The following is a 57,671-nucleotide window of genomic DNA, read 5'->3' as shown; positions in this document are numbered from 1 at the left end:
ACTCTACGACGCCGCCGAGAATTCCGTCGCACTCATCGCGAAGATCGTAGCACTTCTCTATCGGGAGGCAAACGACGAAGATCCTATCGGCGAAGGCTGCATGAGCCTTGAAAATCTGCACTATGCCATCCGGAAGGAGCTTTCCCCTCGCCGATCGCAAATGATTGTGAACGAGGCTCTGACGTTTCTTGCAAGCAGTCTCGTGAAGGCCGTGGCCGCGAACGGCGAGAAATGCAAGCTTGTGGACTCCCCTTCAAATATACGGCGCCGGCTTTTGCGGCCTCGGCTTCGGCCTCGATAAAATCGACGTCGAGGGTTCTGACGCATGACGGCCCGCTGCGGTTGTCGCGCTTGTCGACGCTCCGCGACTGGCGGCCAGCAGCGGGTCGTGCGGCAACCGGACACCGCCGGTTGTACAGCCATTCGTACAGCCCAGCCCCCGGACACCGGTGGACGAGCGTGGACGCCGATGGACACGGGCAGGGCTGTGACCAGGCTCGGCGGACGACTGTGGACGTCCATGGACTACGCGGGACGATCTCGTAGTCGGGCGGTTGGCGGGCCGGGCCGTGTAGCACTCCGTGAAGCAAGGACTCACGACGGTGGCGAACGGTATGGCGGAGCGCCGGACCAGGAGTGGGTCGGCGGTCGGGCCTCCACCCGTGCGTGCCCGCAGCAACGGTCGTTATTTGGATCCAAGTGTTCGACCGTCGGCGCTGCGAGACAATCAAGCCGTTTGCTCGCGGGGTGAGGTGCCCGCCGTTACATGCTGTCCTGCATCATCCGATGGAGGCGGGCGAGGACCGGGCGGCGCATACCAGCGGCGGCTTGGGATGAGGGTGGGCTGATCGGTTCCGGAGTCTCCGGGGCGACCTGCGGGAGATTCTTGCGGATCCAGGCGATTTCTGCTTCGTCGCGTCGGTGCCAGTGGTCGACGATGAGGGTGCGGGCGTGGGTGAGCGCGTCGGGGCGGGTCTGGGCGTGCTGGCCGAGGTAGTTCAGCGCGAGTTCGACGGTCAGGGTTTCCGGTCGGGACCGGCGCGCTGCGTCGATGGACAGCCGTTTCAAGACCGCGTCGACGGCGTCCGGGCCGCCGATGGTGACGAGCGCCGTCAGGGCCGCGTCCCGGGTTGGTATGTCGGAGCGGTCGATTGCCGCGGCGAGTTTCCCGGTGCAGGTGCCGTCGCCGCGGACCGCGAGGGTCCCGAGCGTGCCCAGGCGGACGTGCTGGTTGGGGTGGTTGGCGTAGCTGGCGACCGTGGCGACGTCGAGCGGCCCGTTGCCGGATGCGAGTTGGCCGAGCGAGATGGCCAGTAGATAGCCGCGGAGCCGGCCCAGCGTCGCGAGCAGCGCACGTTCCCCGGAAGGGCCGGCGAGCACGAGCAGGTGCGCGGCTTCCTGGCACACGTCCGTGTGTGGGACCGCGACCAGCCTCGTCAGCATGTCGAGCGGGCAGTCCCGGCAGCCCACCTCGATCATCGTCTTCAGTAGGATGACCCGCCGGGTGTCGGACTCCTCCACTGCCAGCCATCGGTACAGCAGCCGGCAGGCCCACGGTGCACCCCTCCGCGCATGCAGCCCGACCTGGCCCACCAGCCCAGCGAACTGCGGGTTCGACAGCGACCCCGAATGCTGACGTTCGAACACGTCTTCCGCCGGTGCCACGTACTCGCCGCCCGTCACCCCGCGCGGCACCTTACCTTCCACGACCGACGCGCAGCCCGCTTCAAGCCTCCGCGCGGGATCGTAGTCGTCGCATGGGACCAAATACCGGCGGACGGCGCTAACTGCGGCGCCCCTGAGGCGAGACGCAGTACATCCCCGGGCCAAACCGTGACCGCCTGGAGTGACAGCCAAGCTGACAGCCGAGCCGGCGGACGAGCGCGGAGACTGGCGGACGTCGGCGGACGGCGCCTCCCTGCTCACCGGACACGGCGAACATCCACGGACGTCCCCGGAAGATCCGGATCAAGCTACGGATCTGATTCCCGGCCTGCACCAGGTCGCGACGTGTGGCGGTTGGCGGCCGGCCGCAGCTCGGCCTCGATACGAAGGTGGCTACCCTTCGTCCCGTGGGCAGCCTGAAGCGCATAGCGCCGATCTTCCCCGTCCGCGACCTGGCCACCACCTTGGCGCACTACCAACGACTTGGCTTCACGACTCGGCGGTACGAGGGCGGCGGCTATGGCTACGCCACGCGCGACGGCGTCGAAATCCACCTCGGCGTCGTCACAGATCACCATCCGGAATTTCGCGGCAGCGCGTACCTGTTCGTCGACGACGCCGACGACCTGGCCGCCGAGTGGCGCTCCGCCGGAGTCGAGATCCATTCCCCGGAGGACACCGACTGGGGCCAACGCGAAGGCGCCGTCATCGACCCTGAAGGGAACGTCCTCCGCTTCGGCTCCCCCATCCGAACCTAGAAAGGATCGCCGCGCGGATCCCTGCCCTCCGGATGTCACCGTAGGTAGCCCGAGGCACGGGGTCGAGAAGTACGGCAGTTGTACCGCAACGGGGGTGGACGTCAGTGGACGACGGTGGACGTCGCCGAGCCCGTCACCTGCACCGATGGACACCGATGGACGCTCGTGGACGGCCCGCCGAGGTCTACGGATCGGGTGCCTCCTCAACGACTTCCTGACCGCCAACGTCACCGTCTGACCGAGCCGGCGCGCCAGGGTCGACTCCCTGGGAGCGAGAGCCTGGCTGAAGCAGATCGGAGCCCGAGCCACGGCCTACCGCTCGGGGCTTCGACGCATCGATCAGCCCTATGGTGTGAGCGTGGACAGCTCCGTAGGCGAGCCGCTGATCTTCCTTGATGTGGACGGGCCACTCATTCCCTTCGGCGCCCCGGCGGGCGCCTATCCGAACCACGGACCCGGCTGCGGATCAGCGTCATCGGAGGCGAACCCGCTGCTTGCGAGGATCAACTCCGGCCACGGGTCCCGGCTGGCAGCCCTGCCGGGTGAGCTTGTCTGGGCCACCACGTGGATGGCCGACGCCAACGACTACGTCGCGCCGCGGCTCGGACTGCCTGAACTGGCCGTCGTGACCTGGCCAGAACCCTCCGAATTCGACGCATGGGATGAACGCCACGGCCTGCACTGGAAAACCCGCGCCCTGGTCACCTGGGCTGCAGGCCGCCCGTTCGCCTGGGTCGACGATGAGATCACCTCCCCCGACCGGACGTGGGTCATGGCACACCATCGAGGACCGGCCCTGCTCCACCGAGTCGACCCCCGCCACGGCCTGACCGACGCCGACTTCAGCACCCTCCACCGATGGCTCACCTGGGTAGCGGCAGCACTCGCGCAGGCCCCGGATCTACATCATGAGAGCGGGCGCTAGGGGCCCATCGGCGGTCGCGGCACTCGAGCAAGGAGAAGTGGGCGGCTCGCCGAGGACTTCGGACCGGATGCTTCGGGGCCGCCGTGGGAGCTCGTCGGATGAGTGGCAACTTCACACCCGGTGGGCCTGAGCTGTAACGCAGGCCTTTCGCATGCCTGGTCAGTCGAGCCAGGCCAGTACCGCGTGGCCGGCCGCGGCTGCGCCTTGGAAGAAGGCCGTCAGGGGAATGAAATAGTCACGCCCCCATTCTAGGGAGTCTGCGGAGTTCGCGCTTTTTGGGTAAATGTCGGCATCGGCAATTTCTGAGGGGGTGACCGTCCGAATCAGCTGGTCATAGGTGGTCTGCTGCAGGATCTCTGCCGCTAGCCTGACCCGCTCTACTGGCAGATACCGTGGAGGTCCATAACCCCAGTCTTCATCTTCGGCGAAACATTCCTCGCCGTGGATGATATCTACGGGGAAAGATGATCGCCGCAACAAAAATGCGAGCAGATCCCATGTCTTGTAGGTACTGAAATGTAGTGCCTCAGCTGGCGTTGGCTTGCTCTCGTCCTGTGAATCGCGAATCGTTTCGGCGAGATCGAGTGCCCATTCGGGATCCTTGACGGCCTGGTCCAGCTGGCTCGGTGTGACTCGCAGGTACTCCCCGATCATGCTCACGGCGACAGGGTACGGGACGGTCGGATCGGCTCTACATGCCCCTGGCGAGTCCCAGCTTCTGTGAGGCTCCTGGACGATCGGCTGATACAGCCAAGCCCGCGGGCACCGACGGACGAGCGTCGCCGCCGGCGGACGTGGGCAGGACCGTGACCAGGTATGGCGGACGACTGCCGACGATGATCTGGAACAGCTCGGCCTTGAGGTGAAGGCCCTCGACGCCGCTGACGTCGCGTACCTGCTCCACGTCGAGGTGGGATGGCACGCGTCTGGGGGCGCGCTGACCTGTGATGTACCGCCTCCAGGTCAGGCTGTGGCCGTCGAGTATCAGAACGCCGTATTGCCAGCGGCGCGGGAGGGCGCTCGCGGTGCCGCGGAGGTAACAGGAGACCGCGACGGGCTGTGTGGCGAGCCGGCCGGCGTCCATCTCGTCGATGAGCTTGGTCACGGCGTCCGGGTCAGGTCGTCGAAACCCGCTGCGCAGCACGTCCAGGACGGTCTGCGTTCCCGGGGACCGCCGCGTACGGGGCATAGGCGCCATGATGACCGACACCCGGTGGCAACCATGATGGGACCGGGTGGCCGTTGTCCAGGTGCTCGCCCAGGTGCTGGGTTCCGGACCTGTCGCGCGCCGGTGCGGATGGACCTCCTGCGATTCGAGACGTTCTGCTGAACCAGAGGCGTGCCACGCCGAGATGGCCAGCTGGTGCATCCATCCGTACAGCCAAGCCCACGGACACCGGCCGACGGGAGCGGACGGCGGTGGACGCGGCATGGCTGTGAGCAGGACCGACGGACGAGCGTGGACATCAACGGACCGTCCGGACCGATCTTGTAATCGGGGGGCTGGTCGCGGTCCGCCCTGCCGTCAGCCGAGGGCAATTGCGTCGAGCGATGGCTCGTGCGCGGAGAGGTCGGTTCACTCCGGAGTATCCACTCGATCATCGTGTGCATTCAGCGGTAGCCGTACGGACAGGGGTCGTGCTCAGATGGTTAGGTTGCCAGGCTGTAGATGACGATGGCGGCGACGACGGCGGCCAGGAAGAGGACCCAGACGACGAGAAGGTTTCGGGTCAGGTCCACGAAGTGCTGGTCGGCCGCCTTTCGGTCCTGGCGGATGGCGACGTCGTTTCTGGGGTGAGCACGTAGCCAGGTCCGCCAGTCGGAGACGGCCTCGACGCCGCTGGCTGCCAACTGGTGGAGAGCGTCTGGGCTCGTGACGCATAGCAGCGCACCGTCGATCGTTACCCCATTCTCGGCTCGTGACGAGATGTAACCGAACGGTAGCGACACCCGGGTGTACTCGAGCTTGCGCAGTGGCGGGACCCGTGCCGGCGTGGCGAAGACGAGCATCAGGTTCGGCGGCCTGATGCCCGGGATGTCGCGAAGCAGCGTTGTGAAGCGAGTGAACAGGTAGGGGATAGACAGCCCGTCCTCGGTGATTCCCTGATCCGCGATGATCGAGGGCTTCTCGGAGGACAGGTATACCGGCGTGACCGCCACCTGGTCGAGCGGGACCTCGATGGCCTTGCGGCCGAAGTAGATCGGGAGGATCAGGCGGAGGCGATCCGCGTAGAGGTCGATCCGGGGAGCGCGGCCCCACAGGTACTGGAGCGGGATCGTCCGGGTTGGCCGGCGACGCTTGTCTGAGCCCTCGGGGCGGTTCGTCACGTCCTGCGAGGTTAGACGCAGCGGCGTTTCGGTGCCGCTGAAGCTTGGACGGATCGCCGACGGATGATCGAACGAGCCGACCTCCGCCGCCCACTGGCGTTCAGCCCGATGTAGCAACGACTGCGGACGTTGTGGACGGTGGGGGAGCGTCGGGTCGGTGGGATGGCCCGGCCTCTCCGACCACGCCAAGGGCGCAGCGGCAGCCACGGTGGCAGCTAAGCCCGCGGACGACAGTGGACGACTACGAACGTCTAAGGACGCCGCCGAGCGCGTGACCTGCAGCGAGGGACGTCCACGGACGTCGGCGGACGAGCCCTGGATGATCTCATGATCCCCGGGTCGCCCGACCGGCCGGCGGGAGGTGCATGTGTAGCCACCGTGTCGCTGAGCCGGCGGACTGGGGCGGATGGCGCGGGACTCCGCCGGAACCGGTGGCCGCGTCGGACGACGGTCACGGACGAGCCCGGACATCGACGGACAGGCGAGAGTGACTTTGCAAGGCAGCATCGTCCGCAACTCCACGAACCTTCCGCGTCTGTGGGACGCTCGCGTTATGAGAGGCCGCGGACGCCGTACCCACAATCGTGCGAGTTTCACGGAACCTCCCGCGGGTCGGCATCGCGAGCAACGAGGGCGTCGGACGCCTGTCGGATGGCTTAGAGATGACCTAAAGAAGGCGATAGGGCCTCGTACAATGCTGCGGCTTCTTCGGGCTCACCCGGCACTCATTCTTCGCTGGGTGCTCTACCTCGTCGTAGCCTACGGAGCTGTCGCTCTATTTCTCTGGCCCTTCGGAGAGCTGAGGCTTCTAGAACGCTATTTCGTGCTGCCGAGCATTTTCGTGAGTTCGGCGATTGGGCAACAACTGCATCGCCTAAAGGTCCAGGAAACAAAGGCGGATGTGCGATCCGATGAAAGCACTTCCCCAGTAGGGGACCAACCGCGTCCAACAGGCCGGCACGGCGACTAGGAAGAGCTCACGGACCGCCGTGGTCAGTACGGTGCCGGCAGCCAGGCCGGCGAACGACGGCGGACGAAGGTGGACGTCCGTGGACGCCGCCAGCCGCGCGACCTGGACCAGCCGACGGCCACGGACATACGCGGACGGACCACGAATGATCTCATGATCTCCGTGTCGGCCGGGCGTCCGGGACGGTCGCCGATCGTGCCGAGCGTGAGGGAACGACGTTGGCCAGGGCGGGTGCCAGTGCACCCAACGGTGTACCCGAGCCGGCGGACGGCGCCGGACGGTGGTGGACGCCGTCGGTATCGATCAGCTGAGCGAGCGGGCGGCACGGGCCGGTGTGAACGTCGGTGGACCGGTTGCCCTCTCCTCTCAGGGTCCGTCCGTCCCGCCGGAGCGGTTGCTACTTGGACGTCGGTCTTGGGACGCCGTGTCGGCCGGGTAGGCGCGTCGGTCTGCGACGGCACTCCCGAGCCGTCATGGGCGCCGAGGTCGTCAGTGTCGATCTCCGCGTCGTGGTTCCGCCTGGCAGCGCGGGCGAAGATCGTCGAGCGAAGATCGCTGTCGTAGAAAGTCCTTTCAGGTTTTTAAATCCTTTCAGGTTCAAGGGCGGCCTTCGGCCGCCGCGTCGGTCCGCCACGCGCGCCACGCACGGGCGGGGCCCCGTCAGTCCCGCTGCGCCCCGGGGCCCCGGCGCGTCGGGACTGCCACCCCACCCGCGCGCGTCGGGGCGTCGGCCCGACGCTCGACCTGGAGTGTGGACGTCGGCGACCTGAGTGGTCCGACCGTGCACCTTTGGGGGTCAGAGCGAAGGGGTTGCGGTGAACCGATTGTGGCTCACGCGGGAGATGGGGTAGACAAGGCCGTCGCGCTTCCTGGGGGTGTCGACCGCGACGTAGCCCAGAACGGTCCCGTCAGCGCTTGCTACCCGCCACGACGTCATGGCGTCGCCGCTGGCCGCGCATGCGGCGTCGACCCCGACTCGCTCGCCTGGCGCCAGCGGCATCGACCCTTGATCGGATCTGCAATAGCCGCCCTGGCAGTCGTCGACGACGACCAACCGCGGGGTGTCGTTGGCGAGAAACACCGCGCTGTAGTTGCCTGGGTCCGTCGGATCGACCGCGCCGCAGCCAGCTCGATCCATCCTTACCTGGGCCGCGATCAGGAACCCGACAAACACAACCACTCCGAGGATGAGCGCTCCCGCTACCAGGCCCCGCACTGTCGCTCGTGGGCGGTGACCGGAACGCCGCCGCCCAGGTCGATGATGTGCCGACTGCACCCACCGCCGCGTCATCCGCCCATCCTGCCGGTACCACCTCAGACAGTCACGGTCCCTACCGAACAAGGCGCACGACATAAGGAGTAGTGCCTACTACGCACCGGGGCGCTGCCCCGGACCCCGGCCAGCCACCAGAGGAGGGGAGGGCAGCGGGAGTCCGCGAGACATGCTCAAGACCTGTGGATCGAGCTCGGGAAGCGTGCGAAGGGCGTACCTTCCCGAGTGATCGACTGATGGTCATCGAGTAGGCCGGTGTTCGCAGCACCGGTCGGGAAGGCACGTCCGTGCTCAGCGTAGTCAACGACGACGGCACCATGCCGAACAGCTCCCTGATAGACGAGATCGTTCGGGAGGGCGCCCGGCGGATGCTCGCGGCGGCCCTGGAAGCCGAAGTCAACGCCTACATAGCCGAGTTGGCCGACCAGCAAGACGGCAAAGGTCGGCGGCTGGTGGTGCGCAACGGCTACCACCAGCCCCGGAAGGTCACTACCGCGGCCGGGGCGGTCGAGGTGAAGGCGCCGCGGGTGAACGACAAGCGGGTCGACGAGACCACGGGCGAGCGCAAGCGATTCTCCTCGGCGATCCTGCCGCCGTGGTGCCGCAAGTCCCCGAAGGTCAGCGAGGTGCTGCCGCTGCTCTACCTGCACGGGCTGTCCTCCGGGGACTTCGTCCCGGCGCTGGAGCAGTTCCTCGGCTCGGCGGCCGGGCTCTCACCGGCCACGGTCACCCGGCTCACCCAGCAGTGGCAGGCCGATCACGTCGCGTTCATGAACCGTGACCTTTCCCAGGCCGACTACGTGTACGTGTGGGCCGACGGCATCCACCTCAACATCCGTCTGGAGGAGGCCAAAGGCTGCGTTCTGGTCCTCGTCGGGGTCCGCACCGACGGCTCCAAAGAACTGGTCGCCCTCGCCGACGGCTACCGCGAATCCGCCGAATCCTGGGCCGACATGATGCGCGACTGCGCCCGCCGGGGCATGCGTGCCCCCGTCCTCGCGGTTGGTGACGGCGCGCTCGGTTTCTGGAAGGCTCTGGCCGACGTGTTCCTCACCACCCGCGAGCAGAGGTGCTGGGTTCACAAAACGGCCAACGTCCTCGACTCCCTGCCGAAGTCCGCGCAGCCCGGAGCGAAGAAAGCGATCCAGGACATCTACAACGCCGAGGACCGCGACCGCTCCGAGGCGGCGATCAAGACGTTCGCCCAGCTCTACGGCGTGAAGTTCCCCAAAGCCGTCAAGAAGATCACCGCCGACCAGGACCAGCTGCTGGCGTTCTACGACTTCCCCGCCGAGCACTGGATCCACCTGCGCACCACGAACCCCATAGAGTCCACCTTCTCCACCGTGAGGCTGCGGACCAAGGTCACCCGCGGGGCCGGCTCCCGCACCGCCGCCCTGGCCATGGTCTTCAAGCTGGTGGAGTCCGCCCAGCAGCGGTGGCGGGCCGTGAACGCGCCCCACCTCGTCGCCCTCGTCCGCGCCGGAGCGCGCTTCGAACGGGGTCGCCTCGTAGAACGCGATGAGGTGATCGCCGCGTGAGCCGACCGGCGGCCACTGAGGCACCCTGGATGGTTCTGGTCGGTCCGGCCGGCGCTGGGAAAACCACCCTCGGCCGAGAGCTTGCAGCGAGGACGCACAAACCGTTCGTCGATCTGGACGCCACCGCGGACGGGTACTACGCGGAGGTGGGATGGAGCATCGCCAAACTCCGCGAGCGCATCGCCGCGGTCGGACGCCTTGCGGCCGAAGTGGAATGGGAACCGGCCCGAGCACATGCCGTGGCCCGTGCTGCCGCAGATCATCCCGACGCCGTCATTGCACTGGGCGCAGGCCACACTAGCTACACCGATCACCGGCACCTGGTCACGGTCCGCACCGCACTGAGCCGTTGCCGAGATGTGGTCCGTCTCCTTCCCTCCCCTGAGCGCAAGGGCTCACTGACCGTGCTACGGCGACGCTGCACAGCGAGCAAAGGCCGATCCTGGATCGTCGACGGGCACGACTTCCTCGCCCACTGGCTCGACGACCGCGGCACCGAGCTGGTCGCGACACGGACGATCTACACCCGCAACGAGACTCCCGCCCAGACCGCCGCACGGCTGCTCCGAAGTAACTGATTGGCAAACGACGAGCACGCCAGATCCACAGGTATTGACGATGGCTCCTCACAGGGAGGGTCGGAGGTTGCGACGGGCGGTCGTGCTTGTCGCTGGTCGATGGGGAGGGGAACTCCCGGCATTGGTTGGCAACCAGTCAGGAGACCGCCGGACGTCACCGCGGTCGCCATAATCAGAAAACCGATGGCCTGATGGCGTCGACGGTGCTCGCCCGACGGGGCACCACCTGTCACGGTGACGGAGTCATGGCGGTCGTCGAATGTTCGCGATGTTTGACGTGTCTCCGAAGGGAAATCTGACAGGGACTACTCAGGTGTAACCGGCGCAGCGGAGCGTAGTGGTAACCGCAGGCTGTGGAAAACATCCGCTATCCGCGCGTGTTCCCCGCAGGTCCGCCCAACTGGTGAAATCTTGAGGTGTCGCGCCATGGTCACCATGCCGGTTTCCGGCCGCGGCGGCGACTCGGGCGGTTCAGGGGTTGGGATAGGGATATCGCCGCGGCCGCAGCGGCTCAGACCGTCGGTGCGGCAAGCTCGGCCAGGTGGTGCAGCGAGTTGGTGAGATGTTCGGGGCCGAACGGCGGGAATTGGAGGTACTCCCGGATGAACCGCGGCACCGCTGACCAGTCGTAGGTGAGCGTGACCTCGGTCTCGGACGGGCCGAGTGACGCCAGGTCGTAACGCCAGATCCAGCCGCCGAAGTCCAGGTGACCGTCGCCCTTCTCCGTCCCCGGCAGCCAGCCAATGGCGCGCGGCGGGTCGAGCACCTGGACCTTGTTGACCACCCGGTAGTCACCGTCTGGATGGTCGGCGTGATACATGCCCATCCGGAAGATCTGCCCCACCTCGGTCAGCGGCGCCTGGTCGGCGGCTTCCTGAACCCAGCCGGTGCCGTCGATCGCGGAATGGGTCGTCGGGTCCGCCAGCACCGCGAACACCCTCGCGGCGGGCACGGCGACAGTCAGGGTGGCGCTCACGTTCTCCTCGGCCATGGTGTGCACGCTCCTGTCGTCTCAGCTCGGGACTCTCGCAGGCGCGGAATGGGACGTTCCCACCATGCAGACGACGCGACGAGGCGGAACTCATCGGTCGCGTCGGCGGACCCCGCCCGACGACGAGCCGGTCGAGCGTCGTTCTGTTGGCGGCGTTCTACACCCTGTGGGGAGGACGCCAGCGGTGCCGCGGTGCCCAGCCCAGCAGGGCGCGGGCGCCGGACGCGTCGACCAGTGCCCGGAACGGGTCGGTCTCGTATTCCGGCCCGCCCCGCCACTCGACGTCGGGGAGCAGCCGTTCGGCCAAGGTGCGGGCGTGGTCGTTCGACGAGGAGATGTCCGCCGCGCACAGCAGCAGCCGGTGATGGCCGGCAAGCGGCGCGGTCAGCGCCCGTTCCACCGCGGACGCGAGATCCCGCACGTCGAGGAAGGCGCCGTACTCCCAGTACGGGGACCACTCGAAGTCGGGATGGTCGCGTCTGGCCCGCCGTATCCCGGCGTAGATCTCCTCGGTGAACACCCCTGGTGGGCGCAGGCACACCGTGCACACACCGGTCGCGGCGGTGGCCGCCGCGCACATCCGCTCCGCGAGCCACTTCGACATCCCGTACGCCCCCGCCGGGCGGGTGGGATGCCGGTCGTCGAGCGGAAGGTAGTCGGGCCTGCCTCGGCCGCCGAAGCACCCCAGCACGTCCACGCTGCTCAGGACGACCACCCGGGGGACACCCCGCCGCTCGGCGGCCCGCAGCACATTGCCGGTCCCGAGCGCGTTGGTCTCGAACACCACCGCGTCCGTTCCGGTGGTGGCGGGCCCGAACTCCGCCAGATCCGGATCGTCGACCGGCTCGTCGACGGCGGCCAGGTGGACGATCCCGTCGCAGCCCGCGGCCATCCGCTCGAGATCCGCCGCGTCGCGCACGTCATGACCGTCCGCCAGGTCGAAACCCACTGTCCGGTGCCCAGCCGCCGTCAACGCGGCCGTCACCACCGTGCCCACCAGCCCCCGGTCCCCGGTCACCAGAACCCGCACAGCGGACAGCCAACCAGTCCACGCCCACTGCGACGAGTCGTTTACGGGGGGCGCGGCGACAGCGCCCGCGAGCCGGGCAGAAACGCGGCGGGCCGGCCGTTCGCCGTCGCGGGCCGTGCCATCAGGTTCCGGTCGCCACCGCGGCGGCACCCCGGAGGCCGGTAGCGGGCGTAAAGCTCTGACGCGCGCCAACGTTCACCCAAGGGCTTTGCGACGCAGACGGACAGGCCGAGGCCGGCTCGGTATTGTCCAGATTGAGGCGCTTGGTCGTGACCTTGGCCGTCGAGCCCGCTGGGCGCGGCACCCAGGCTGCCGGCCCGCCGAGGAGCGGCCCCCTCCCGGCCGCCCCGTGACAGGGCCGGCCACCTGGACGGCCCTACTGGAACGGACATCTCCCAGGGCGGCGGACCATCGTGGACGACGGCAGGCAGGGCGGCGTCGACGACGCGAGCCTTTCCGACAGCCACGTCCCGTCACCCACCGTCCCGGCGCCGACGATCCGTCCGCTGACGACCAACCCGACGCCGCCCGGGCCGCACGCGCCGCCGATGGCGAAGGGGCCGGTGGGACGCCGGTGACGACCGTGACCGCCGGCGCGGCGCTGTTCGGCCCGGCCGGGCTGTTCACCACCCACCGGCACGCGATCCTTGTCGGCCTGACCGTCGCGGTGGCGGTCGTGCTGGCGCTGGTCGGAGCCCAGGCATTCTCCAGGGCGGTCGGCTGGAAGCGGGCCGTCGCCTGGCTCGCCCGCTCGCTGCGCGGCGCCGTCGTCGGCCTCGCTGCCGCGGCCTGGCGGCCGGCACGCTACTGGCTGCGGGTACGGTTCGCCGCGGCCGCGCTGCTCGACGCCGAGGTGCCTGCGCTGCGGGATCGTTCTTTCGCCGCGGTGGCCGGCGCGCGGACGCCTGGCCGGGCGTATCTGCTGGCCGCCGGTCCGGCGCAGGTGACTGTCGGCGCGACGCTGCGGCCCGCCCGGCCTGGTCCGGGCGCAGCGGCGCGAGGCCACGATGACCCGTCCTCGCGGGATGCCAGGCGTGGCCTGGGCTCGCCCTGGCGCCCGGCCGGCCCCGGTCGATGGACGGCCGGCCGCGCAGAGCTGCTGGCTACTGGCCGCGGCGTGCCGGACGAGCCCGCGCCGGGCGTCCTGGTCGCCGTCGGCGTGTCCGGGCGGGGCAGGCAGCGGGCGCTCGTCCTGCTCGACCTCGCCGCGCTTCCCGCTGTCGGTGCCATCGAGGGTCCGCCCGAGGCCGGCCGGCGCCTCGCCGCGATGATCGCCGCGCAGCTCGCCGCCGGCCTGCCGGCCACCGGCCGCCCGGCGCGGCTGGTCGTCACCGATGACGTGCTGCCCGGCTACGGCGGTCCGACGCTCGCCGTGGCGCTCGGCGAGCTCCCGAGCACATCGACCGGTGCCGGCCCGCGGCCGGAGACGGACACTCCCAGCCGTTCCTCGCTCATCGTGCTGGTCTGCGCCCGGCCCGACGACGCCGAGGCCGGCCTGCTCGCCGCCGCGGCCCGGCGGGACCCGGCGGTGCGGGTGCTGGTCGCCGGCGCCTGGTCCGGCGCCGGCTTCCGGCTGGTGCTTGACGACGTGGGGGGGCTGACCGCACCGGAGTTCGGCATCACCGTGGACTCGGCGCCGCTCGAGCGCGCGGTCGCGCGGGTGCTACGCCCCGCGGCCGTGCGCCGGCGAGCGATGACCACGGCCGCGCCGGCGCGGAAGACCACGACGGAACCAGGCCCCGCGCCCCTTGGCCAGGTCCCTCCGGGCTCCTGGACGCCGCCCGCGGGGGAGCAGGCCCCCGCCGCGCCCCTGCACGCGCCGTCGCCGCCCGCCTGGGCCGGGCCGGTTCCCGCGCCTTCGGTTCCACACTCCTGGCCGGCGCCGACGGGAAGCCCGGTGCCCATGCCGCCGTTGCCGATGCCTCCGTTCCCCGGGCCACCGCAGGCTCCCGCGGCGGGGCGCGCTCCGGGGGCGTGGCCGGCTCCCGTACCGGCGCCTTCCGCGCCGCCGGGCCCCTTCCACGCGCCGCCACCCATGTCACGGCCGGCCGCCGCTGCCCCGGCCGTGCCAGCGGCTCCGGCCGCGCCGCCGGTCCCGCCGGGACCGTTCCGCGCGCCGTCCCCGTCCACGTCACCGCCGCCCGTCGCTGCTCCGGCCGTGCCGGCGGCTCCGGCCGTGCCGGCGGCGACGCCGGATCCGCGCCACTACGCGCCGCCGGGCTCCGGTACGGCCAGGCCCGGACGAGACCGTGGGGTGGCCGTCCCGGTCGACGCGTCCGACTTCGCCGAACCCGACGCGACACCGGACGCCGCCGACCCGGCCATCACGACGGCGACAGCGGCGTCGGCGACGCCGCCGGTGAGGGAGGCGGCGCGATGACGACGTCGTCTGTGGGCTCGGTGCCGCTGACCGTCACCCTCCCGTCCGGCGCCGAGCTCGACGTGGCGCTGGCGGCCCGGCCGTCGAGCACCATCGCGACGGTCGCCGCCGGGCTCGCCCGGGACCTCGGCGACGATCTCGCCGCGGGCCCGCCGCCCCCGCCAGCCGACGATGCCTTTCCGGATCGCTGGTCTCTGGATGAGGCCACTTCGGACACGGCCCGTCCGGAGCCGACAGCTCAGGACCGCGCCACTCCGAGTCAGGCCGCCCCAGACCACCAGGCCGTCCCGGGCGCCACGGCGGGCCCTCGCGGGCTTGACCTCTACCTTGACGGTGCGCCACTCGATCCGCGGGCGACCCTGCGCGAGTCCGGTCTGGCCGGTGGCGCCCGGCTCGGCGTCGGCGGCCCGGCCCGGCCCGTCGGGCCCGCGCCGCCGTGGCGGGACGCCGCGCGCCCCGCTGCGGGCGGCGAGCCGCTCGCGGCCTCCGACGCGCACTGGTACGAGGTGCGCGCGGTCGGCGGTCCGTACGCCGGCCAGGTGTGGGCCGTGGGTCCGGGCGTGCATGGCATCGGCTCGGCGGCCGACTGCGCGATCCGGCTCGACGGGCTGCCCGAGCGGGGGCCGACGCTGCACGTCGGCCACACCGGCGACACCTGGGTGAGCTGGCTGGCTCCCGACGGCCCACCGGCCCCGGCCCCAACCCCGGCTTCGGCCGGTGACTCTCGCCGGCACGCCACGCGGCTCGCCCGGCCGTTCGCGCCACCGGTCCGCCGGACCGACGAGCACCACCTCGCGACGAACGTCAACCACCACGGCGACCCCCGCCGCAAGCCCGGGCGCTCGGCCGGCCGGGCCGGCTCAGCGGCCGCGCCCGACGGCGTCACCACCGCCGCGAGCGAGCACAGTCCGGGCGTCAAGACCGCCGGCCGAGCGACCGCCCGTCGGGGCGGCGCCGGTCGCCCGTCGTCCTCGTCGCCGTGGCCGGTCGGCATGGACCTCGCCGTGGGTGACACCCTGCTGCGGCTCGTCGACCCGTTCGAGCCGGACGCCGCCGTGACCCCCTCGCTCGACGTCGTGGGGCGTGACTTCAACCGGCCGCCGCGGATCGTGCCGCCGCTGCTCTACTCCCGGCAGCGCTACCCGTCGCCGCCGTCGACGCCGACGCGCCGGCCGATCCCGATGGTGATGATGCTGTCGCCACTGGTGATGGGCGTGGCGTTCGTCTGGCTCTTCGGGTCGACGTACTTCCTGATCATCATGGCGATGGCGCCTCTCATGGGCGTGGCGAACTGGTACACCGACCGGCGCGGCGGGCGCCGCCAGTTCCGCGTCGCGGCCGCCCGCTACCGCGCCCGACGGGCCGAGGTGGACCGCGAACTCGCCGCGGCCGTCGCCGCCGAGCAGCAGGCCAGGGGCCTGGCGGCGCCCGACCCGGCGACCGCGTGGCTCACGGCGACCGGGCCGGGCGGGCGGCTGTGGGAACGCCGCCGCGCCGACCCGGACCATCTGGTGCTCCGGGTCGGGACCGCCGACCAGCCGTCCCTGATCGAGGTCGATGACCCGACGGTCGACGGCTACTCCCGCGAGGTGCGCTGGACCGTCCCCGACGTCCCCGTGCTCGTTGACCTGGCGGGCCGGGGGGTCATCGGCGTCGCCGGCCCCGCCGGGACAGTGGGCGGGCTGGCCCGCTGGCTGGTCGCGCAGGCCTGCGTCCTGCACAGCCCCCGGGACGTACGCGTCGAGATTCTCGCCGACGTGCTGGGGGAGGCCCGCTGGGACTGGGTGCGCTGGCTGCCGCACGCCCGGCCGAACCCCGCCGACGGCTCGGCGGCCGGGGCGCCGTACGCGTTCGTCGGCACCGACCCGGAGACGGTGGCGCACCGCGTCTCCGAGCTCGTCGCGCTCGTCAAGGCGCGGACGAAGGCACGCGGGTCGACGATGGGCCAGGTGCTGTTCCGGGAGCCGGACGTGGTCGTCGTCCTCGACGGCGCCCGGCGGCTGCGCGACGTTCCCGGCGTGGTGCAGGTGCTCAAGGAGGGCCCGGCGGTCCGAGTGTTCGCCCTGTGCCTGGACGCGGACGAGCGGCTGCTGCCGGAGGAGTGCGCCGCGGTCGTGCGGGTGGACGGCGACGGGCTGACCGTCCGCCAGTCGGATGCCCCGGAGCTTCGCGGGGTGCGCCAGGACCTGGTCACGCCGGCCTGGTGCGACCAGGTGGGCCGGGCGATGTGCCCGCTGCGCGACGTCACCCCGGACGACTCCGGCGGCCTGCCCCCCGAGGTCCGGCTGCTGGACCTGCTCGGCCTCGCCGACGCGGGGCCGGACGAGATGGCCAGGCGGATCGCCGGCGCCTGGGGCGCCCGCCCCGCGACGACCGCGTTCCCGCTGGGAACCGGGTTCGACGGGCCCTTCGTGCTCGACCTCGTCCGCGACGGTCCGCACGCCCTGGTCGCCGGGACCACCGGCGCCGGCAAGTCCGAGCTGCTGCAGACCCTCGTCGCGTCGCTCGCGGCCCGCAACCACCCGGACGAGCTGGGCTTCGTCCTGGTCGACTACAAGGGCGGCAGCGCGTTCCACAGCTGTGTCCGGTTGCCGCACACCCTCGGGATGGTCACCGACCTGGACGCGGCGCTCGCCGTCCGCGCCCTGGAGTCCCTCGGGGCCGAGCTGCGCCGCCGCGAGGAGGTGCTGGCCGCGACCGCGGCCAAGGATCTCGCGCACTACCGGATGCTGCGCGCCAAGGACTCCTCGTTGCCGTCACTCGGCCGCCTCGTCATCGTCATCGACGAGTTCGCGACGCTCGTCAGCGAGGTGCGCGAGTTCGTTCCCGGCCTCGTCAGCCTCGCCCAGCGGGGCCGGTCGCTGGGCGTGCACCTGGTGCTCGCCACCCAGCGCCCGGGGGGCGCGGTCACCGCCGACATCCGGGCGAACACGAACCTGCGGATCGCGCTGCGGGTCACCGACACCCACGAGAGCTCCGACGTCATCGACACCCAGGACGCCGCGTTCGTGCCGGCCGCGATCCCCGGCCGGGCGCTCGTCCGGCTCGCGGCGCGGTCGTCGGTGCCGTTCCAGACGGCCTACGCGGGCGGTCGCTACGACGGGCCGATGCCCGCCCGCGTCCCGGCCGGTACCGACATCGGTGCTCAGCCTCAGCCGGCGAAGGCCGGTACCGCTGCCTGGCCACGGCCCGCGTCGACCGGCGGCGAGCAGGTGGACACGACGGCCTCGTTGCCCGCCCCGGCAGGGCCGCCGGCCCTGGCTGGGACTGCTGGGGCTCCCAGGGCGGTCGGCACGGTTGGGGCCGCTGGAGCCGCTGGGGCGGCCGGCGTGTCCGCGGCCGCTGGGACGGGCGGCGCTGGCGCGACTGCCGGGGCTGAGGGCGCCGCTGGTGGCTCCGCCCTGGTGCCCGGGAGCTGGCCGGTCGAGGCCGTGCCGCTGCGCTGGATCGGCCTGGGCCGGCCGCTGCCGTTCACGGCCGCCGAGCCGGTCGCCGCCTTGGACGAGGACGCGGCCGCGACCGACCTGGACGTCCTGGTCGACGCCATCGGCGCCGCGGCGGTGCTCGCCGGCGACGAGGAGGGCGCCGCCGCCCGGCCGAGCCCGTGGCTGCCGCCGCTGGGCACCAGGCTGCTCGTCGACGAGCTGGCCGAGCGGGTGCGCGCCCTCGGCTACACCGGGCCGGACCGCGCGACGACCGCGCGCACCGGCGCGCTGCCCGCCGTGCCCTACGCGCTCGCGGACGTCCCCGCGCGGCAGCGGCAGGCCCCGGTGATGTGCGACCTCGCCACGTTCGGGCATCTCTGCGTCATCGGCACGCCGCGCGCCGGCCGCTCGCAGGTGCTGCGCACCCTTGCGGGCGCGCTCGCCGGGGCGGTCTCCAGCGCGGACGTCCACTTCTACGGCGTCGACGCCGGGGGCGGGGCGCTCGCGGTGCTCGCGGAGCTGCCACACACCGGCGCCGTCGTGCCCGCGAGCGACCTCGAACGGCTCGCCCGGCTGCTCGACCGGCTCGCCGCCGAGGTGTCCCGCCGCCAGGCCCTGCTGGGCAAGCACTCCTGCGCCGGGCTCGCGGAGCTGCGCGGCGTGCTGCCGGCGGCCGAGCGGCCGGCGCACCTGGTGCTGTTCATCGACGGCTGGGACTCGCTGACCGCGACGCTCGGGGAGCACGACGGCGGCCGGCTCTACGAGCTGCTGCTGGCACTGCTGCGGGAGGGCACGGGCGTCGGCGTCCACGTCGTCGCGACCTCCGAGCGCGCGCTGCTCACCGGCCGGGCGGCCCCACTCGTCGACAGCAAGCTGGTCCTGCGGATGACCGAGCGCTCCGACTACTCGACGATCCACCTCCAGTCGGCCCGGGTGCCGGCGGTCGTCCCGCCGGGCCGCGGCTGGCGTGCCGAGGACCAGGCCGAGGTGCAGGTGGCCCTGCTGGCCCCCGACCCGACCGGGCAGGCGCAGGCCGACGCGCTGCGCCGGATCGGGGTCGCCGCGCGCGCCGCCGAGGCGGGCACGGCCAGGACTGGCGGGGTCCAGGCCGGGGTGGCCAGGGCTGGCGGAGCGCCGTCCGGTCGGGTGCCGTTCCCGGTCGCGGCGCTGCCCGAGACGGTGACGTTCGCCGAGGCGTTCGGGCAGGTCGCCGAGGTTGACCGGCGGCCGCTGCGCGCGCTGCTCGGCCTGGGCGGCGACGACGCCGGGCCGGTGGTCGTCGACTTCGCCGGCCGGTCGCACACCTTCCTGGTCGTCGGGCCGCCCGGCTCGGGCCGCAGCACGACGCTGGCGACACTGGGTGTGTCGCTGCTGGCCGGCGGCACCGCGCTGGTGGTCGTGACGCCGCGCGAGTCGCCGCTGCGCCGGCTCGCGGCGCACGCCGACGTCCGGTTGCTCACCGGGCCGGTCTTCAGCGGTGACGACCTCACCGCGGCGCTCGCGGAGATCGGAGCGGCGACGACCGGCGGGACCGGGGGCGGACGGCCCGTTGCCGTGCTCGTCGACGACGTCGACCTGCTCGGGTACAACAACCCGCTGGAGCCGCCGCTGCGCGCCGTCGTCGCGACCGGTCGCGACCGCCGTGTTGGGCTGGCCTATGCCGGCAGCGGTGAGACGCTCGGCCAGGCGCTCGGCGGCTGGCTCGCCGAGGCGAAGCGCTCCCGTCAGGGTGTGCTGCTCTCGCCGCAGAGCTCCGTCGACGGCGACCTGATCGGCACCCGGATCCCGCAAAGCCTGCTGCGCACCGGCATCCGCCCCGGCCGCGGCCACGTCGTCGACGCGATGGGCGCGCTACGTACCATCACCATCCCGCACACCGTCCTGCGCTGACCATCGACCAACAGCCCGGGGATCCGTTGCTACTGGTCCGCTGGGCGCAGTCCGGCGAGGACGACCTGTAGCCCAAGTCCTTGGCGGTCGGCCGGTAGGCGTTGCTCGATGGCCAGCGCGCCGCTGATGACCGCGTGTAGCTCGGCGGTGGTCAGGTCACGGCGAACCGCGCCCGCTCGCTGGGCGGCCTGGAGCAGTGATTCGAGCTCGCGTGACAGACGGCTGGCGGCCTTGTCGCCCTCGGCGCCAAGGGTGCCGCCCAACGCCGAGGTCAGCACGAGGTTGTGCCGTGCCTCGGCGGCGAGCTCGGTGAGGAAGTCGAAGAAGTCGGCCGCCGGATCGCCGTGGAGCGTCTCGGCATGGTCTGCGAGGCGGTCGAGACGAGCGGTGACGACCGCGGCGAGCAACGACTCCTTGGTCGGGAAGTGCCGATGCACCGTGCCCGGGCCGACCCGGGCCTGGCTGGCGATCGTGTCCAGGGGCACGTCCGCGCCATGCCTGGCGAACGCCTCGCTGGCGGCCGCGAGGATCTTCGCGCGGTTGCGCAGGGCGTCGGCGCGCAGGGCCCGCTCGGCCATGACCGTCTCCTCGCCTCCTTGTAAGCGGGGCAATCGCCCCGTATATTTCCGGGGCACGCACCCCGGTTACATCGTAGGAGGCACCATGACGATCGCCGTGACCGGCGGCAATGGCGAGTTCGGCCGCGCCGTCCTCGAAGCACTCGGCACACAGACCCGTGAGCCGATCGTGGGGACGGTCCGCGAGCTCGCGAGGGTCCAGCCTCTGCCGGGTGTGGATTACCGGTCAGGGGACTTCGACAACCCGGATACGCTGCGCGCCTCCCTCGCCGGTGTCGACACGGTGTTGGTCAACGCGACCTTCTTCGGCGCGGATCCGGCCCTCCGGCTCCCGCGCGTCACCGCCGCTCTCCGCGCCGCCGCCGATGCCGGTGTCGGCCGGATCGTGCTGACCAGCTGGCCCGACCTCGACCGCGCCACGGTGCCCGTCATCCAGGACTACAAGAACCTCGAAGCGATCGCACCGACCATGGGGACGGCGTGGACGATCCTGCGCCTGGGCTATGGCCTGGCTGACGCGCTGGCCCGCGACGTCATCTGGGGCAAGGCCGGCGGCGCGCTGGTCGCACCCGCGGCCGGAGCCTCGGCCACCCCCGCGGCCGTCACCGACCTGGCCGTGGCGACGGCGGTCGTTCTCACCCGGCCCGGGCACGACCACCTCGTCCACGAACTCACCGGCCCGGACCAGGTCACCTGGGACCAGCTTGCCGAGCTGGCCGGCGTGCCCTTCCAGGCGGTAAGCAGCGACGAGTATCGCAACTACCTGACCCATTCCAGTCTGCGGCCAGCAGCCAGGCAGCAGCTGATCGACCTGTACGCCGACTTCCGAGGCGACTGGGCAGGCACACCCACAGCCACGCTGGCGAACCTCATCGGCCGCCCACCAGTGCCAGGAATCGACGCCGTCCAACGACGCGTCGCCCGACTCCCGGCAGGGTGACACCGGCCGGCAAAGCTCGGCCGCTCAGCTGTCCGCGGCGCCCGGGGTGGCGATGCTCTGGTCCATCTGCTGGAAGTTCTGCGCGATCGTCTGGAAGGTCGTGGCGAACTGGCCGATGCTGGCGATGACCTGCGTCAGCGACGTGTTGAAGTTCTCGTAGTTGGCGTTCAGCACCGGGCTGGACAGCGCCATCCACAGCCCGCCCTCGGGCGTGAGCAGGGAGGCGACCTGCCGCTGCAGCGCGCCAAGCTGGACCTGGATGTCGCCGCCCTGGGTCTGCAGCTGGTTCGCGACCCCGTTCACCTGCGCGTAGTCGATCTTGACGTCCGCCATGGTTCGGCCTCCTCGCTGTCCGCGGTCCGGTCGGTCGGTCGTCGGCTACTTGGCGCCGGACAGCTGGGTGTCCATCGTCTGCAGGCTCGCGACGATGCCGTTGAACTGCGCCGCGAAGCTGTTGATGCTCGTCACCGCGTTCGTCGCGGAGGTGTTGAACGTCTGGTAGTTCTGCGCGAGCACCGGGCTGGACTTCTGCATCCACAGCCCGCCGTCGCTGGTCAGCAGGGCGTTCACCGCGCCCTGCAGGGCGACCAGCTGCGGCACGATGTTCTCGACGGCGCCGTTGAGGCTGCCCGCCACCAGCTGAGCGGCTTCGTAGTTGACACTGATGTCGGCCACTGGGCCTCCTTCGAGGTTTCGATGTGCGGAACGGTTCGAGGAATGCGAGCGGTCTACGGCCCGGTCCACTGCAGGTTCGGGTCGCTGTCCGCGGGCGCGGGGGTCGGGGGATCCACGTGCGCCGGCTGGCTCCAGGAGTTCGTGTTCGGGTCGCCGGTGTAGATGTCCATGCTGCCGTCCGGGTTGGTGACCACCTTCATGAAGCTGCCGAACCCGTCGTTGCCGACGACGGTGCTGGTGACGGCGCCGTCCGGGTTGACGTCACGCTGGCTGTAGGAGCCGTCGGTTCCGACAGGCATGACCGTCGACGTCGATGTCTTTCCGTCCGTGACGCTGGTGACCGTGTAGGAGCCGTCCGCGTTGTTGTGCTTGTTGAGGGTCATGGTCTCGCCGCCGGCGTAGGTGACCGTGGCGCTGTACTCGGGGGACGTTTTGCCGTCGCCGTAGTCATAGGTGACCGTCTTGGTGTAGCTCTGGCCGTCCGAGGTGGTGACGGTCGTCGTCTGCGTCAGGACCCGGCCCTGGTCGTCGTAGGTCACCTGGGTGCCCGGCGCGGGCGTCCCGGACGGGTTGTCCGCCGGCTTCGGCGGCGGTGGCTGGTCGTCCGGCCAGGTCCCGTCGGCCTTGCGCTTCAGGTAGTCGTCGTAGGCCGCCTTCTGCGACTGCCAGTCGCCACCGGCCATCTGCGCCAGGGTGTCCAGCCCGCTCGACTTCAGGTCCGCGTCGACGTTGAAGTACGCGTCGGCGATGCCGCCGAACAGGTTGGACAGCTGGTCCAGCGCGTCGAGCGCGTCGCTGAACGGCCCCTGCGTGGCCCGGTAGAAGGCGAGGAGGGCGCCGTACAGGTACGAGTCGCCGACGTGCCCGGTGCTCACCGGCCCGGCCTCGCTGGCGACCGTCATGCCACCCGACATGCGCAGGTCGGACTCGACGTTCGTGCGCAGCGTCTTCATGTTGCCGGCGAGCCGGTGCAGCAGCGAGTAGTCGATGACCAGGTCGGGCGGGCCGCTGCCGCCCCCGCCGTCTGCCGGCCGGCTCATGACGCGCCACCCGCCCGCGAGGCCCGCGGCAGCCGCCGCCGGTCGGAGGCCGGCATATCCCGCAGCCGCATGTGGCCCGTCCCTCCTCGCGCGGTGCCCGGCCCGCGCCAGCTGCCATTCAATACAACGCGGGCGATACCGCCGAGGTTCATCGGCCGAGGTTCATCAAAAATTCGATGAATCTCAGTCGAACCGGACATGTTGACCATTGAGGGTGGAGGTTCGCGGCGCGGGAGCGGCGTCGCGGACCGGATCCAACCCGAGGACCAGGGCGGGATCCCGGCCGCCCTGGTCGCGGGCGGCATCGGTCCGAGGCGGTGGGGAGGCGCGGGTGGGTGGTCGGCCGGTTGACTGGTCGCGGCTGCACCTGGATGGGGATCCGACGCCGGGTGATCCGGATGCGCTGGTGGGTGTCGCGGACTTCATGTGGAAGATGCGCTGGCAGGCCACGACCGTTCACGACCAGTTGACAAGTGTCGTCGCGAGCACGGGTGATGGGGCGTTTGTCGGGAAGACCGCGGACTATCTGCGGGACACGGTGAACGGTGCGATCCGTAACTTCATCGGCGGTGTGCACAGCGCGTTCGAGCAGGCGGAGCCGGCTGTTCGTGGCTATATCCGGGCGATGCGTGACGCGCAGGGTCGTGCGGACGCGGCGCATGCGCAGGCCGAGGGGCTGGCGCCGGATGATCCGGCGCTCGCGGGGCTGCGCACGGACGCTACCAACGCGCAGGCGGATCTGGGCAGGGCAGCGTCGGCGGCGACGGAGACGATCCGGCAGGCCGCGAGGGCGATTGTCTCGCCGAAGACGGGGTGCGAGCAGTTCTGGGACGCGTTCAGCGAGGTCGCGATCGTGGTCACGCTGGTCGCGATCGTCGTCGGTGGCCCGCTCGGGTTGTTGGCGTTCGCGCTCAACGCGGTGCTCGCCGTCAAGGCCGTCGTCGACTACTCCACCGGCAAGACGGACGGCTGGGGCCTGCTGTTCGGCCTGCTCATGGCGGTGGCGCCGACGACCAAGCCGCTCATGGCGTTGAAGACGTGGAAGGCGCTCGGCGAGGGAGCGCTGGGGCTGCTGAAGGGCGCGGGCAAGGTGGCCATCACCGCCTGGGACTTCTCCCGGGTGATGACGCTGTCGATCGTGATGGGCAGGGCGTGGGACGTCGTCGCCGTACTCGGCAAGGCGGCCGACGCCTCCCGGGTGCTCGCTCTGCGCGGCTTCATCACCCTGGTCCAGCTGCCGAAGACGCTGATGGCCCTCCACCCCTGGCAGGCACTGACGGCGATGCACCCGTGGCAGAGCCTGAAGGCGGGTTTCGGCAACCAGTTCCTCCATGGGAAGTGGCTGCGGATCTTCACGCCGCTGGAGGCCAACGAGATCGGGGTCTACGGCCTGCGGGGCGCGTTCAAGTTGTCGGTCCTGGGACGCGGGCTGCGCATACCGGAGTACCTGAACCCGGCCCACTACGTCGTCGACGGCATCGCGGGCGGGGCCCACGTCGCCGGTGGCCTCGGCGGCCACCCGCCGTCCGGTGTCTACTCGCCGTCCACTGGCCTCCTGCCGTTCGGTGGGCATCCGCTGTTCGGCGGGCACGGTCCGGTCGGTCTGTCGGGAGCCGGCGGGATGGATCATGGGCTGTTCCTGCCCGGCAGCCACGCGTTCGGTTCCACCAGCCCGTTCGGTTCCACCAGCCCGTTCGGTTCCACCGGTCTGCTCGGTTCCACCAGCCCGCTCGGCTCGGGCGGCCTGTTCGGCGCGTCCGGCCACGGGCTCAACTTCGAGCCGGGCCTGTCGGGACTGCTCGAACCAGCTGGCGCGTCCGCCGCGTACTCGACCAGCGCCTCTGGCCTGATCCTGCCGCACGCCGGCATGGCGGGCGGGTTCATGGGCCTGGTGGACCAGGCCGGGGTCCCGATGGTCGCCGGCGCCGGCGGGCTCGCCGCCGCCGGAGTGCTGCCCGCCCACGCGGGCGCGCTGTCGGCGTTCGCGCCGGCGCACATGGCCCGGGCGACCGGGATGGTCGACCTGCTCGGCTCCACCCGGGTGGCGGGGCACCTGGGCGACAGCCTGGCGGGCTTCCGGCCGATCGAGCAGCGGGCGATCCTGACGGGCGACGTGCCCGTCGCCGTGACCCGAGGCGGGGGTGACCGCATCGCGTTCACCTTCACCGACGCCGAACCGGCGACGTCGGCCGCGCACACCGCCGCCACGGACTCGCGGCTGTCGGCACCTGGCTCGACCGCCCACGCCGAGCCCCCTTGGTCCTCCCCGGTCGACACGGCGGCGTCGCGGCCGCCGGCGGCCACCGCGCCCGGGCCGCGAGGCTCGGCGGTGAGCCGGGAGATCACCATGGACGGCGCCGAGGTGCGGATCGGCCCGGCCGGCACCCGCGACGTCCAGGGCCTGCCCGGCGCGCACGGGGGAACCGCCCCCGCCGGCGAGCTCGACCGGGCTCACGGCGATCCAGCCGCGGCCGGGACGGCGTCCGCCCCGTCACCGGGTACGCCGACCGCCGAGCATGCGCTCGCCGACCATGGGCTCACCGAGCGTGGGCTCGCCGAGCCGGCGGCGCGCGCGCCGGGTGGCTCGCTCGACGAGGCCGGGACAGCCGGGTCGGCCGGGGCCTCGCACCGGGTGGACTCGGCCAGCGCGGGCCGAGGTGAGGCCGGTCTCGACGCCGCGGCGCGCCGCCCGGAGACCGCCGGCGCCGCCGCTCAGCCCCGCGGCGCCGAGACGGCCGCCACCACCGGCGCCTCAGACCTCGTCGGCGTCCCGGTCCGCCCGGAGTTCCGGGCGTCGAGCGGAGCCGACCTGCCAGAGCAGTCCATGACAGCCGCGAACACGACCGCGGCTGACGGCTGGCATCCGCGGCCCCAGCAGCAGCACCGGGCGGCGCCCGCGGCGGGGGACGGCGGTCATGGCGAGGCGGCGGACGCCGCCGCGGCGCACCGGCGGGCCGCCGCGCAGGTCACCCAGGCACACACCGCCTTCGACACGGCGCTGGTCACCGGCGCGCACGACCCGGACGCGCTCCTCGACGCGCTGGTCGGCAGGCGCGCCGCCGAGGCGCGCCTAGCCCAGGCCGAGTCGGACCTGACGGCGCTGGGCCGCGGCGCGGGCGCCGGCGCGGGTACGGGCGACGACGTGGCACGCGCCCTGACAGCCACCGACCCGCCGCGGGCCCATGCCGCCGCGCACGCCGACCCGCCGCCGGCCCGCGCCGCCGCGCACGCCGAGCCGCACGCGTCGGCCGGCGACGAGCCGCGCACGCCGGCCGGCGACGGCCAGGCCGGGACGCACGGCGGTGCCGAGCATCAGGCCGCCCCGGGGGCGCCCAAAGGCGATCAGCCCGCGGCAAGCGCGGGTGGCGGCGGCGCGAAGCCGCCCGGCGGCCCGCCGCGCTCGGTCCACCCCGCGTCCCCGGACCCCTCCGACGGGGTGCCGGGCGGTGGCGGGGCCGCCCAGCCGCGCCGGCTCGCGGTCTCGGTCAGCGCCGACCGCTCCGCCACGTTCGAGGTCACGCTGCACGCCGACGGCACGGCCCGGGTCGCCGGCCATCCCCGGCCCTGGGCCGTCACGCACAACGCCAACGGCACGCTGACCCTCACCGAGGGCCCGAACCGAATGATCCTCGGCGCCGACGGCGCGCTCGTCCGCGCGGACCTGCGCCACACCCTGGCGAACGGGGACGCCATCGGCGGTACCCGGATCAGGGCCGACGGCTCGACCGCCTGGTTCCACCCCGACGGCCGGCCGATCACGAGCGACCTGCACTATACCGCCCACCCCGACGGCGGGTTCCACCTGACCCGGCCCGACGGAACCCGCCTTGACCTGGCCGCGGACGGCACGCTCACCGGAGCGCACCTGACGCACGCCGCCCCGGACGGGACGCCGCTCGGCCACGTCACGGTCGCCCCCGACGGCACCGCCGCCTGGCACCACGTCGACGGCCACGTCACCGGCGACCTGCGCCTCGCCACGGGCCCGCGCGGCCGCTTCCACCTCGTGTTCGCCGACGGCGTCCAGGCGCCCGTGCCCCTTCCCGCCTTCAGCCACGACCTGCCCCGCCCGTACATCAGCCCGAAGGGGCACTGGACCAACGGCCGCTACACCATCAGCGCGGCGAAGATGGCGCCGCACATGGCCGGGTCCGCGGGCGCGGAGCTGAAGAGCACCTTCCTGTACCACATCGAGGCCGAGAAGATCACGCTCGACGCCGCGGCCTACGCGGACGCCGCCGGGCTGTGGGTGGGCAACAAGGCCCGGGTCTTCATCGACAACGGACCCGTCGGCGTCCGCGGCCAGACCGGCGAGCTCACCAGCTGGATCCAGGTCACCCGGCACGGGCAGACGCTGCACTCCTGGCCCTCCCGGCCGCCGCTCGCCCTCGCGGCCTCGCCCGTGACCTGGGCCGGCGTCGAGGCGCGTTTCCTCGCGGACGGGCGCCACCTCACCGTCACGGCCACCGACCAGGGCCGGCTCGCCAGGATCATCGACCCCGAGGCCCGGGAGGTCTACCGGGGCACGTTCGAGGAGCTGGACCGCGGCGGTACCCGCGTCACCGCGCTCACCGCCGACGACCTCGCCGACGTCACCGGCTTCGAGGACGTCGTCCTCCTGGACGCGCCGGGCGCGCGGATCGCCGACTTCCGCGAGTTCGACCCGGCCGGCAACCTCACCCACAGCGGCACGTTCCTGCAGGACACCGGCCACCACCTGTACGCCCACCTGACCGTCGACCACGTCGCCGGCACGGCGACCATCCGCTACGCGAACGGCGCCGTCGAGGAGGGCCTGGCCCACGCCGCGGCCGAACGCGGCGGCACGATCACCCGCGCCGACGGCGCCGAGTACCGGTACGCGGCCGACGGCACCGTCGCGCACCCGCCACCCATGCCCGCCGACGCCGCCCATCCGGCCGCGGGTGCCCACTCCGCCGGCCCCGCGCACCCCGGGGGCGAGGACCTCGGCCCGCGTCAGCAGCCTCTGCAACAGCACCAGGCGTCCGCGGACGGGACGTCACAGCCGGGCGACGGCGGTCCGGCCGGGGGCCACGTCCCGGCGGAGGGCCACGGCCCGTCCGGGGGTCATGTCCCGGCGGAGGGTCATGTCCCGTCCGAGGGCCATGTCTCGTCAGAGGGTCATGTCCCGGCGTCGCGCGACGGGCGGGCCCCGGATCCGGGCGCCGGCGAGCCGATCCCGCGCGGCCACGCCGACCTCGGCCTGCCGCCGGACGACTTCGCCATCGTGCGCGACCACGACGGGTACCGCGTCACCGACATCTCCGGCGGCCCGCATGACGGCGACTACCGGGTCCACGGCCTCGACGGCGGACTCGCCCGCGAACGGGTGAGCTGGCTGAGCCGCCGGGGCAGGCCCGACGGCACCTGGTTTGACATCGACCACCAGGCCGGGCGCTGGACCCGCCTCGACTCGCGCGGCGACCAGCTCGTCGGCGAGGGCGGTCGAGCGGCGTACGGCTCCCAGGGCTTCGTGGACCGCGGCCGCCAGGGCGAGCTCATCCTGCGGGGGGACGGAGACGCCGACAGGACACTCTTCTACGTCCGCGCCGCGCTTCCCGATCGCTGGGAGGGGGAGGTGGCGCACAGCCGCTGGCTGGAGCTGTTCGGCGAGCGCGGTGGCCGTCTCGGTGACGTCAGCGGGCGGCTGCACTGGCTCGAGTGGGAACGAGCGGGCGATCTGCAGCGCATCCCCCAGGAGCGGCTCCCCGGCGCGGAGCGGCGACTCGACGAGCTGCTGCGCAGCGGCGACCTGCGGCAGATCCGCGAGTCGATGCGCCCCGAGGACTTCGTGCGCCCCGGCGGGTTGGCGCGCCCCGGCGAGCTGTACTACGGCGAGCTGGGTGGCCGCCTGGTCGATCGCGGCATGCGCGTGGACAGCAACATCGACGGCATGTGGTCGGACGTCGGCGGCCTCGGCCGGAAGGTCCGCTCCTACGTCGAGACGCACGACGGCGGCATCGTCCGCGCGGACAGCGGCCCGCGCGACCACTGGTACACGCGCAGGCACTGGTTCTGGACCCGCTACCAGGACGGCATCGAGGTCATGGACGGGCGGCGTTACTGGAGCTGGGGCGGCTGGGCCGACCGGCACGCCGATTCGGGGGCATTCGCTCAGCGGTACTTCGGCTGGGCGAACTCGCCCAGGAACGCGTTCCACTATCTCGAACACGACCTGACCATCGACCACTCGGTCTACAGCATGGCCCGCGATCACCGTGTCGGCGACGCCTACACCCAGTACTCGGCTCGAGGCTCGATGACCGAGCGTCTCGAGGAGGTGGCCGGGGGCCGCGAGCTCGGGATCCGGCACGTCGCCGAGTGGCGGCCGCCCGGCCCTGCGGGCACGACCCCGGAGCAACTGGAGCGGCAGGCCGACCGGCTCGTCGCACGGGCCACCGGCGGGATCCGGCACGAGGCGGTGGACTTCCCGAGCGCGGCCTGGCTGCGCGGCGACGGCAGCCTCCAGGTGTTCCGCTGGACGGAGCGACCCGCCGGCGGCGAGGCCCTCGCCAGCGGCGTGCGGGTCGTCGGGCCCGACGGGTCGTTCTCCGACTTCGCCGGCGGCTATCTCGTGCGCGGGACGCACCGGCTGGACGACGGCCACCTCCTGGAGATCGGCCGCGACGCCGACGGCCGGTGGGCGTCGGTCCTCGACGGCCGGACCGGCGACGGTGGGCGCGCGCCGCTGCGCTGGCGTGAGCTCGACGGCGAGACGGAGCTGGCGACGGGCCAGCGGCACTTCGCCGACGACGGCCGCCACTGGGTCGACACGGCGACCGAACCCGGGCCGGGCGGCGAGCGCACGGTGGTCGTCCGCCACACCTCGGGCGACAGCGGCGACGTCGTCACCTACGCCCACGGGGACCGGCCCCGGTATGAGCCGCCTTCCACCGGGACCCACACCGGGCCGCATCCCCAGGATCCCCACGCGGTCTCCGTCACCCGCGACCCGATGGGCCAGGTCATCGCCCGCACCGACCACTGGGCGGTGGACGACAGGCTGTCGATGGTCAGGGGGCACGGCGAGCCTCGCCAGGGCGACTGGATGTGGGAGGCCGACGGCGCGACCGGTCCGCGGGTCAGCGGACGCGGCGAGCGGTGGACGGGCGCCTGGGACGAGTCCTACCGCGACTACGTCGCCGGCGCCGACGGCGAGCTCCGCCTGGTTCGCGACCTGCGCTCACTGGAGGACGGGTCCACACTGCGGGCCTACCGCGACGCGGACGGCGCCTGGCGCTCGGCGCGGTTCGGCGCCGACGGCGTCGCGGAGCCCGGGCGGGTGGCCACCCGCCAGTGGAGGCGGGCCGACGACGGTCTCGCGCCGGGCGACCGCTGGGCGGCCGACGCGCCCCCGGGCCGGGCGGCGGCCGACTGGCGCGACGTCGTGCCGACGGAGGACGGCCTGCTGGTCGTCCGCGAGTCCGCCGACGGCCGGATCCTGGAGTACAGCTGGCACGAGCGGGAGAAGCTGGACGACCTGCTTAACCCGGGAGCGGAGCGTCTCGTCGAACGCGGTCTGCCCCGGCCAGTGGACGCGCCGTCCGGGTGGGGCGAGTGGCGCGAGCATGACCTGGGAACGGTGCTGCGTGAACGCAGGGAGACCGAGCCGGGCATCTTCCGGGAGACGGAGCGCGGGCACGGCCAGTGGCGGGAGACCGATCCCGACGGGAGACTGCTGCGCTACCGGTCGATGAGCGGGCGGATCTGGGACCGTGACCCGTTCGGGCGGTCGCGGATCGTCGGCCGCGAGCCCGGCCCGTCCGGCCCATCCGGTGGGCTCCCGGGCCGGGGTCCGTCCCCGGGCGGCCCGGGCCGCGGGCAGCTGCTCGCGACGGACGGGCTCATGGGCGAGTTCATCCCGGCCTCGACGCGCGTCGAGCGGATGCAGGCGGCCCGCGACTGGGCCCACGAGTTCTTCCCGCGACTGGAGGCGATGCGCGGCGACGCCGGCGCGGTGCAGCTCGGCGCCCTGTTCGATCTGCGCGACGGCCTGTTCGACCTGCGGGACGCGCTGCTGCGCCGGCGCGCGGCGGCACTGGGCCACCCGAGGGCCCCGCACCTCGACCCGGCCGCGCGCCCCGAACCCCTCCGGCACCTCGCGCCGGAGCCAGCGACCCATGGCTCGACGCCAGGGCAGGCGCATGCCCCCGCGTCGGCCGGCGGGCACGGTTCGGGGCCCGTACAGGCGCATAGCCAAACCTCGTCCGGGAGTCATGGCTCGACGTCCACGCATGCTCCGGCGTCAGGCGCGGGGCACCCGCCGACCTCGACGCACCCCTCGGCGCCAGGCGGGGCGCACGGCTCGGCACCGGGTGGGGCGCATCCCTCGGTACCGGGTGGGGCGCACGGCTCGGCGTCCGTGCCGGGGCACGCCACGGCGTCGGCCAGCGCGCACGGCTCGACGGGCTCGGCCGCGGCCGGCGCCAGCCACGCACCCCGTGGCGCCCAGCGCGAGTTCGGCGACGGGCACATCCGGGAACACCCGAACCCGAGCGGCCCACCGACGCCCCGCTACCACGACGGCAACGGCCGGCCGATCGACGGCGTCGACGTCACGCGGGCCGGCGACAGGTACCGCGTGACCGACACGACCGGCGGTCCTCACCACGGCGACGTCCGGGTCTACGACCGCGGCGGCCAACCGCTGTCCGAGCGGGTGAGCTGGCTCGATCGCCGCGGCCGCCCGGACGGCACCCGGTTCGAGATCGACCACGCCGCCGGGACCTGGAGGCGGGTCGACGAGCACGGCGTTCGGCTGTCCGGGCCGAGCGGCAAGGTCGCCTACGGCGCCGAGGGCGTGGTCGCGCGCGGCCGGGCCGGGGAGCTCGTCCTCGCCGGAGCGGACGGGACGACGTTCTACATCCGTGCGACGCTGCCCGCCGACAGGGGGCTCGGCAACCGTTACCTCGAGCTGTTCGCCGAGCGCGGCGGCCACATCGGCGACGTCAGCGGGCGGCTGCACTGGCTTCAGTGGGACCGGCTCGGTAAGGGCCTGCTCGGCGACCTGGCCGGCCGGGGCCTGCGCCGGTTCGACGAGATCGACGGCATGTGGTGGGACATCAACGTGTTCGGCCGCAAGGAGCGTGAGTACCTGCACATGTCCGACGGCGGGATCGTGCGCGCCGACCGGCACCCAGGCGAGGGCTGGCGCTGGCACCGCTATGACAGCACCGGCAACGAGGTGCTCATGGGACGGCGCGTCCGGCACTGGCACGGGCGAATGGGCGACTGGGTCGACCACACGGACGGGACCGACCAGGTCGCGCAGCGGTACCGCTACTTCATGCACCGGACGCGCGACGCCTTCCACTACGTCGAGTACCACCTGGACGACGCCGGCCACCTGCGCGACGAGTTCACCCAGTTCTCCCCACAGAGCAAGGAGACCGCGTCCCTCGAACGGCTGGCGAACGGCAACGGGCTTCAACTCACCCGCTTCACCGAGCAGCGCCCGCCCCACCAGCTGTGGAAGACGCCGGAGGGTCTCGATGGCCGGGGCAGCAGGTTCGTGTCCCGGCTCGCCTGGTTCGGCCACTACGGCGCGGTCGACTTCCCGAACGCCGGCTTCCTGCGCGGGGACAGCCGTTTCCAGGTGTACCGCTGGACGGAGCGGCTGCCGGGCGGCGACCCCTTGGTCGTCGACGAGCGCGCCGCCTCCGGCGCGCGCACCGTTCGGCCGGACGGGTCGTTCTCGGACTACACCGTCGACGGCTACCTCGTGCGCGGCACCCTCAAGCTGGACAACGGCCACACGGTGGAGATCGGCCGCCGCGCCGACGGCACCTGGGAGTCCGTCTCCGGCGGCGTCCCCGGCGAGGGCGGCCGCGCGCTGAGCTGGCGCCAGCTCGACGGGAACAGGAACGTCGTGGCGACCGGCGAGCGGCACTTCGCCGAGAGGGGCCACCACTGGGTCGACACGATGACCGAGCACGCGCCGGGCGGCGACCGCACGGTCGTCGTCCGCCACACCGCGGCCGACAACGGCGACGTCGTCACCTACGCCCCCGGCGGCCGGCCGGCCCACGATCCGTCGCTTCTCGTGGACGGGCGGCCCCTCCCGCGCGACCCCGACGCGGTCTCGGTCACCCACAACACGATGGGCCAGGTCGTGGCCCGCTCCGACACCTGGCCAGGCAGCGGCGGCCGGGCCGTCGTCGCCGGGCACGGCGACCCGCTGAGGCCCGACTGGGCCTGGGAACACGCCGACGGGACGGCGGGGCTACGGGTGAGCGGCCGGGCCGAGCGCTGGACCGGCGCCTGGGACGACTCGTACCGCGACTTCGTCGCCGGCGCGGACGGCCAGCTCCAGCTGGTCCGCGACCTGCGCTCGCTCGACAAGGGCACGACGCTGCGGGCCCACCGCGACGACGCCGGCGTCTGGCACTCGGCGCGCTACGACGCCGACGGGGTCGAGGACGCCGCCTCCGCCGCCACCCGTGAGTTCCGGCCGTGGGGCTCCTCGGACCCGTCCGGCCGCTGGTCCGCCGAGGCGCCGGCGGGCCGCGCCGCGGCCGACTGGCGCGACGTCGACGCGAACGGCCAGGTGCTGCGGGAGTCGGCCGGGGGCCGCGTCCGCGAGTACCTCACGCCCCGCCCGCCCGACATGCCGTCCGGCTGGGGCCAGTGGCGGGAGTTCGACCTTGGCGGGGTGTTCCGCCAGCGGCTCGAGGTCGCGAACCGGCCGGGGATCTTCCGGGAGACCGAGAACTTCCACCACCAGTGGCGGGAGACCGACGCCGACGGGAAGTTGCTGCGCCATCGCACGCTGAGCGGGCGGATCTACGAACGCGACGCCCTCGGCCGGCACCGCATCACCGGCGGCGAGCGGACGGAGATCGTCGGTCGCGAGATCGACTTCCGCGGCGCGACCAACGAGTTCCGCGGCGTGAACCGTTACCTGCGAGAGGCCAACCGCCGCCAGTTCGTCGCGACGGACGGGCTCGCCGGCGAGTTCATCCCCGTCTCCCAGCGGGTCTGGACGAAGCTGGCGCTCGACTGGGCGCAGGAGTTCACCATCGACCTCACGGCCCGCACCCTCTCCCAGGAGATCTACTTCCAGGCCACCGAGCACCGGGACATGACCCTGGAGGAGTTCCTGCGCGGCGGCGTTCTGGGCGCGGGCATCAACAGCGTGCTCAAGGGCGGCGTGACGGCACTGCACGAGCCCGGCCCGCTCAAGGGATACCGCGACGGCCTGGCCAACGTCGACGGCGGCAAGCACTACACCCGCAACCCGTACAACCAGGACAAGAACTGGTCGAACGAGTGGGCGGGCAACGAGAACCCGCCGCGCTGGCGGACCATCACCTACGACTACACGACGTCGACGCTGCTCGCGAGCCCGGCCATCTCGTTCCTGGCCAACACCGGCGTCGCATTGGTGACGTCGAACGGCGACTTCGGTAAGTCCCTGCGGGAGGGCGGGGCCTACGCCCTGAGCTCGCTCGCGGTGGGCGGCACGATCGGCTCCGTGCGCACCGGCGCCCACGCGTACTCCTCCGGCCGGTTCTTCCACCGCGGCGGCCTGGCCGACATCGGTTTCATTCTGGGGGAGCGCACCTTCGAACGCCTCGCCGGGCGGTACCTCTACGACCAGTACTTCGACCCGGCCCGGCACGCTGCCCCAACTCCGGCACCCACCCCGACCCCGACTCCCACGTCGAGCCCGATGCCGACACCAACCTCGAGCCCAGCTCCACCCCCGACGCCCTCACCGACCCCAACCGCCAGTGCCACGTCCGGGCCCAGCACCCCGCCGACGCCGACGCCGACGTCCCCGTCCACCCCGACGCCGACGTCGAGCCCGTCGCAGACAGGACCAGCCCCGACGCCGAGCGGCGCGTCACCGGCGCCCCCCGGCCGGCCGCACCCGGTGATCCGGCCCATAGCGGCCGACTCCGAGGACCCGCACGTGGAGGCCGCGCTCGCGCTGCTCGTCTGACCGGGTCACGGTGAAACCCGGCCGCCAGGGTGAACCCACGCTGGCCGGCGAATGAACCTCGGCCGGCTCGGCTGCGTTGACCATAGCGGAACTTCTGGCGACCTCGCGGTGAACGCGAGGGGACCGGACGCCGACGCGGTGGGGAGGCGCGGGTGGGTGGTCGGCCGACCGACTGGTCGCGGCTCCACCTGGAGCGGGATCCGACGCCGGGTGATCCGGATGCGTTGGTGGGTGTCGCGGATTTCATGTGGAAGATGCGTTGGCAGGCGTCGAGGGTTCATGACGAGTTGACCGCGGTTGTCCGCAGTACCGGCGACGGGGCGTTCGTCGGTAAGACCGCGGATTATCTGCGGGATACGGTGAACGGTGCGATCCGTAATTTCATCGCCGGTGTGCATAGTGCGTTTGAGCAGGCAGAGCCGGCTGTGCGTAGTTATATCCGGGCGATGCGTGACGCGCAGGGTCGTGCGGATGCGGCGCATGCGCAGGCGGAGGGGTTGGCGCCGGATGATCCGGCGCTTGCGGGGTTGCGTACGGACGCCATCAACGCGCAGGCGGATCTGGGTAAGGCCGCGTCGTCGGCGACGAGTGCGATCCGCGAGGCGGCGAGGGCGATTGTTTCGCCGAAGACGGGGTGTCAGCAGTTCTGGGATGCGTTCAACGAGGTCGCGATCGTGATCACGTTGGTCGCGCTCGTCGTCGGTGGCCCGCTCGGGCTGCTCGCGTTCGCGCTGAACGTGGTGCTCGCGGCGAAGGCGGTCGTCGACTACGCCAACGGTGACACGAATGGCTGGGGTTTGTTGTTCGGCCTGTTGATGGCGGTGGCGCCGACGACGAAGCCGCTCATGGCGCTGAAGACGTGGAAGGCCCTTGGTTCCGGGGCGCTGGACTTGCTGAAGGGCGCGGGCAAGGTCGCCATCAGCGCCTGGGACTTCTCCCGGGCGCTGACGCTGCCGTTCCTGGTCGTCAAGGCGTACGACGTCGTCGCGATCCTCGGCAAGGCCGCCGACGCCGCCCGCGTGCTCGCCCTGCGCGGCTTCGTGACCCTCGTCGAACTGCCGAAGACGCTGCGGGCGCTGCACCCCTGGCAGGCGCTGACGGCGATGCACCCCTGGCAGGGCCTGAAGGCAGGCGCCGCCAAACAGCTCGCCCAGCTCAAGGCACTGCACCCATGGCAGAGCACGAAAGCGGGCTTCGCCAACCAGTTCCACGACCTGAAATGGCTACGGATCTTCACCCCGCTCGAAGCCAACGAGATCGGGGCTCTCGGGGTCTGGGGCGCTCACGACCTCGCCATCCTGGGCCGCGGCTTCCAGATCCCGAAGTACCTGGGCCTAGCCGACTATCTCCCCGGCGCCGCCGGGGCCGCCACCCACACCGGCGCGCACCTCGGCGACGCGCTGCTCAGCATCCACTCCCCGGCCGGCCCGTACCCAGGCGCGGGGATGGAGCACGCACTCTCGGCGGCCGGCGGACACGTGACGGGATCGGGGCTCGGATTCGGATATGGCCACAACTCGCTCCTCGGCCCGAGCGCGGCGACGCTGCTCGAACCCGCCGGAGCGTCCGCGTCGCTCGCCACGGGTGCGTCCGGCCTGATCCTCCCGCACGGCGCCGCGGCCGCGGCGGGCCAGCTCGCGAGCCCGATGAGCCATGCCGGCGCGCGGGCGTTCGCCGACACCGGCGCGCTCGCGGCCACGGGGCGTATGTCGCTTCCCGCGGGCGGCGCGGCGGTGTTCGGGGCGGCGCACCTGGCACCCACGCACGCGGTGGACCTGCTCGGGCAGGTGCACGCCGCGAGGCGCCTCGGGGAGGCGCTCGCGGATTTCAGACCGCTGGAGCACAAGCTCATCACCAACGCGGAACACGTCACCGCCCTGCGCACCGGCGGCGACACCTTCGCGATCGACTTCTCCCGCGCCGAGACCGCCGCGCCCGTCACCCGGGCCACTGGCGCCGACACGGCCGTGTCGGCGCCCGGCGCGCGGGCCGCGCTCGACGCGCCCCGCACGGGCACGCTCGGCGCGGCGCGTACGGCCCCGCTCGACGCGGCGCCGAGGCTGCCGGCCGAGGCCCGCGCGGCCTCGTCAGTTCCCGCCGCCGCGACGGGCCGGGACATGGCGTTCGACGGCGCGGAGGTACGGATCGGCCCCGGGGCCGCCCACGACCTGGGGGGCCTGCCCGACGGCGCCAGCCGAACGGCCACCACGCCGGATCGAGTTCGCGAGGGTCTCCACGCGGGTGACGAGACGCCGGCCCGGGCGCATGGCACGTCGTCGGCGGCGGACCGGGGGCTCGCGGAGCCGGCTCCGCACACGCCGGACACCTCCGAACTGCTCGCCGAGACCGGGCCGGCCGGCAGCCGGCACCTGGTTGACGCGGCCAGCGCCGGCCACGGCGGGGCCGGTCTGGACGAGGCCGCGCGCCGCCCGGAGGCCGCCGGCGTCGCCGCCCAGCGCCACGGCGCGCGGCCCGCCGCCGCCACGGCGTCGACCGACGGGGTCGGCCTACCGGTCCGGCCCGAGTTCCGGCCGCCGGCCGGGGCCGGCACGTCGGAACGGCCGCTGGTGGGCGCGGGCGCGTCGACGTCCGATGGCCGGGCCGGTTGGCATCAGCAGCCCCAGCAACGGCACTGGGCACGGCAGGACGCCGCGGCTGGCGAGCCGGGTGAGCTGGTGGACGCGGCGACGGCGCACCAGCGCGCCGCCGAGGAGGTGTCACAGGCGCACGCCGCCTTCGATGCCGCGGTGGTCGCCGGCGCGCGCGACCCCGACGCGATGATCACGGCGATGGTCGACCGGCGCGCGGCCGAGACGCGCCTGGCCCACGCCGAGCTGACGACGCCAGGCCCAGCAACGGGCGGCGACGCGGCACGGGCCGTGACCGCCGCGGACGTGCCGGCGGCCCATACCGCCGCAGAGGCGCCGGCCGCCCGCACCGCCGCGGAGGCGCCGTCCGCCGGCGCCGTCGCGCGCGCCGACCCGCCCCCGGGAACGGCTGAAGGCGCCGCCGGGTCGCCCGGTGGCGCCGAGCACTCCGCAGTCACGGAGCCGCCCGCGGGCGAACGGCCCCAGGCGGGCTCGGGGGGTGGTGGGGAGAAGCCGCCCGGCGAGCCACCGCGCCCGGTGCCCTCCTCGGCGCCGGATCCCTCCGAAGGCGTGCCCGGGGGTGGCGGTTCGGCCCAGCCACGCCGGCTGGTGGCGTCGGTGGGCAGTGACCCGGCGTTCGACGTGTTCTTGCACGCCGACGGCACCGCCCGGATCGCCGGCCACCCTCGCCCCTGGGCCGTCACGCGCGACGCCGACGGATCGGTGACCCTCACCGCGGGCCGGAACCGGATGAAGCTCGACGCCGACGGCAAGATCCTGCACGCGAACCTGCGTCACACCCTCGAGAACGGGGACGCCCTCGGCCGTACCCGGATCAGGTCCGACAGGACGACCACCTGGTTCGAGCCGAACGGCAAGGCCGTCAGCAGCGACCTGCGCTACACCCCGCACGGCGACGGCGGGTTCCACCTGCACCGGCCCGACGGCACGCATCTCTCTCTCGACGCTGGCGGGACGCTCACCGAGGCCCATATCACCCATGCCGCCGCGGACGGGACGCCGCTTGGGCATGTCGAGGTCGCGGCCGACGGTTCCGCGGTCTGGCACCACGCCGACGGCGGCGTCACCGGCGACCTGCGGCTCGCCGCCGACCCGCACGGCGGTTACCACCTCGTCTCCGCCGACGGCGCCCACGCGCCGGTCGCCCTCACCACCTTCAGCCACAGCCTGCCCGTTCCGCGCATGAGCCCGGAGGGGCACTGGACCAACGGCGTCTACACCGTCAGCCCGGCGAAGATGGCGCCGCACCTCGCCAACTCTCCGGGCCCGGAGCTCAAGAGCCTCTTCCTGCGCCACGTCGACGCCGAGAGGGTCACGCTTGACGCCGCGGCCTACGCGGACGCCGCCGGCCTGTGGGTCGGCAACAAGGCCCGGGTTCTCATCGAGGGCGGACCCGTCGGCGTCCGCGGCAACACTGGCGAGCTCACCCACTGGGTCCAGGTCACCCGGCGAGGGCGGATGGTCCACGCCTGGCCCTCCAGGCCGCCGCACGCGCTCGCGGCCTCGCCGGTGACCTGGGCGGGCACGGAGGCGCGGTTCCTGGCGGATGGGCGTCACCTGACGGTCACCACCGCGGCCGAGGGCCGGCTCGGGCGGATCATCGATCCGGGTGCCCGTGACGTCTACCGTGGTGCCTTCGAGGAGATCGAGGGCGACGGCGTCCGTGTCACGGCGCTGACCACGGACGACCTCGCCGACGTGACCGGTTTCGAGGACGTCGTGCTGCTGGACGGGTCGGGCGCCCGCGTCGCGGACTTCCGGGAGTTCGACGGCGCCGGCCAGCTCACCGGCAGCGGGAGGTTCCTCCAGGACCCCGGCCACCACCTCTACGCCCACCTCACCGTCGACCACGCCGCCGGCACGGCGACCCTCCGCCACGTGGACGGCACCGTCGAGGAAGGCCTGGCCCACGCCGCCGCCGAGCGCGGCGGCACGATCACCCGCGCCGACGGCACCTCCTACCGCTACGCCGCCGACGGCACGGTGGCCCACCCTCCACCCGCGCCGACCAATGCCAGTCATGCCGCGCCGACCAGCGCCAGTCACCCCACGCCGACCAGCGCCAGCCATCCCGCGCCGACCGGCAGCAGTCACCCCACGCCTGCGGGCGGCAGTCACCCCACGGCCGGCAGTCACCCCACCGCCCCCGCGCAGCCCCCGGCTGGCGGCGCCGGCTGGCACCATCAGCCCCAGCAGCAGCACCTGGCGTCCGCCGGCGGCGCGCCGCCCTCCGGTCACGGGCCTGGCGGCCCCGGGGCCGCCGCCCACACCGCCCCGCCGGGCTGGCAGGCCCAGGCCCTTCCGGGCGGCGGCCGGGAGCTCACCAACGGCGACATGACGATCGTCCTGCGCGCTGACGGCCAGCCGGCGCGGCTGGACAACATCCGGCTGGGGCCGGCCCACGGGCAGGACAGCGGCCTGGTCATCCGGGCGGCGCGCAACGCGACGACGGGTGACCTCGACGTCGAGGTGCTCGCGCGCCTCCAGGGCGGGACCGGGCCCGCGAGGTTCGTCCAGGTCCGCGGGGCCGAGGCGGCCTGGGACGGTACCCATGTCCGGGTCACGACCACCGCGGGCCGCCACGGGGGCGACTTCCGGCTGTACGACCTGGACGGGACGCTGAGCCGCGAGCGCGTGTCGGCGTTCGCCCGCGGCGGCGACCGGTCCGGGGCGACGTTCGAGATCGACCACGCCGGGCGGACCTGGGAACGGCGCGAACCGATCCCGGGAGACGCCAGCGGCGCGACCCGGACACCCGACTACGGCGGCAGGGGCGAGGTCGTGACCGGCCGGGCCGGCGAGCTGCGGCTGGTCGACCCGCTCTCGCGGTACAGGACGGCCGCCTACGTCCGCGAACGGCTCTCGAACGGCAACCTGCTGGAGGTCTTCGGCAGGGCCAGGGGCCGGCACCACTGGATCGAGTGGCGTGACACCGGGCGCAGCCTCGACCACTTCGAGGCCAGGCGCGGCTACCGCACGTACGACGAGATCCCGGACGGCATGTGGTGGGACCATCAGGCGGGCCTGCTCGGGCCGACGGGGCCGCGGGTGCGCGAGTACCTGAACCTGCCCGACGGCGGCCTGGTGCGCGCCGAGCAGGAGGTGTCCGGCCGGTGGGGCTGGCACCGCTTCGGCGCCGACCACAGCCTCGTCGCGGAAGGTGAGCGGGTCCGGTACGGCCGTGGCTGGGTCGACCGGGCTACGACGGGCGAGGTCGCGCAGCGGTACTACCCCGCCGTGTTCGGGAAAGGCCATTTCCCCTTCGTCGGCGCGCACCGCCCGCGCGACGCGTTCGACTACCTGGTCCACGAGCTGGACGCCGCCGGCCGGCCGACGGACCGCTTCGCGCAGTTCTCCCCGCAGAGCGAGCTGACCCGCGGCAGCGAGGCGATGAGCGGCGGCCACGCGCTGGACCTGCAGCGGTACGCCGAGCTGCGCCCGCCGCGACAGCTCTGGACGGCCAGGCAGGATCTGGGCGCGGTCGGCCCGGCGGACGAACCGGGCTGGTGGCGGGTTCGTCGCGATATCGGCGACGTCGACTTCCCCAGGCCGAGCGACATCCGGCTCCGCCGGGGCGCCCCCGGCGATCCAGCGCCCGGCTGGGACATCGGTGACAGCCGCTTCCGGGCGTTTCGCTGGATCGAGCGCGACGCCCAGGGCAACCAGGTCGCCAGCGGGGTGCGGACGGTGCGGGACCGGACGAACGGCACCTTCTCCGACTTCACCCACGACGGCCACTTCGCGCGCGGGACCTGGAGGCTGGAGAACGGCAACGTCCTGGAGATCGGCCGCGCCGACGCGGGGGTGGTCGGCCAGGCCGGCGGCACGCGCTGGATGGCACACCCCGATCCAAGTGTCTACGCCGGCCGGCGCGACCTGTTCTGGCAGGAGCTGGACGGCACGGCGCCCGGCGGCACGGTGCTGGCGGCCGGGGCGCGCCATTTCCCGAGCGGCGGGCCGCACTGGGTCGACACCGTCACGGAGAACGGCGTGGAGGTCGTCGTCCGCCAGACGGTCGGCGACGCGGGCGACGTCGTCACCTACCTGCCCGGGCACCGGCCGGTGTACGACCTGGGTCTCGCCGAGGGCGCGTCGCACACCGCGGTCAACCTCGACAGCCCAGGCACCGTCTCGGTCACCCGGGACACGAACGGCGAGCTGGTCGGCCGGACCGACGCGTGGCGAGTCCAGGACGCCGGCGGCAACCCGATCACGGTGACGGTCACCGGTCACGGCCACCCGAGCCGGGGAAGATGGGCCTGGAAGATCGACCAGGACGGCATCCAGCTGAGGGTCCGGGTCAACGGACAGGATCTCGCCGTCGACGCGAAGGAGTTCGCCGGGACGCGGATCAGCGCGCGCAACACGCGCCCGACCAGCTACCTCGACCGGCGATTCGCCGACCACTTCGACGAGTCCTTCCGGGACTACCTCGAGGTGACCGTCAGGAACGGTGGCAAGGACGAGAACGTCTGGGTCCTCGTGCGGGACAGCCGGGCCCTCGACCAGGGCACCACCCTGCGCACCTTCCACGACGGCACCGGCTGGCGCTCGCAGGTGTTCGACGGCGACGGCGCCCCGGTGGGCCGCACCGAGGCCACGCGGCAATGGGGGCACGGAACCGGCGCCGATGGGAAACCTGTCTGGGGAACCGAGCCGGTCGCGGGGATGGGCCGCATCCCGGCGCGCGCCCCTGTCTGGCAGGACCTCAGCGTCGATGGCCAGCGAGTGCTGCGCGAGTCGAACGCGGGCAGGGTCCTCGAGTACACGGCGCCCAGGCCACCCGACCCCGGCACGCCGGGGGCCCCGCCGCCCCCGCCGCCCCCGGTGGGCCGGCCGACCGCCGCGAAGACGGGCTTTGGCACCTGGCGGGAGCTCGACCAGGGCCAGGTCATCCGGGAGCGGGTCAACCTCCCCGGCCGGTACCGCGAGACCGAGACCTTCCACGGGCAGTGGCGGGAGACGAACGAGAACGGCGATCTGCTACGGATCCGCACCCTCTCCGGCCGGGTCTGGGAGCGTGACCCGCTGGGACGGCGACGCGTCGTCGCCACCCCGCAGGGACACTGGGACCTGGCCGGCCGCGAGATGGACTACCGGGGCGCGCTCAACGAGATCAGGGGCTGGAACCGGGTCAACCGGTACCTCAACATGCGGCAGTACCGGGCCGGGGACGGGCTGGTCGGCGAGTTCATCCCGCGGAGCCTGCTGGTCGCGCGCCGGGCGCTCCTGGACTACACGCAGGACGTCCTCCTGGACTTCCCGGCCCGGTTCGCCAGCCAGCTGGTGTTCAACGGGATGGCCGGCGAGCACAAGGACGACCCGTTCAGCTGGAAGTGGGTCGAGAAGACCGTGCTGAACTCACTGGTCGGCGGGGCGTTCCGGACCGGCGCGACGACGCTGCACCAGATCGGCGGCCTCGGCCGGTGGCGCCAGGGCTTCGGCAACGTCGACAACGGCTTCCCCTACAACCGGCACATTCCCAGGGACGACTGGGAGACGGAGTTCGCTGGCAACGAGTACGCGCCGCGGTGGCGCGGCCTCACCTATGACACCGGCGCGTACGGAGCCGTCTTCAACCCGCTTCTCTCGGCGGCGAGCAGCTGGACGGTGGGGGGCCTGTTCGGCGACGAGTGGCAGTGGGCCAGCCCCGGGGAGAGCGCCGCGAGCACACTCATCACCGGCCTCCCGATCGGCCTCGGGCGCAGCCTCGTCCACGGCTACGCCTCGGGGCGGTTCTTCCACGTCGGCGGCCTAGCCGAGGTCGGCTGGATCGCGGGGGAGCGGGTCGCCGACCGCACGCTGAGCCTGTTCCTCAAGCGTTGGTTGCTCGAGGAGCCGAGCGCCCCGCCCCCACCCCCGCCTTCCCCCGTGCCGTCGCCTTCCCCGTCGGTGTCCCCTTCACAGTCCGTGCCGCCGACGCCTCCCGGGACCCCGTCGCCGACCAGCCCGCCCGCGCCGGCGCCGACCGTGACGCCGTCCACGGCTCCGCATCCCGGGAACACACAGCCGCCCCCGACGTCCGGGCATACCTCGGTCCCACCGCAGCCGGTGCCGACCTTGACCTCAGTCCCAGCACCGACGCTGATCCCGACCTCAACGCTGATCCCGACCCTGACTCCGACCTCGACGCTCAGCCCGACCGCGACCCCAGGCCCGACGCCGACTCCCACGTCCACGACGACCCCGACTCCGACCCCGACGTCCACCCAGAGCCCGACGGCGGCCCCGACTCCCACTCCCACGGCCACGCCATCATCGACGGAGCCCCCGAGCCCGACCCCGACCGCGACACCGGCGCCGGTCCCAAGCGGCGCGTCGGCGCCCGACGAGGCGCGGCTGGCGTCCTGGACGGCCGCGCCCGACGCAGAGAATCCGTACCTGGAGGCCGCGCTGGCCCTTCTCGGGTGACTCCCGCGGTGGACGCCCGAACCGTGGCACGGCGCCCCCGGCGGCCGCCCGCGCGGCGTTACACGACGACCTCAGTCGATCATTTCGAAGGTCGGTGAGATCTCGAAACGGTTGAAAATCATCCAGGCGACCTCGATCTGTTTCCCGAGACAAGGTTCGTCGGCGGGGAACAGCAGCCTGACGTCGATATCGCCCTCTTCTTGGGTCCGGGAGACGGCGATCTCCAGGGCAATGCGGCCGACGAGCGGATAGGTGAACCACTCGTCGTCATCCGGCCCAGCCTCCAGACCGGTCTCGACGGCGCCCCAGTCCAGCTCGCCGAACCGATAGTCGACTATTTCTGACAGCGCGACCAGGAACCCTTTCAGATTCGCCAGCCGCAGCCACCCGTCGAGCTGCTCCACCACGTCACCAACCCGTCATTCGCCAGCGATTCTCACCCGCCGGGAGCCGCCGTCGCCCGCTCAGACGAGGGTGCTCCGGCTGGACGTCACGCCCGTTCGACCCGATTATACGGCCGGCGGTTTGGCGCGCCGTGCGCCGCCATGCGGATTGCCGGCGCCCCGGCCCGCGCTTCCCGCGCGCCGGGGACCACAATGAGGTTCAGGCGGTTATGGCCCGGCGCTCGGCGAAGGGCCTGAACTCCCGGTCGGCACCCAGTAGGCGGCACGCGGACGACGCGACGGCCGCGGATACGCGGAAGGACAGCGGACCACAGGATGCGAAGGCCACGACAGCAGGCGGCGCCGGCGGCGAGCCCCCCGCAGGCTCCCCCGGCGGGAGCCGGCGGATGGGCGGCGCCAGCCCCGTTCGGCCCGCCGCCCGTGCCGGGGCCTGTACCGGGGCCGGGGCCTGTGTCGGGGCCTCTGTCCGCCGCGCTCGAGGCGGCCGCGCCCGGCCAGACCGTGACGCTCCCGCCTGGCCGCTACGCCGAGAACCTCCTGATCGACGGGGATGTCACGCTCGCCGCGGCGGCCGGCGGCGGCACCGTGTGGCTCGCGGGCGGAGGCCCGCTCGTCCTGCGCGGCTCGGCGGTGCTGTCCGGTCTGGTCATCGTGGGCACCGACCCGTCGCTGCCCGCGGTCGTCATCGACGGGGGAGCGCCGACCCTGCGAGGGTGCGAGATCGTCAACGGCCGGGTGGAGATCGTCGGCGACGCCTCGCCGACGCTGCGCGACTGCCGGATCAGCGGCGCCCAGCTGGCCGGCGCGCATGCCGCGGGCACCGGCGGGCCCACCCTGGAAGGCTGCGTCGTCACTGACGTGGACGGCACCGGTGTCGTCGCCAGCGCCGGCGCGGCCGTCACCCTGCGGGGCTGCCGGATCTCCCGGACCACCGGTTCCGGCCTGCGCGCCCGCGGCCAGGCCACCGCGAGCGCCGACGGCTGCGAGATCACCGGGACCGGCCGCAGCGGCGTGCTCGTCGAGGACACGGCGACGGTCCGGCTGCGCGGCTGCTCCGTGCGCGGCGCCGGTACCGAGGGCGTCCGCGTTCTCGGCTCCTCGCCGGGGCTCCCCGGCGCGCCCGGCGTGGGCGCGGCGGCGGGCGCGAGCGCCGCGGCCGCCGCCCCCGGCCCCACCACCGGCGGGAGCGGCTCAGGGGACGTCCATGGCCGAGGAGACGCGAACGGCTCCGGAGAGACGGATGGCACCGCCGCGCGGCCGGGGCCCGAGGTGGTCGCCGACGACTGCGAGCTGGAGGCTGTCGGCACGGACGGGCTGCTCGTCGAGGGCGCCGCGACGGTGACACTGTCCGGCTGCCGGCTGCGCTCGCCCGCCCGCGCCGGCGTCGTCGCGGCCGGGGCGTCCGTCGTGACGCTCACCGGCTGCGTGCTGGAGCGCGTCGGCACCTCCGCCCTGGTGGCGCGCGGCTCGGCGGTCATCACGGCCGACGGCGGCCGGGTGTTCCGGCCGGCGGCCAACGGGGTGTTCGTCGCCGACGCGGGCCTGGCCACCCTTCGCGGCCTGGCCATCGAGGAGGCCGGCTACAGCGCGGTCCACGCGGCCGGCGCCTCGTCGGTCACCCTCGTCGACGCGCACCTGCGGACCACTCCCGAGCACGGGGTGCACGCGGTCGGCCGGGCCGCGGTCCGCGTCGAGGGTGGCCGGGTCAGCGGCGCGGCCATGTCGGCGCTGCACGCCGAGCAGGACGCGACGCTGACCGCGCACGGCTGTGAGCTGGCCGGCAACGGCGTCGGGATCAGCGCGAACGCGGCGGCGCCGGCCACCGCGACGGCGACCGGCTGCGTCGTCACCGACAGCGCCGACGTGGGCATCCGGATCGGCTCGGGCGCGAAGGCGACGCTCACCGGATGCCGGGTCGAGCGCACCGGCGCCGCCGGTGTGGTGGTCGCCGAGCGCGGCGAGGCCCAGATCACCGACTGCCAGATCGCGGACGCGACCGGCTCCGGCCTGGTTGTCTGGCGCGCGGCCGCCCCGACCGTCAGCGGCCTGCGGGTGGCGCGCACCGGCAAGAACGGCGTCTTCGTCGGCGACGACGCCGCCGGCGCGTTCGAGGGTGGCGAGATCACGGCGGCCGCGTTCCCCGCGCTGCACGTCGGCGCCCGGGCCACGCCCCGCGTCGCCGGCCTGCGTATCCACGACACGGACACCGACCTGAGCCTCGCCGACGGCGGCGCGCCGACGTTCGAGCGCTGCACGGTCACCCGGGTGCGGACCGTCAACATCCCCGCGTCCGGCCGGGACGGCGCGGCCGAGGGCCCTGGCGGGACGGGGCCGGCGACGGCCGCGGCGGGTGGCCGGGGCGGCACCGGGGCCGACGGAGAGGCGGACGACCTGCCGGACGCGCCCCCGGTCGAGTCGCTCGACGACCTGCTGGCGGAGCTCGCCGGCCTGGTCGGCCTGGAGCGCGTGAAGCGGGACGTCGGCGCGCAGGTGAAGCTCATGCAGACGGTGCGCCGCAGGCAGGAGGCCGGGCTCGCCGCGCCGCCGCTGTCCCGAAACCTGATCTTCGCGGGCAACCCGGGCACCGGCAAGACGACCGTGGCCCGCCTCTACGGCCGGCTGCTGACCGCGCTCGGGATGCTCGAGCGCGGCCACCTCGTCGAGGCCGACCGGTCGGCGATGGTCGGCGAGTACATCGGCCACACGGCGCCGAAGACGACGGCGGTGTTCCGCCGGGCCCTCGGCGGGGTGCTGTTCATCGACGAGGCCTACGCGCTGGTCCCGCCGGGGGTGGGCAACGACTTCGGCCAGGAGGCGGTCGCCACCCTGGTGAAGCTGATGGAGGACCACCGTGACAGGGCCGTCGTCATCGTCGCCGGCTATCCCGGCGAGATGTCCGGGTTCATCGACTCGAACCCGGGTCTCGCGTCCCGGTTCACCCGCACGATCACCTTCGACGACTACGCCGACGAGGAGCTGACCGGCATCGTCACGGCGCAGTGCGCCCAGCACGAGTACGAGCTGACCGAGCCGGCGCGCGCGGCGGTCGTCGAGTACTTTTCCCGGGTCCCTCGGGTACGCGGCTTCGGCAACGGCCGGCTCGCCAGGCAGGTGTTCCAGCGGATGACCGAGATCCAGGCCCAGCGGGTCGCGGACCTGACGGACCCGAGCACCGACGACCTGCTGCGGCTCGTCCCCGACGACGTCCCGTCGAACTGACAGGCGCCGCTGGCCGGCTCTTCACCGGCCGACGCGCTGCTGGCCGGGCCCTCTCTTGGCCAACAGGTAAATATTCGGCGTAAGAGCTTCAAATCCCTCTCAAATCGGTCCGCGCCCGGCGGCGTGACCGTAGCCTGACGTGGCGTCAGCTCGGCCACCGTTGACACCGGACGCCCGGCGGAGGGACTGCCCATGACGAGCGTGCCCGCGCCCGCTCCAGAACGGGCCGACGCGGCCCGGCGGCGGCACTTCGGCGAGCACCTGGTCCGTGACTGCGGCCCCGCCCTGGAGCGCTATGTGTCCCGGCTGCTGCCGGGCGACCCGGGGCGCACCGAGGACATCGTCCAGGAGACGTTCCTGCGCGCCTGGCGGCACGCCGACCTGCTCACCGGCCTGACCTGCGACGAGGAGCTGCGGCGCTGGCTGTTCCGCGTCGCCCACAACGTGGCCGTCGACTGGCTGCGCCGGCGGGCCACCCGCCCGCTCGAACTGACCGACAACCTGCCCGTCCTGTCCGATCCGGCCGGGCAGGACCAGCTCGAGGCGGTGCTGCTGCGCCTCATCCTCGCCACCGCGCTCGAGACGCTGTCCGCGCCGCAGCGGGCGACCCTGGTGCACCTGCACTGGCTCGACCGCTCCCACGCGGAGGTCGCCGCCGCGCTCGGCATCCCGACCGGCACGGTCAAGTCGCGCCACCACGTCGCCGTCCGCGAGCTGCGTACCGCCCTGACCGCCCGAGGCGTCACCGGCGCTCGCCCCGCGGCCCGTTGACCGGACTAGGCCCCGGGGCCGCCGCGGGGCACTGACAGAAGGCCAGGGCACCAGCATGCGCACGAGGCTGCTCACGATCCTGCTCGCGTTCATGACGGCGACGCTGGCCGCGCTGGGTGTGCCCCTCGGGCGCAGCGTCGCGCAGAGCCAGCAGCAGCAGATGTTCGTCGACCGGCTCGCGGACACCTCGCGGTTCGCGGGCATCGCCGGCCAGGCGCCGGCGGGCGACGGGGACCAGGAGCTGCGGGACGAGCTGACCCACTACGAGCAGCTGTACGGGATCGCCGCGGTGGTCGTCGACCTGAACGAGGACGTGCGCGCCGCGTCGAGCCCGGGAGTCGACGCGCGCGTGGAGGAGCTGCGCCCCGCTCTGCAGGGCGCCCTGCGAGGCCGCCGGTCCAGCGACCCCGGCCAGATCTGGCCCTGGCAGGACCGCCCGCTGGTGGTGGCCGAACCGGTCGTCTCCGGCAGGGACGTCGTCGGCGCGGCGGTGACGATCTCCCCGACGGGCCGGCTGTCCGGCCGGATCCTGCGCTGGTGGCTGTGGCTGCTGGCCGCCGCCGTCGTCGTCACCTGCCTGTGGGTGGGAGCCGCCGTGCGGCTGACGCGCTGGGTGCTGCGCCCGGTGCACGACCTGGGCCTGGTCACCCACGAGATCGCGACGGGCCGGCTCTCGGCCCGGGTGCTGGGCAGCGCCGGGCCGCTGGAGCTGCGCCGGCTGACCCTGTCGTTCAACGAGATGGCCGGCCACGTGGAGGACGCCGTCGAGGCGCAGCGCGCGTTCGTCGCGGACGCCTCCCACCAGCTGCGCAACCCGCTGTCGGCGCTGCTGCTGCGGATCGAGAACCTCGCGATGGACCTGCCGGACCAGTGGCAGGAGGAGGTGGGGGAGACCCGGGTGGAGGCGCGCCGGCTGGTCCGGGTCCTCGACGAGATGCTCGCGCTGGCCAGGGCCGAGCACCACGTGGCGCGCCCGGAGAAGATCGACGTCCGTGCCGTCGTCGACGAGCGGGTCGCCGCGTGGCGGCCGATGGGCGACGCCCGCGGCGTCAGCGTCGACGTGACCGGGCTGACCAGCGTGTCGGCGGTGACCGACGTCGACGCCCTTGAGGGCGCGCTGGACGCGGTACTCGACAACGCGCTGAAGTTCTCCCCGCTGGACTCGACCGTCACAGTGACCGTGAGCCTGGGTCCCGACGGTCCCGACGGTCCCGACGGTCCCGACGGTCCCGACGGTCCCGGCGGGCCGGGCGCCGCCGGTGACGCACCCGGCCCGGACGCCGCGCGCGACGGCGGCGGCCAGACCGCCCGCGACGCCACCTTGCTCGCCGCCCACCTCCCCACCGTCGCCGCCACCCGCCCCGTGGCGCGTCACCTGGGTGAGCCGGCGGGTGACGTGTTCATCCGGGTGAGCGACCAGGGACCCGGAGTCACCGTCGACGAGCTGGCGAGCATCGGGCGCCGTTTCTGGCGCAGCCGGCGCAACGTCAACATCGGCGGCTCCGGCCTCGGGCTCAGCATCGCGACGACCCTGCTGGCCGCCTCGGGCGGCGACATCCGCTACGCGCTTGGCGAGCCGGCCGGCCTCGTGGTGACGCTGCGGCTGCCTCCGGCCAGCCCGAGCTCGCCAGGGGCGGCGACGTAGCTGCCGCGGCGTGGCGGGCACAGCCGCGCGTTCCAGACACCGGACTCGACCAGCCGCACGGCCTCCTCCCGGATGATCTCGCTGACTCTGATCGCGAAGCCACGCGGCAGTTCGAGATGCCCGGTGACGGCGGTGCCCAGCTGCTGGGTGAGAGCCGGCTCCCGCAGCGGCGCGTGACGCAGCCGCTTCGCCTCGATCTCGGCGGCGCAGGCCGACAGCGGCAGCACGCCGTAGCCACGCCTGAACAGGTGGCCGCTGGTAACGGCACCCTCACGCCCAGGACCGCGGGTGCGTGAGCGACGGCGGCGGGCGGCTCAGCCCGGCGCGTCAAGCCATAGGGGTGCGTCGTCGCGCGGCTTCGAACGCGAAACGACCGGCCGGGTGCGCGTGCACCCGGCCGGTCGGGCGTGCCCAGTCGCCGTGGCCGGCGGACGTCACCTCGTCAGAGGCGTGTGGTCAGAAGCGGCGTGGCGTGGAGTCGAGGCCGGGCATCTCCTCCAGCCGGCCAGCGGTGGCCTCCGAGGCCATCTCCTCGTTCATCGACGCCGGGAAGCCGGTGGCGGGCGTGGACGAGGCCGACGACGGACGACCGGACGTCCCAGTTTCGGCTCCGGCCGGTGTCCCCGCGCTGGCGGTCACCGGCGGCGTCGGTGTCGAGCCGGTCAGGTCCTCGTCGCGACCGCCGCCCGCCAGCGTGTCCGCCTTGCCCTGCTGGCCGGAGCCGGGCAGGTACTTGCGGGCCGCGACGGTCGCCGCCGCGCCGCCGCCCAGCAGCAGCACGGTGACCATGCCGCGGCGGCGGCGCTGGTGCGCCCGGGCCAGCTTCCGCTCGGCCTTCGCGAGCCGGTTCTCCAGCACCAGCTGGGCCCTGTCGGCCCGCTGCCGGGCCTTGCGCTCGGACCGGACGGCGCGGCCGGACCGGGCCTTCTCGATCCGCAGCTCGGTGGTCGCGCGGGCGCGCTCAGCCGAGAGCTCCGCCGCGCCGCGCGCCTTCTCGATCCGCCGGCCGGCGCGACCGGAGACGGCCGCGGCCCTGGATGCCGTCCGGGCCGGGACCTTCGCCACCTTGCCGGCCTGCCGGCTGACCGAGTCGGCGCCGGCGCTCGAGGCTTCGGCCACCTTGCTGGCCAGCGCGCTGCCGGCGTCCCGGGTGGCGGTCGCGGCGGTGTGCCCCGCCTGGGCCACCCCATGGCTGGCCTTGGCCGTGGCGTCGGCGACGGCGTGCCCGGCGCGGTCGGCGGCGGTGCGGGCCGCGTCGGGAATCCCGCTCACCGGGACGGCCTCGGTGACGTGCGAGAGCCGGTCCTTGATCGTGGTACTCATCGGTCTCCCTTCGTGGCGTGGCCCGAGCGGCGGGGCCGGCGCGGGGTCGGGGCGGGTGACCCCGCCGCTGGCCCTCCAAGATCTGACGACCTTGCCCTACCCTGCGCGGCGGCGAACCAACATTCCCACTCTCCGTGGCGTGGCACTCGCCCTGAGCGGCCTACGGCGGGTGGACCAGGCCGGTGACGGCCCTAGACCTTGGTTGCCCGGTAGTACCTGGCCGCCCCCTCGTGCAGCGGCACCGGCCCGGTCGCGACGGCGCTGCGCGGGTCCAGCGAGTACGCGACCGGCACCACCCGGGCGATCGTCTCCCGCGCGTCGAAGAGAATCCGGGTCACCTCGCGGACGAGTCCCGGGTCGGTGTCGACGCTGGTGACGAGCAGGTCGGCCATCGCCACGGTCGGGGTCGCGCCGACGCCGGCGTAGGCGCCGTCGGGGATGACGCCGCGCCGGTACTCGGCGCCCCACTCCTGGACGTCGTCCAGCCTGCCCACCAGCCCGTCGAGAGGGACGAACCAGACGGGGAACCGGCTGGCCAGGTCCGCGACCGTGATGGTGGGCAGCCCGCCCTGCCAGAAGAACGCGTCGATGGTGCCGTCGGCCAGCGCCTTCGCCGACTCGTCGACACCGAGCCTCCGCTGGGTCACGTCGGCCAGGTCGATCGCCGGGTCGACGGTGAACAGCCGGGTGGCGACCAGGTCGGTGCCCGAGCCGGGGGCGCCGGTCGAGACCCGCCGGCCGCGCAGGTCCGCGAGGGTCCGGACGGGGGAGTCGCGCGGCACGATGAGGTGGATGTACTCGTCGTAGATCCGCGCGACAGCCCGGACGGGCAGGGCGGCCTTCTTGAAGGGGTCCTGTCCGCGCACCGCGGCCGTCGCCGCGTCCATCGTCGAGAAGCCGAAGGTGTTCGGCTCGGCGGCTACCCTCCGCAGGTTGTCCACCGCGGCGCCCGTGATCATGGTCGTCGCCCTTACCCCCGGCAGCGAGCCGTTGATCGAGGCCGACAGCGCCGTGCCGTACCGGTAGTAGATGCCCCCGGTGCCTCCGGTGAAGACCGTGACGGGTCCCCGTCGATATTGCGGGCCGCCGCCGTCGAACCGAATCCAGGCGAGCACCCCGGCCGTCACCAGAACAACCGCCGGAACGACGGCCAGCACGACCAGTCGACGCCACGGCGGCAGGCCGGACGGGCGCGCCCGGCCCACGGTGACTCTCATGCTTTATCCTCGCACGCCGACGTCCGGGAACGTCAGGCGGCGCGGTTGTGCGCGGGCATGGGCCGAGGCCGGGCCGAAGGCCGGACGGAAAGATTACCGATATGTAAACGACGGCCTGTGCGTTTAGCCGACGGCCTTTGTGCTCAGCCGGTAGCCGATACCGCGGACGGTCTCGATCACCCCGGGCAGTCCTAGCTTTGCGCGCAGTGACGCAATATGGACCTCCAATGTGTGCGAGGCGCCTTCCGAGCTGTATCCCCACACCTCGGCGAATATCTGCTCGCGCCGGAACACCACGCCCGGGGCGCCCGCGAGCTGGGCGAGCAGGTTGAACTCCTTGCGGGTGAGCGCGGTCTCCCGCCCGGCGACGGTGACCTCCCGCGCCCGCAGGTCTATGGAGATCCTCCCGACGGACAGCACCTGGTCGCCGTCGCTCCCGAGCGTGCCGGGCCCGTGCTGGCCGGGCCTGGTGGGCACCGGAGCCGGCGGTGGCCAGGCGCGGGCCCAGGCGGGCCTTGGCCCGCCTGGGCCCGGCTCGGGGCGGGAACCGGACGCGTCGCCGCGCTGGTGGGAACGTCTGGTCACCACGTGAATGCGCGCGATGAGTTCGAGGACGTCGAAAGGCTTGACGACGTAGTCGTCGGCCCCGGTGTAGAGGCCGCGCAGCCGGTCGGCCTGCTCCGCGCGGGCGGTCACCATGATGATCGGTACCGTGGATATCAGTCGGATGCGGGTGCAGATGTCGAAGCCGTCGCGGTCCGGAAGACCCAGGTCGAGCAGCACGAGATCCGGCTGGGCGCTGTTCAGCATGTCCAGCGCGAGGGTGCCCGTTCGGGCGCGGACCACGTCGAACCCGTGCCGGCGAAGACTGCCGGCCAGCGCGCCCGCCACCCGGTCGTCGTCCTCCACTACCAGTAACAGCATCGCTGCCTCCGCCAGTCGGCGCCGCCCGAGCTTCCCCGTACCCCCGTCGCGCGATTCATGAAAAATCCCTGTCGGGCAGAACGTAGCACTGGGAGAAAACACGAGATCGACGGCGACTCCGCCGCCGCGGGGGGTATTCCCCAGTTCCGTGCCGCCTCGCGCGGACGAGGGCGCGCCGGCGGCGATGGGCTCGCCGTTCGCGGCCGCCCCTGCCCGGCCGGGGCAGGGCAGGGCAGGGCAGGGGTAATGGCCAGGGCCGGGGAGCGGGATCCGCCGTCTGTCAGCCCGCTGGCGCGTCCGTCCCAACCCCGATCACGGCGGCGCCGGCGAGCCCGGCGCCGACGATCAGCGGGTTCAGCGCGGTCGGCGCCTCGGCGGCCACCCGCGCGCCTGGCCGGCGCTGCCTGGCCTCGAGCCGTCGCGCCAGGTAGGACAGGCTGGCGTTCACCGCGACGTAGACCACCGCGACGACGACGTAGGCCTGCAGGACGGACTGCGCGTACTGCCCGGTTATCTGCCCGCGGTGCAGCAGCTCCTCGTAGGGCAGGACGAAGCCGAGCGAGCTGTCCTTGAGCAGCACCACAAACTGGCTGACCAGGGACGGCACCATCCGGCGGACCGCCTGCGGCAGCAGGACCAGCTGCATCGTCTGCCAGAAGCCGAGGCCGAGCGCCTCCGCGGCCTCGCGCTGGCCGCTGTGCAGCGAGACGATGCCGGTCCGGAAGATCTCCGCGAAGACGGCGCTGTTGTACAGGGTCAGACCCAGGACGAGGAACCAGAAGACCGGCAGGTCCACGCCCAGCGTCGGCAGCCCGAACCCGATGAAGTAGATCAGCAGCAGGACCGGGATCGCCAGCCAGAAGTGCGTGTACGTCGCCGCGGCGCCCCGCAGCGCCGCCACCGGGGCCAGCCGGCAGATCGCCAGCAGGCAACCGATCGCCAGCGAGAGCGCACCGGCGACGGCGGCCACCTTCAGGGTGTTGAGCAGCCCGAACGCGAGGAACCGCAGGATGGCGGGGTCGGTGACGAAGGTCCAGCGGGCGCGGTCGAGCTGGTGGTGCCCGGCCAGCCGCACGACCGCGACGGCGACCGCGAGGCCGACGAGCCCGACGCCGACGACGGTGGCCGCCGCGATCCAGATTCGTGCCCGCGGCCCAGGCTCGTCATAGAGAACAGTGGCGCTCACAGTGGCGTCCTTTCCTGGCGCGGGTCGTCCCGGCGGTGGCGGTTCCCGGGCGGGCCGGGCGCCGCGGCCGCTCGCCGCGTGGCGAGAGCCAGCCGGCGGCGGTCACCGGGCCACCGCCACGCGGCGTTCGACGAGGCGGGTGACCGCGCCGAGCGGCAAGGTCACGACCATGTAGGCCACGGCGGCCGCGAGGTAGATCCAGATGGGGTTGGGGTCGGAGGTGTTGAGCTGCCCAGCCCGCGCGGTGAGCTCCAGCAGTCCGATCGGGGCGGCCAGCGAGGTGTTACGGACCAGGGCGGACAGCAACGCGCCCAGCGGCGGCACCACCGTGCGGAACGCCTGCGGAAGCACGACATACCGCAGCGTCTTGGTGAAGGTCAGGCCGAGCGAGCGGGCCGCCTCCGCCTGGCCGATGGGCACCGCATTGATGCCGGACCGCAGCGCCTCGGCGACGAAGGCGCCGGTGTAGCCGCCCAGCACCAGGACGGCCGAGACGAACAGCGAGTAGCGGACGCCGGTCTTCGGCAGTCCGTAGACGAACAGGAAGAGCAGGACGAGGGGGGGCGTGTTGCGGACCGTTTCGACGTAGGCCAGCCCGGCCGCCCGGAGGGGGGCGGCCGGGCAGACCCGCGCCGTCGCGACTACCACACCCACACCCAGCGCGAGCAGAAACGACAGCGCGGTGAGCTTGAGGGTGGTCCACAGCCCCGACCCGAACACGTCGAGGTTGTCGAGGACGACGTTCACGATGGGCTCCGAACGAAAGCTGGTGGTGCGGCGGTCAGCGGGCCGGGCCTATGGCTGTCAGGCGGTGTAGCGGTCGATGGTGGGTGTGGTGGGGACGGTGGGTGCCACCTTGCCGACGGTCGACTGGAAGGCCTTCGCCCAGTCGCCGTTCTGGTAGGCCTCCTCGAGGGTGTCGTTGACGAAGGTGCGGAACGCGTCGTCGCCCTTGGTCAGGCCGATTCCGTACGGTTCCGTGGTGAACGTCGTGCCGACGAGCTTGAGGTCGTCCTTGTGTTGTGAGATCAGTCCGAGCAGGACGACGTTGTCGGTGGTGACCGCTTCGACTCGGCCGTCGATGAGCTGTTCGGCGCAGGAGCTGTAGGTGTCGACGAGGACGACGTCGGCGGTGGGGGCCTTCTCTCGCAGGTTCTTCTCCGAGGTGGAGCCCTCGACGGTGCAGACCTTCTTGCCGTTCAGGTCGGCGACGCCGCGGATCGCGGTGTTGTCCGACTTGACCATGATGTCCTGGCCGGCGGTGTAGTAGGGCCCGGCGAAGTCGACGAGCTTCTTGCGTGCGTCGTTGATCGTGTAGGTGGCGATGACGATGTCGACCTTGCCCTGCTGGATGAACGGTTCGCGGTTCTTCGAGACGGTCTGCAGGAACTGGATCTTGTCGGGGCTGCCGAAGATCCGGATCGACAGCAGCCTCGCGATCTCGGTGTCGAATCCCTCGATCTTGTCGTTCGTCGGGTTCTGTAGCCCGAACAGCGGCTGGTCGAACTTGGTGCCGACGATGATCTCTCCGCGCTGGCGGATCTTGTCCAGCGTCGGGCTCGCCGGGAAGTCCGTGGCCTGGGTCAATTTGTAGCCGCCGGCCGGCGTGGCGCCGCTGGCGGCGGCCGGTCCCGGGCCGCTGCCGTCGTCGTCGCCGCACGCGGCGAGCGTCAACGCCAGCGCGGCGGCCAGGCCGACCGTGACGGATGACAGGCGGGCCGAGAGGCGGGATCGTCTGAACATGGGATTCCCTTCCTGCTGTCTCCCCGCGCGGAGCCGCGGCGGGTGAAAAAATTTCGTGGGCCGTTCGGCTGGCCGCGGGCCCGGCAATACGCCCGCGGCGTCGAGAGCGGCGATGCGGGCGATCAGTGACTGAGAATCTTGCCGAGGAAGTCACGGGCGCGCTCGGACTTCGGGCTCGCGAAGAACTCGGCGGGCGGCGCCGTCTCGACGATCCGGCCCTCGTCCATGAAGACCACGCGGTTCGCGACGGTGCGGGCGAACCCCATCTCGTGGGTGACGACCACCATCGTCATTCCGGACGCCGCGAGCTCGCGCATCACGTCGAGAACCTCGTTGATCATCTCCGGGTCGAGGGCTGAGGTGGGCTCGTCGAAGAGCATGATCTTGGGCTCCATCGCCAGCGCCCTGGCGATCGCGGCCCGCTGCTGCTGGCCGCCCGACAGCTGGGCCGGCAGCTGGTCCGCCTTGTCCCCGATGCCCACCCGGTCGAGGAGCTCACGCGCCGTCGCCTCGGCCTGCCGGCGCGGGATTCCCCGGACCTTGACCGGGGCCAGGGTGACGTTGTCGAGCACGCTGCGGTGGCTGAACAGGTTGAAGGACTGGAAAACCATGCCCACCTGCGCCCGCAGCCGGGCCAGGGCCCGGCCTTCCGCGGGCAGGGGGGCACCGTCGATGGTGATGCTGCCCGAGTTGATCGCTTCCATCCGGTTGATGCAGCGGCACAGCGTCGACTTCCCGGACCCGGACGGGCCGATGATCACCACGACCTCGCCGCGGTCGACGGTCAGGTCGATATCGTGGAGAACCTGGTGGGCACCGAACGACTTGCAGACCTTGTCCAGCACTATCAGTGGCTGGCTGGTCGAGGCCGATGGAGCCGGTGCCTGCGGTGCCAAAGACATGGCTGTCCTGACCTCCTTTCCGAATGACGTGCCAGGGCATGCGAAAACGAGCGTTCACGGCATGGTCGAGTCGTTTTTCGGACCGTCGGGAACGGCCCGCGAGAGTAGCCATCCCATCGTCCTCTCGGCGATGGCCCGGGACCTCGTCCCCAGGTGGGATGGAGAAAGGATCCGGCGGGCCGCGGTGGTGTTGTCGAGACCATAGGGAACCCCGTGCCCGGCGGTCCCGTTGCCTGAGAAAAAATTGAGGAAGCCGGCCGGTGACTTAACCTGGCCGCCGGGCGGGCAGCCTGGACCCACCCGGCCCACCCGGCCCACGTAGGCCAGCCCGGACCACGTAGGCCAGCCCGGCCGCCCACAGGGGG

At 72.9% G+C, this 57,671-nt stretch carries 34 protein-coding genes (1 of these 34 running past the window's edge); 14 read left to right on the top strand and 20 right to left on the bottom strand.

Annotated elements, in window-relative coordinates; genetic code table 11:
• Positions 1-301, top strand: the 3' portion of a protein-coding gene (locus BCD48_RS50615; protein WP_131803948.1) for a hypothetical protein. Its footprint begins 242 nt before the window's first position; only the last 301 of its 543 coding nucleotides appear in the window; its start codon lies beyond the left edge, outside the window; its stop codon occupies positions 299-301.
• Between the two features lie 461 nt (positions 302-762).
• On the opposite strand, the gene BCD48_RS12430 is transcribed toward BCD48_RS50615, so the two are convergent.
• Entirely contained in the window at positions 763-1,683 is a 921-nt protein-coding gene (locus tag BCD48_RS12430) for a HEAT repeat domain-containing protein (RefSeq protein WP_071048517.1), read from the bottom strand.
• A 329-nt stretch (positions 1,684-2,012) separates the two neighbouring features.
• On the opposite strand from BCD48_RS12430, the gene BCD48_RS12425 reads away from it, so the two are divergent.
• Both BCD48_RS12425 and BCD48_RS12420 read left to right on the top strand, forming a co-directional pair.
• On the top strand, positions 2,013-2,423 hold the full coding sequence (locus tag BCD48_RS12425) for a bleomycin resistance protein (protein WP_198543217.1): 411 nt from the start codon (positions 2,013-2,015) through the stop codon (positions 2,421-2,423).
• A 358-nt stretch (positions 2,424-2,781) separates the two neighbouring features.
• Positions 2,782-3,348: an HAD domain-containing protein gene (locus BCD48_RS12420; protein ID WP_071048515.1), complete on the top strand. Its 567-nt coding sequence runs from the start codon at positions 2,782-2,784 to the stop codon at positions 3,346-3,348.
• Between the two features lie 159 nt (positions 3,349-3,507).
• Here BCD48_RS12420 and BCD48_RS46065 read toward each other — a convergent pair whose 3' ends face one another.
• The 4 genes from BCD48_RS46065 to BCD48_RS12405 form a co-directional block, all read right to left on the bottom strand.
• Positions 3,508-4,002: a DUF1877 family protein gene (locus BCD48_RS46065; protein ID WP_083418536.1), complete on the bottom strand. Its 495-nt coding sequence runs from the start codon at positions 4,000-4,002 to the stop codon at positions 3,508-3,510.
• A 37-nt stretch (positions 4,003-4,039) separates the two neighbouring features.
• Positions 4,040-4,537, bottom strand: coding sequence for a hypothetical protein (locus BCD48_RS12415; protein ID WP_131803946.1), 498 nt, complete (start codon positions 4,535-4,537; stop codon positions 4,040-4,042).
• A 461-nt stretch (positions 4,538-4,998) separates the two neighbouring features.
• Positions 4,999-5,676, bottom strand: coding sequence for a hypothetical protein (locus BCD48_RS12410; protein ID WP_071048513.1), 678 nt, complete (start codon positions 5,674-5,676; stop codon positions 4,999-5,001).
• A gap of 1,766 nt (positions 5,677-7,442) precedes the next feature.
• Positions 7,443-7,862, bottom strand: a complete 420-nt coding sequence (locus BCD48_RS12405) for a hypothetical protein (protein ID WP_071048512.1) — start codon at positions 7,860-7,862, stop codon at positions 7,443-7,445.
• Positions 7,863-8,206: 344 nt separating this feature from the next.
• On the opposite strand from BCD48_RS12405, the gene BCD48_RS12400 reads away from it, so the two are divergent.
• Both BCD48_RS12400 and BCD48_RS12395 read left to right on the top strand, forming a co-directional pair.
• Positions 8,207-9,460, top strand: coding sequence for an IS256 family transposase (locus BCD48_RS12400; protein WP_116271496.1), 1,254 nt, complete (start codon positions 8,207-8,209; stop codon positions 9,458-9,460).
• A complete protein-coding gene (locus tag BCD48_RS12395; RefSeq protein WP_131803943.1) occupies positions 9,457-10,038 on the top strand; it encodes a shikimate kinase in 582 nt (193 codons plus the stop codon). The genes BCD48_RS12400 and BCD48_RS12395 overlap by 4 nt, the downstream gene beginning before the upstream one ends.
• A 511-nt stretch (positions 10,039-10,549) precedes the next feature.
• Here the strand turns inward: BCD48_RS12395 and BCD48_RS12390 are convergent.
• Complete coding sequence (locus BCD48_RS12390; protein WP_206745008.1) at positions 10,550-11,029, bottom strand: SRPBCC family protein; 480 nt, start codon at positions 11,027-11,029, stop codon at positions 10,550-10,552.
• A 157-nt stretch (positions 11,030-11,186) separates the two neighbouring features.
• Positions 11,187-12,059, bottom strand: coding sequence for an NAD-dependent epimerase/dehydratase family protein (locus BCD48_RS12385; RefSeq protein WP_071048509.1), 873 nt, complete (start codon positions 12,057-12,059; stop codon positions 11,187-11,189).
• A gap of 413 nt (positions 12,060-12,472) precedes the next feature.
• Here BCD48_RS12385 and BCD48_RS51200 point away from each other — a divergent pair, with 413 nt between their 5' ends.
• Genes BCD48_RS51200 through BCD48_RS54830 form a run of 3 tightly spaced genes read left to right on the top strand, consistent with a single transcriptional unit; the run spans position 12,473 to position 19,754 of the window.
• On the top strand, positions 12,473-12,637 hold the full coding sequence (locus BCD48_RS51200) for a hypothetical protein (protein ID WP_157910482.1): 165 nt from the start codon (positions 12,473-12,475) through the stop codon (positions 12,635-12,637).
• A complete protein-coding gene (locus BCD48_RS12380) occupies positions 12,634-14,439 on the top strand; it encodes a hypothetical protein (RefSeq protein WP_071048508.1) in 1,806 nt (601 codons plus the stop codon). Before BCD48_RS51200 ends, BCD48_RS12380 begins: the two co-directional genes overlap by 4 nt.
• On the top strand, positions 14,436-19,754 hold the full coding sequence (locus tag BCD48_RS54830; protein WP_083418529.1) for an FtsK/SpoIIIE domain-containing protein: 5,319 nt from the start codon (positions 14,436-14,438) through the stop codon (positions 19,752-19,754). Before BCD48_RS12380 ends, BCD48_RS54830 begins: the two co-directional genes overlap by 4 nt.
• Positions 19,755-19,783: 29 nt before the next feature.
• Here the strand turns inward: BCD48_RS54830 and BCD48_RS12370 are convergent, their stop codons facing one another.
• A complete protein-coding gene (locus tag BCD48_RS12370) occupies positions 19,784-20,332 on the bottom strand; it encodes a TetR/AcrR family transcriptional regulator (RefSeq protein WP_071048506.1) in 549 nt (182 codons plus the stop codon).
• Positions 20,333-20,417: 85 nt separating this feature from the next.
• On the opposite strand from BCD48_RS12370, the gene BCD48_RS12365 reads away from it, so the two are divergent.
• Positions 20,418-21,272 carry an NAD(P)H-binding protein gene (locus tag BCD48_RS12365; RefSeq protein WP_071048505.1) on the top strand — a complete coding sequence of 285 codons (855 nt, stop codon included), beginning with the start codon at positions 20,418-20,420 and terminating at the stop codon, positions 21,270-21,272.
• A gap of 24 nt (positions 21,273-21,296) precedes the next feature.
• Here the strand turns inward: BCD48_RS12365 and BCD48_RS12360 are convergent, their stop codons facing one another.
• From BCD48_RS12360 to BCD48_RS12350, 3 genes are read right to left on the bottom strand one after another with little or no spacing between them, the layout of a single operon-like run.
• Positions 21,297-21,605 carry a WXG100 family type VII secretion target gene (locus BCD48_RS12360; protein WP_071048504.1) on the bottom strand — a complete coding sequence of 103 codons (309 nt, stop codon included), beginning with the start codon at positions 21,603-21,605 and terminating at the stop codon, positions 21,297-21,299.
• A gap of 45 nt (positions 21,606-21,650) precedes the next feature.
• Complete coding sequence (locus BCD48_RS12355) at positions 21,651-21,947, bottom strand: hypothetical protein (RefSeq protein WP_071048503.1); 297 nt, start codon at positions 21,945-21,947, stop codon at positions 21,651-21,653.
• Positions 21,948-22,000: 53 nt separating this feature from the next.
• Positions 22,001-22,987: a hypothetical protein gene (locus tag BCD48_RS12350; RefSeq protein ID WP_071048502.1), complete on the bottom strand. Its 987-nt coding sequence runs from the start codon at positions 22,985-22,987 to the stop codon at positions 22,001-22,003.
• A gap of 331 nt (positions 22,988-23,318) precedes the next feature.
• On the opposite strand from BCD48_RS12350, the gene BCD48_RS12345 reads away from it, so the two are divergent.
• Together BCD48_RS12345 and BCD48_RS12340 are read left to right on the top strand one after the other, a co-directional pair.
• Entirely contained in the window at positions 23,319-34,952 is an 11,634-nt protein-coding gene (locus tag BCD48_RS12345; RefSeq protein WP_071048501.1) for a hypothetical protein, read from the top strand.
• 152 nt (positions 34,953-35,104) lie between these two features.
• Positions 35,105-43,972 (top strand): hypothetical protein, encoded by an 8,868-nt coding sequence (locus tag BCD48_RS12340; protein ID WP_131803941.1) that lies wholly within the window; start codon positions 35,105-35,107, stop codon positions 43,970-43,972.
• 71 nt (positions 43,973-44,043) lie between these two features.
• Here BCD48_RS12340 and BCD48_RS12335 read toward each other — a convergent pair whose 3' ends face one another.
• The gene (locus tag BCD48_RS12335; RefSeq protein ID WP_131803939.1) at positions 44,044-44,376 is read right to left on the bottom strand and encodes a hypothetical protein; all 333 of its coding nucleotides are present in this window, start codon (positions 44,374-44,376) and stop codon (positions 44,044-44,046) included.
• Positions 44,377-44,826: 450 nt separating this feature from the next.
• Between BCD48_RS12335 and BCD48_RS12330 the strand changes: the two genes are divergently transcribed.
• The 3 genes from BCD48_RS12330 to BCD48_RS12320 all read left to right on the top strand — a co-directional run bounded on the left by BCD48_RS12330 (position 44,827) and on the right by BCD48_RS12320 (position 50,011).
• Positions 44,827-47,595 carry a right-handed parallel beta-helix repeat-containing protein gene (locus tag BCD48_RS12330; RefSeq protein ID WP_241841674.1) on the top strand — a complete coding sequence of 923 codons (2,769 nt, stop codon included), beginning with the start codon at positions 44,827-44,829 and terminating at the stop codon, positions 47,593-47,595.
• A gap of 192 nt (positions 47,596-47,787) precedes the next feature.
• Positions 47,788-48,366: a sigma-70 family RNA polymerase sigma factor gene (locus tag BCD48_RS12325; RefSeq protein WP_071048497.1), complete on the top strand. Its 579-nt coding sequence runs from the start codon at positions 47,788-47,790 to the stop codon at positions 48,364-48,366.
• A 55-nt stretch (positions 48,367-48,421) separates the two neighbouring features.
• Positions 48,422-50,011 carry a sensor histidine kinase gene (locus BCD48_RS12320; protein WP_071048496.1) on the top strand — a complete coding sequence of 530 codons (1,590 nt, stop codon included), beginning with the start codon at positions 48,422-48,424 and terminating at the stop codon, positions 50,009-50,011.
• Here BCD48_RS12320 and BCD48_RS12315 read toward each other — a convergent pair.
• The 8 genes from BCD48_RS12315 to BCD48_RS12280 all read right to left on the bottom strand — a co-directional run bounded on the left by BCD48_RS12315 (position 49,927) and on the right by BCD48_RS12280 (position 57,306).
• Positions 49,927-50,238: a type 2 periplasmic-binding domain-containing protein gene (locus tag BCD48_RS12315; protein ID WP_071048495.1), complete on the bottom strand. Its 312-nt coding sequence runs from the start codon at positions 50,236-50,238 to the stop codon at positions 49,927-49,929. The genes BCD48_RS12320 and BCD48_RS12315 overlap by 85 nt on opposite strands.
• A 229-nt stretch (positions 50,239-50,467) precedes the next feature.
• A complete protein-coding gene (locus BCD48_RS12310) occupies positions 50,468-51,334 on the bottom strand; it encodes a hypothetical protein (RefSeq protein WP_071048494.1) in 867 nt (288 codons plus the stop codon).
• Positions 51,335-51,525: 191 nt separating this feature from the next.
• Positions 51,526-52,551: a TAXI family TRAP transporter solute-binding subunit gene (locus BCD48_RS12305; protein ID WP_071048493.1), complete on the bottom strand. Its 1,026-nt coding sequence runs from the start codon at positions 52,549-52,551 to the stop codon at positions 51,526-51,528.
• A 123-nt stretch (positions 52,552-52,674) separates the two neighbouring features.
• Positions 52,675-53,475: a response regulator transcription factor gene (locus BCD48_RS12300; RefSeq protein ID WP_071048492.1), complete on the bottom strand. Its 801-nt coding sequence runs from the start codon at positions 53,473-53,475 to the stop codon at positions 52,675-52,677.
• Between the two features lie 280 nt (positions 53,476-53,755).
• Positions 53,756-54,661, bottom strand: a complete 906-nt coding sequence (locus BCD48_RS12295; protein ID WP_083418526.1) for an amino acid ABC transporter permease — start codon at positions 54,659-54,661, stop codon at positions 53,756-53,758.
• A 102-nt stretch (positions 54,662-54,763) separates the two neighbouring features.
• A complete protein-coding gene (locus tag BCD48_RS12290; RefSeq protein ID WP_071048491.1) occupies positions 54,764-55,408 on the bottom strand; it encodes an amino acid ABC transporter permease in 645 nt (214 codons plus the stop codon).
• 57 nt (positions 55,409-55,465) lie between these two features.
• Positions 55,466-56,404 carry a glutamate ABC transporter substrate-binding protein gene (locus BCD48_RS12285; RefSeq protein ID WP_071048490.1) on the bottom strand — a complete coding sequence of 313 codons (939 nt, stop codon included), beginning with the start codon at positions 56,402-56,404 and terminating at the stop codon, positions 55,466-55,468.
• A 122-nt stretch (positions 56,405-56,526) separates the two neighbouring features.
• Entirely contained in the window at positions 56,527-57,306 is a 780-nt protein-coding gene (locus tag BCD48_RS12280) for an amino acid ABC transporter ATP-binding protein (RefSeq protein ID WP_071048489.1), read from the bottom strand.
• Positions 57,307-57,671 lie beyond the last annotated feature (365 nt).

It is taken from the genome of Pseudofrankia coriaricola (genome assembly GCF_001854805.1).
Classification (GTDB): Bacteria; Actinomycetota; Actinomycetes; order Frankiales; family Frankiaceae; genus Pseudofrankia.
This window is presented reverse-complemented; position numbering and strand designations above follow the sequence as displayed.

What these genes read in the sequence shown, in the direction of transcription:
- BCD48_RS12300 (WP_071048492.1), bottom strand. Translation starts at nt 53,475, where the DNA reads ATGCTGTTACTGGTAGTGGAGGACGACGACCGGGTGGCGGGCGCGCTG.
- BCD48_RS12310 (WP_071048494.1), bottom strand. Translation starts at nt 51,334, where the DNA reads ATGAGTACCACGATCAAGGACCGGCTCTCGCACGTCACCGAGGCCGTC.
- BCD48_RS54830 (WP_083418529.1), top strand. Translation starts at nt 14,436, where the DNA reads ATGACGACGTCGTCTGTGGGCTCGGTGCCGCTGACCGTCACCCTCCCG.
- BCD48_RS12285 (WP_071048490.1), bottom strand. Translation starts at nt 56,404, where the DNA reads ATGTTCAGACGATCCCGCCTCTCGGCCCGCCTGTCATCCGTCACGGTC.
- BCD48_RS12280 (WP_071048489.1), bottom strand. Translation starts at nt 57,306, where the DNA reads ATGTCTTTGGCACCGCAGGCACCGGCTCCATCGGCCTCGACCAGCCAG.
- BCD48_RS12370 (WP_071048506.1), bottom strand. Translation starts at nt 20,332, where the DNA reads ATGGCCGAGCGGGCCCTGCGCGCCGACGCCCTGCGCAACCGCGCGAAG.
- BCD48_RS12365 (WP_071048505.1), top strand. Translation starts at nt 20,418, where the DNA reads ATGACGATCGCCGTGACCGGCGGCAATGGCGAGTTCGGCCGCGCCGTC.
- BCD48_RS12360 (WP_071048504.1), bottom strand. Translation starts at nt 21,605, where the DNA reads ATGGCGGACGTCAAGATCGACTACGCGCAGGTGAACGGGGTCGCGAAC.
- BCD48_RS12305 (WP_071048493.1), bottom strand. Translation starts at nt 52,551, where the DNA reads ATGAGAGTCACCGTGGGCCGGGCGCGCCCGTCCGGCCTGCCGCCGTGG.
- BCD48_RS46065 (WP_083418536.1), bottom strand. Translation starts at nt 4,002, where the DNA reads ATGATCGGGGAGTACCTGCGAGTCACACCGAGCCAGCTGGACCAGGCC.
- BCD48_RS12325 (WP_071048497.1), top strand. Translation starts at nt 47,788, where the DNA reads ATGACGAGCGTGCCCGCGCCCGCTCCAGAACGGGCCGACGCGGCCCGG.
- BCD48_RS12320 (WP_071048496.1), top strand. Translation starts at nt 48,422, where the DNA reads ATGCGCACGAGGCTGCTCACGATCCTGCTCGCGTTCATGACGGCGACG.
- BCD48_RS12390 (WP_206745008.1), bottom strand. Translation starts at nt 11,029, where the DNA reads ATGGCCGAGGAGAACGTGAGCGCCACCCTGACTGTCGCCGTGCCCGCC.
- BCD48_RS12350 (WP_071048502.1), bottom strand. Translation starts at nt 22,987, where the DNA reads ATGAGCCGGCCGGCAGACGGCGGGGGCGGCAGCGGCCCGCCCGACCTG.
- BCD48_RS12415 (WP_131803946.1), bottom strand. Translation starts at nt 4,537, where the DNA reads ATGCCCCGTACGCGGCGGTCCCCGGGAACGCAGACCGTCCTGGACGTG.